Origin of the sequence: Kocuria tytonis (assembly GCF_003226895.2) — a bacterium.
Taxonomy (GTDB): domain Bacteria; phylum Actinomycetota; class Actinomycetes; order Actinomycetales; family Micrococcaceae; genus Kocuria; species Kocuria tytonis.
In genome coordinates, this window is sequence record NZ_PNJG02000001.1 from 1,263,649 (window position 1) to 1,311,741 (window position 48,093).

At 71.7% G+C, this 48,093-nt stretch carries 44 protein-coding genes, 1 tRNA gene and 1 pseudogene (1 of these 46 only partly in view); 23 read left to right on the forward strand and 23 right to left on the reverse strand.

Annotated elements, in window-relative coordinates:
* The 3 genes in view from C1C97_RS05650 to C1C97_RS05660 are tightly spaced (at most 18 nt apart) and all read right to left on the reverse strand, a layout consistent with a single transcriptional unit that may run on beyond the window.
* Positions 1-417, reverse strand: partial view of an NUDIX hydrolase gene (locus C1C97_RS05650; RefSeq protein ID WP_121030389.1) — the 5' end (the start) only. Its footprint begins 498 nt before the window's first position; only the first 417 of its 915 coding nucleotides appear in the window; its start codon is at positions 415-417; its stop codon lies off the left edge, out of view.
* Positions 418-419: 2 nt separating this feature from the next.
* Positions 420-899, reverse strand: a complete 480-nt coding sequence (locus tag C1C97_RS05655) for a RidA family protein (RefSeq protein ID WP_110920299.1) — start codon at positions 897-899, stop codon at positions 420-422.
* An 18-nt stretch (positions 900-917) separates the two neighbouring features.
* Positions 918-1,112, reverse strand: coding sequence for a hypothetical protein (locus C1C97_RS05660; RefSeq protein ID WP_110920298.1), 195 nt, complete (start codon positions 1,110-1,112; stop codon positions 918-920).
* Positions 1,113-1,228: 116 nt separating this feature from the next.
* Between C1C97_RS05660 and C1C97_RS05665 the strand changes: the two genes are divergently transcribed.
* From C1C97_RS05665 to C1C97_RS05675, 3 genes are read left to right on the forward strand one after another with little or no spacing between them, the layout of a single operon-like run.
* Entirely contained in the window at positions 1,229-3,370 is a 2,142-nt protein-coding gene (locus C1C97_RS05665) for a transglycosylase domain-containing protein (protein WP_110920297.1), read from the forward strand.
* Positions 3,370-4,293: a metallophosphoesterase gene (locus C1C97_RS05670; protein WP_121030391.1), complete on the forward strand. Its 924-nt coding sequence runs from the start codon at positions 3,370-3,372 to the stop codon at positions 4,291-4,293. The genes C1C97_RS05665 and C1C97_RS05670 overlap by 1 nt, the downstream gene beginning before the upstream one ends.
* A 9-nt stretch (positions 4,294-4,302) precedes the next feature.
* Entirely contained in the window at positions 4,303-7,191 is a 2,889-nt protein-coding gene (locus tag C1C97_RS05675; RefSeq protein WP_121030393.1) for an FAD-binding and (Fe-S)-binding domain-containing protein, read from the forward strand.
* Between the two features lie 212 nt (positions 7,192-7,403).
* On the opposite strand, the gene C1C97_RS05680 is transcribed toward C1C97_RS05675, so the two are convergent.
* Positions 7,404-8,651, reverse strand: coding sequence for an MFS transporter (locus C1C97_RS05680; protein WP_121030394.1), 1,248 nt, complete (start codon positions 8,649-8,651; stop codon positions 7,404-7,406).
* Between the two features lie 98 nt (positions 8,652-8,749).
* Between C1C97_RS05680 and C1C97_RS05685 the strand changes: the two genes are divergently transcribed.
* From C1C97_RS05685 to C1C97_RS05695, 3 genes are all read left to right on the forward strand, one after another.
* Positions 8,750-8,823 (forward strand) — tRNA-Pro (locus C1C97_RS05685).
* A gap of 89 nt (positions 8,824-8,912) precedes the next feature.
* Positions 8,913-9,770: a PhzF family phenazine biosynthesis protein gene (locus C1C97_RS05690; RefSeq protein WP_121030396.1), complete on the forward strand. Its 858-nt coding sequence runs from the start codon at positions 8,913-8,915 to the stop codon at positions 9,768-9,770.
* Entirely contained in the window at positions 9,767-10,216 is a 450-nt protein-coding gene (locus C1C97_RS05695) for a thiol-disulfide oxidoreductase DCC family protein (protein WP_233542750.1), read from the forward strand. The genes C1C97_RS05690 and C1C97_RS05695 overlap by 4 nt, the downstream gene beginning before the upstream one ends.
* A gap of 44 nt (positions 10,217-10,260) precedes the next feature.
* Here the strand turns inward: C1C97_RS05695 and thiE are convergent, their stop codons facing one another.
* Positions 10,261-10,923, reverse strand: a complete 663-nt coding sequence (gene thiE, locus C1C97_RS05700) for a thiamine phosphate synthase (RefSeq protein ID WP_121030398.1) — start codon at positions 10,921-10,923, stop codon at positions 10,261-10,263.
* A gap of 232 nt (positions 10,924-11,155) precedes the next feature.
* Here thiE and thiO point away from each other — a divergent pair, with 232 nt between their 5' ends.
* Genes thiO through moeB form a run of 4 tightly spaced genes read left to right on the forward strand, consistent with a single transcriptional unit; the run spans position 11,156 to position 15,106 of the window.
* Positions 11,156-12,427, forward strand: coding sequence for a glycine oxidase ThiO (gene thiO, locus C1C97_RS05705; protein ID WP_121030400.1), 1,272 nt, complete (start codon positions 11,156-11,158; stop codon positions 12,425-12,427).
* Positions 12,424-12,789: a sulfur carrier protein ThiS gene (gene thiS / locus C1C97_RS12705; RefSeq protein ID WP_121030402.1), complete on the forward strand. Its 366-nt coding sequence runs from the start codon at positions 12,424-12,426 to the stop codon at positions 12,787-12,789. Before thiO ends, thiS begins: the two co-directional genes overlap by 4 nt.
* A gap of 2 nt (positions 12,790-12,791) precedes the next feature.
* Positions 12,792-13,763 carry a thiazole synthase gene (locus C1C97_RS05715; protein ID WP_121030404.1) on the forward strand — a complete coding sequence of 324 codons (972 nt, stop codon included), beginning with the start codon at positions 12,792-12,794 and terminating at the stop codon, positions 13,761-13,763.
* On the forward strand, positions 13,760-15,106 hold the full coding sequence (gene moeB / locus C1C97_RS05720; protein WP_121030406.1) for a molybdopterin-synthase adenylyltransferase MoeB: 1,347 nt from the start codon (positions 13,760-13,762) through the stop codon (positions 15,104-15,106). Before C1C97_RS05715 ends, moeB begins: the two co-directional genes overlap by 4 nt.
* A 171-nt stretch (positions 15,107-15,277) precedes the next feature.
* Here the strand turns inward: moeB and C1C97_RS05725 are convergent, their stop codons facing one another.
* Genes C1C97_RS05725 through C1C97_RS05735 form a run of 3 tightly spaced genes read right to left on the reverse strand, consistent with a single transcriptional unit; the run spans position 15,278 to position 18,839 of the window.
* Complete coding sequence (locus C1C97_RS05725; protein ID WP_110918967.1) at positions 15,278-15,922, reverse strand: LutC/YkgG family protein; 645 nt, start codon at positions 15,920-15,922, stop codon at positions 15,278-15,280.
* A complete protein-coding gene (locus C1C97_RS05730; RefSeq protein WP_110918966.1) occupies positions 15,919-18,000 on the reverse strand; it encodes a LutB/LldF family L-lactate oxidation iron-sulfur protein in 2,082 nt (693 codons plus the stop codon). The genes C1C97_RS05725 and C1C97_RS05730 overlap by 4 nt, the downstream gene beginning before the upstream one ends.
* Positions 17,997-18,839, reverse strand: a complete 843-nt coding sequence (locus C1C97_RS05735) for a (Fe-S)-binding protein (protein WP_110918965.1) — start codon at positions 18,837-18,839, stop codon at positions 17,997-17,999. Before C1C97_RS05735 ends, C1C97_RS05730 begins: the two co-directional genes overlap by 4 nt.
* A 306-nt stretch (positions 18,840-19,145) precedes the next feature.
* Here C1C97_RS05735 and C1C97_RS05740 point away from each other — a divergent pair, with 306 nt between their 5' ends.
* Positions 19,146-20,816 (forward strand): L-lactate permease, encoded by a 1,671-nt coding sequence (locus C1C97_RS05740; RefSeq protein ID WP_121030408.1) that lies wholly within the window; start codon positions 19,146-19,148, stop codon positions 20,814-20,816.
* 84 nt (positions 20,817-20,900) lie between these two features.
* Positions 20,901-21,617 carry a FadR/GntR family transcriptional regulator gene (locus tag C1C97_RS05745; RefSeq protein ID WP_110918963.1) on the forward strand — a complete coding sequence of 239 codons (717 nt, stop codon included), beginning with the start codon at positions 20,901-20,903 and terminating at the stop codon, positions 21,615-21,617.
* A gap of 390 nt (positions 21,618-22,007) precedes the next feature.
* Here C1C97_RS05745 and C1C97_RS05750 read toward each other — a convergent pair whose 3' ends face one another.
* Positions 22,008-22,766, reverse strand: coding sequence for a response regulator transcription factor (locus tag C1C97_RS05750; protein WP_110918962.1), 759 nt, complete (start codon positions 22,764-22,766; stop codon positions 22,008-22,010).
* Between the two features lie 11 nt (positions 22,767-22,777).
* Here C1C97_RS05750 and C1C97_RS05755 point away from each other — a divergent pair, with 11 nt between their 5' ends.
* The 3 genes from C1C97_RS05755 to C1C97_RS05765 are packed head-to-tail and all read left to right on the forward strand — an operon-like array spanning position 22,778 to position 24,557.
* Positions 22,778-22,987, forward strand: coding sequence for a hypothetical protein (locus tag C1C97_RS05755; RefSeq protein WP_110918961.1), 210 nt, complete (start codon positions 22,778-22,780; stop codon positions 22,985-22,987).
* Positions 22,984-24,174: a histidine kinase gene (locus C1C97_RS05760; RefSeq protein ID WP_233542752.1), complete on the forward strand. Its 1,191-nt coding sequence runs from the start codon at positions 22,984-22,986 to the stop codon at positions 24,172-24,174. Before C1C97_RS05755 ends, C1C97_RS05760 begins: the two co-directional genes overlap by 4 nt.
* A complete protein-coding gene (locus C1C97_RS05765; RefSeq protein WP_233542753.1) occupies positions 24,171-24,557 on the forward strand; it encodes an MGMT family protein in 387 nt (128 codons plus the stop codon). The genes C1C97_RS05760 and C1C97_RS05765 overlap by 4 nt, the downstream gene beginning before the upstream one ends.
* 6 nt (positions 24,558-24,563) lie before the next feature.
* Here the strand turns inward: C1C97_RS05765 and C1C97_RS05770 are convergent, their stop codons facing one another.
* Positions 24,564-25,535, reverse strand: a complete 972-nt coding sequence (locus C1C97_RS05770; RefSeq protein ID WP_110918959.1) for a phosphoribosylaminoimidazolesuccinocarboxamide synthase — start codon at positions 25,533-25,535, stop codon at positions 24,564-24,566.
* Positions 25,532-26,896: a phosphoribosylamine--glycine ligase gene (gene purD / locus C1C97_RS05775; protein WP_121030414.1), complete on the reverse strand. Its 1,365-nt coding sequence runs from the start codon at positions 26,894-26,896 to the stop codon at positions 25,532-25,534. Before purD ends, C1C97_RS05770 begins: the two co-directional genes overlap by 4 nt.
* Before the next feature lie 70 nt (positions 26,897-26,966).
* Here purD and C1C97_RS05780 point away from each other — a divergent pair, with 70 nt between their 5' ends.
* The 5 genes from C1C97_RS05780 to purM all read left to right on the forward strand — a co-directional run bounded on the left by C1C97_RS05780 (position 26,967) and on the right by purM (position 31,640).
* Complete coding sequence (locus tag C1C97_RS05780; protein WP_121030416.1) at positions 26,967-27,968, forward strand: asparaginase; 1,002 nt, start codon at positions 26,967-26,969, stop codon at positions 27,966-27,968.
* A 181-nt stretch (positions 27,969-28,149) separates the two neighbouring features.
* Positions 28,150-28,509, forward strand: a complete 360-nt coding sequence (locus tag C1C97_RS05785; protein ID WP_121030417.1) for a sterol carrier family protein — start codon at positions 28,150-28,152, stop codon at positions 28,507-28,509.
* An 81-nt stretch (positions 28,510-28,590) separates the two neighbouring features.
* Positions 28,591-28,923, forward strand: a complete 333-nt coding sequence (locus C1C97_RS05790; RefSeq protein WP_121030419.1) for a hypothetical protein — start codon at positions 28,591-28,593, stop codon at positions 28,921-28,923.
* Positions 28,924-28,935: 12 nt separating this feature from the next.
* On the forward strand, positions 28,936-30,483 hold the full coding sequence (gene purF / locus C1C97_RS05795) for an amidophosphoribosyltransferase (protein WP_110918954.1): 1,548 nt from the start codon (positions 28,936-28,938) through the stop codon (positions 30,481-30,483).
* A complete protein-coding gene (gene purM / locus C1C97_RS05800) occupies positions 30,480-31,640 on the forward strand; it encodes a phosphoribosylformylglycinamidine cyclo-ligase (RefSeq protein ID WP_110918953.1) in 1,161 nt (386 codons plus the stop codon). The genes purF and purM overlap by 4 nt, the downstream gene beginning before the upstream one ends.
* Before the next feature lie 92 nt (positions 31,641-31,732).
* Here the strand turns inward: purM and C1C97_RS05805 are convergent, their stop codons facing one another.
* Together C1C97_RS05805 and clpB are read right to left on the reverse strand one after the other, a co-directional pair.
* Positions 31,733-31,933, reverse strand: coding sequence for a DUF3073 domain-containing protein (locus C1C97_RS05805; RefSeq protein ID WP_110918952.1), 201 nt, complete (start codon positions 31,931-31,933; stop codon positions 31,733-31,735).
* A 260-nt stretch (positions 31,934-32,193) separates the two neighbouring features.
* Positions 32,194-34,857, reverse strand: coding sequence for an ATP-dependent chaperone ClpB (clpB, locus tag C1C97_RS05810; protein ID WP_121030421.1), 2,664 nt, complete (start codon positions 34,855-34,857; stop codon positions 32,194-32,196).
* Positions 34,858-35,034: 177 nt separating this feature from the next.
* Between clpB and C1C97_RS05815 the strand changes: the two genes are divergently transcribed.
* Positions 35,035-35,259 (forward strand): hypothetical protein, encoded by a 225-nt coding sequence (locus tag C1C97_RS05815; protein ID WP_110918950.1) that lies wholly within the window; start codon positions 35,035-35,037, stop codon positions 35,257-35,259.
* Between the two features lie 74 nt (positions 35,260-35,333).
* On the opposite strand, the pseudogene C1C97_RS05820 reads toward C1C97_RS05815, so the two are convergent.
* From C1C97_RS05820 to C1C97_RS05830, 3 genes and pseudogenes are all read right to left on the reverse strand, one after another.
* Positions 35,334-35,926: pseudogene (locus tag C1C97_RS05820) on the reverse strand (DNA-3-methyladenine glycosylase I); the annotation flags it as partial.
* Positions 35,919-36,581 carry a GNAT family N-acetyltransferase gene (locus tag C1C97_RS05825; RefSeq protein WP_121030423.1) on the reverse strand — a complete coding sequence of 221 codons (663 nt, stop codon included), beginning with the start codon at positions 36,579-36,581 and terminating at the stop codon, positions 35,919-35,921. The pseudogene C1C97_RS05820 and the gene C1C97_RS05825, both read right to left, overlap by 8 nt.
* Positions 36,542-37,141, reverse strand: coding sequence for a hypothetical protein (locus C1C97_RS05830; RefSeq protein ID WP_147406050.1), 600 nt, complete (start codon positions 37,139-37,141; stop codon positions 36,542-36,544). Before C1C97_RS05830 ends, C1C97_RS05825 begins: the two co-directional genes overlap by 40 nt.
* A gap of 53 nt (positions 37,142-37,194) precedes the next feature.
* Here C1C97_RS05830 and C1C97_RS05835 point away from each other — a divergent pair, with 53 nt between their 5' ends.
* Both C1C97_RS05835 and C1C97_RS05840 read left to right on the forward strand, forming a co-directional pair.
* Positions 37,195-37,869: an HAD family hydrolase gene (locus C1C97_RS05835; RefSeq protein ID WP_121030425.1), complete on the forward strand. Its 675-nt coding sequence runs from the start codon at positions 37,195-37,197 to the stop codon at positions 37,867-37,869.
* 118 nt (positions 37,870-37,987) lie between these two features.
* Positions 37,988-38,638: an HAD family hydrolase gene (locus C1C97_RS05840; protein ID WP_110918945.1), complete on the forward strand. Its 651-nt coding sequence runs from the start codon at positions 37,988-37,990 to the stop codon at positions 38,636-38,638.
* Positions 38,639-38,846: 208 nt separating this feature from the next.
* Here the strand turns inward: C1C97_RS05840 and C1C97_RS05845 are convergent, their stop codons facing one another.
* The 7 genes from C1C97_RS05845 to C1C97_RS05875 form a co-directional block, all read right to left on the reverse strand.
* Positions 38,847-40,472, reverse strand: a complete 1,626-nt coding sequence (locus C1C97_RS05845; RefSeq protein WP_121030427.1) for a DEAD/DEAH box helicase — start codon at positions 40,470-40,472, stop codon at positions 38,847-38,849.
* Between the two features lie 256 nt (positions 40,473-40,728).
* Complete coding sequence (locus C1C97_RS05850; protein ID WP_121030430.1) at positions 40,729-42,717, reverse strand: 5-methylcytosine restriction system specificity protein McrC; 1,989 nt, start codon at positions 42,715-42,717, stop codon at positions 40,729-40,731.
* 3 nt (positions 42,718-42,720) lie between these two features.
* Complete coding sequence (locus C1C97_RS05855; RefSeq protein WP_147406051.1) at positions 42,721-44,199, reverse strand: McrB family protein; 1,479 nt, start codon at positions 44,197-44,199, stop codon at positions 42,721-42,723.
* A gap of 30 nt (positions 44,200-44,229) precedes the next feature.
* The gene (locus C1C97_RS05860) at positions 44,230-44,508 is read right to left on the reverse strand and encodes a hypothetical protein (protein ID WP_147406052.1); all 279 of its coding nucleotides are present in this window, start codon (positions 44,506-44,508) and stop codon (positions 44,230-44,232) included.
* A 5-nt stretch (positions 44,509-44,513) separates the two neighbouring features.
* The gene (locus tag C1C97_RS05865; protein ID WP_121030434.1) at positions 44,514-45,707 is read right to left on the reverse strand and encodes a hypothetical protein; all 1,194 of its coding nucleotides are present in this window, start codon (positions 45,705-45,707) and stop codon (positions 44,514-44,516) included.
* 113 nt (positions 45,708-45,820) lie between these two features.
* Positions 45,821-46,501 (reverse strand): ECF transporter S component, encoded by a 681-nt coding sequence (locus tag C1C97_RS05870; protein ID WP_121030436.1) that lies wholly within the window; start codon positions 46,499-46,501, stop codon positions 45,821-45,823.
* A gap of 601 nt (positions 46,502-47,102) precedes the next feature.
* On the reverse strand, positions 47,103-47,855 hold the full coding sequence (locus C1C97_RS05875) for an SDR family NAD(P)-dependent oxidoreductase (protein ID WP_110918938.1): 753 nt from the start codon (positions 47,853-47,855) through the stop codon (positions 47,103-47,105).
* Between the last annotated feature and the right edge of the window lie 238 nt (positions 47,856-48,093).

Genomic DNA, 48,093 nt, shown 5'->3' on the forward strand with positions numbered 1-48,093 from the left:
CACGCCCTCCACGTTCTCCGCCACCCCGTGGGTGGGGGTGCCCGCGAACAGGATCCCGGTCTCCACGAACGTCTTGCGCGCGGCGGTCACCACGCGGCGTCGTGCCAGCCCGATGTCCTCCGAGAGCAGTTTGCGGGCCCACTGCGCGGAGGACGGCCCGCGCCAGTCCAGGGGCTCGTCGTCGCTGGCCTCGGTGATGCCCCCGGGGAACGAGAGCGTGCCCATGGACTGCCGCCCGGGGCGGTGCAGCATGAGCGTCTCGACCCCGTGCTCGCCGTCCCGCACGAAGACGGTGGCCGCCCCGTGCCGGGGTGCGGATCCGTGCATCCCCAGACCGCGGTCGAGCCACGCCCGGGCCGCCTTGGAGTAGGCACGGGGCACCGCGAAGCTGCGTTCGGTCCCGCGGTGCTCCGCCATGCTCAGTGGAACTCGACGATCAGTTCGACCTCCACCGGCGAGTTCAACGGCAGCACGCTCACGCCCACCGCGGAGCGCGCGTGCACGCCGGCCGCCCCGAAGACCCGGCCCAGCAGCGTGGACGCGCCGTCCACAACGGCCGGCTGGCCGTAGAAGTCCGGGGCGGACGCCACGAAACCCGTGACCTTCACGATGTGCTGGATGCGGTCGAGGTCCTCGATCCGGGACTTCACGGCGGCGATCGCGTTGAGCGCGCAGCGTTCGGCGAGCTCCGCGGCGCGCTCCGGGGACACCGTGCCCGGCGCGCCGGTGCCGCTCACCACACCGGTGGCCGGCAGTGCCCCGGAGACCAGGGGCAGCTGTCCCGCGGTGTAGACGTGCTTCCCGCTCACCACGGCCGGGGCGTACGCCGCGAGCGGCCTGGCCACCTCCGGCAGCTCGAGTCCCAGCTGCGCGAGGCGCTCCTCGTACGTGTCACTCATGGTGTGCCTTCCCGCGCGTCAGTTCTTGGGGCGCTTGAAGTAGGCGATGGGGTTGGTCTGGACGGGCGCGGTCATGTTGCCCGCCGGGGTGTCGGCGGCCTGGGTCCCGGGCAGGACGGTCACGAGCTCCCAGCCGTCGTCCCCCCAGTTGTCCAGGATCTGCTTGGTGGCGTGGATCATCAGCGGAACGGTGGCATATTCCCAAGTGGTCATGACCCCCACACTACTGAACGGGGCCCGCGGCGCGCGTCCCGGCACCCGGTGACTCCACAGTGCGACCCCCGCGGGGGTGGCCCGGTCCTTCCCGGCCCGGCTTGTACACTGGCGCAATGGCATCACGCAAGAACTCGGGCTCCGAGCCCACGTCGGTACTGGGCAACGTCGTGGCGTTCATCGCCGTTGCAGTGGTCGCCGGGGTGGTGGCGGCCGGACTCCTGGTACCCCCCGCCGCGGCCGCAGGAGTGGCCGCGAACGCCTCCATCGGCTGGTTCAAGTCCCTCCCCGCGGACATGGAATCGGGTCCGCTCTCCCGCGGTTCCACCGTGGTGGCCAAGGACGGCTCGGAAATCGCGTCGTTCTTCGCGCAGAACCGCGATCCCGTCCCCCTGGCCAAGATCTCCCCCAACATGAAGAACGCCCTGCTTTCCATCGAGGACCGTGACTTCTACGACCACGGCGGCGTGGACCCGTGGGGCATCGTGCGCGCCATCGGCAACAACCTGCTGCGCCCCAGCAACCGTCAGGGCGCCTCCACCATCACGCAGCAGTACGTGAACAACCTGATCATCGACCAGCAGGTCCGCAACGGCGAGCAGGCCAGCACCATCGGTGCCGACAAGGGCGTGGTGGACAAGGTCAAGGAGATGAAGCTCGCCCTGTCCATGGAGCAGGAGAAGTCCAAGGACGAGATCCTGGAGGGCTACCTCAACGTGGTGCTCTTCGGGGGCTCCAACTACGGGGTGCAGGCGGCGTCCGAGTACTTCTGGGGCATTCCCGCGTCCGAGCTGAGCATCGCGCAGTCCGCCACGCTCGCGGGCATGGTGCAGTCCCCCAACTACTACAACCCCCAGGTGAACCCCGAGGCCTCCGTCCAGCGCCGCAACCTGGTGCTGGACACCATGGTGCAGACCGGCGCCATCACGCAGAAGCAGGCGGAGCAGGCGGCCAAGGAACCCATGAACCTGGACATCCACACCACGAGCTCCGGGTGCACCTCGGCGAAGACGGCCCCCTACTTCTGCGACTACGTGGAGAACGAGGTCATGCAGTCGGACGCCTTCGGCGCCACCCCGGAGGAGCGCCTGGCCACGCTGCAGCGCGGCGGTCTCACGATCACCACGTCCCTGGACCCCAAGGCGCAGAAGGTCGCGGACGAGCAGGTCAACGCCACCCAGCCCAAGGACAACAACCCGGACAGCGTGTCCACCGCACTGATCTCCCTGGAGCCCAGCAACGGGCACGTGGTGTCCATGGCGCAGAACACCAACTACTCGGGTGCGGAGGGTGACTCCAACACCACCTACAACTTCAACGTGGACACGTCCAAGGGCGGCGCGGGCGGTTTCCAGGTGGGCTCCACGTTCAAGCCCTTCACGCTGGCCCAGTGGATCAACTCGGGCAAGGGCGTGAAGGCCAGCATCGACGCCCGCCGGCTGAACTACCCCGCGGACTACCGGTGGAAGGCCTCGTGCCTGCCCAACGGGTACAAGATCGAGCCGGGGACCGACGGCAGCGGCCTGACCTTCCAGAACGCCACCGAGGGCTACAACAAGGTGATGGACGTGGACTTCGGCATCTACAACTCCATCAACTCGGCGCTGTACGCCATGGCGGCGGACCTGGACCTGTGCCAGATCGGCGAGCTCACCAAGGCCCTGGGCATCCACGACGGCAAGAACGGCGACCCCGTGGACACCACCGTGCTCTCGTCCCTGCTGGGCGGTTCCGCGGACATCGCCCCCATGACCATGGCCCGCGCGTTCTCCGCGTTCGCGAACGACGGCAAGATGTGCGAGCCGCGCGCCATCACCCGGGTCCGGGACCACACCGGCAAGAACTACGGCGTGCCCGGCGACAAGTGCGAGCAGGTCATCAAGAAGGAGGTGGCCCAGGGCGTGAACTACGTCCTGGAGCAGGTCCTGGTGAGGGGTTCGGGCTACCAGCGCTCGATCGGCCTGCCGAACGCCTCCGCGGCCAAGACCGGCACCACCGACAACTCCACCCAGACCTGGATGCTCGGCTACACCAAGGGTCTCGCCACCGCGTCCTGGGTGGGCAACTACCAGTACGGCTCCCGCTCCCTCAACGGTCTGAGCATCGGCGGCAAGCGCGGCGGCTCCGGCACCGAGTGGGTGGACGGCGCGACCTACGCCGGTGGCCAGTGGCAGAACTACATGAAGCAGGTCGCCCCCGGGTACGACACCTCCAAGTTCTCGTCCCCGCCGGCCAGAGTGATGTCGTCCACCAAGTGATGACGGCTCACTCCTCGACCGGGCCCGCCCCGGCCACGCGCGTTCTCGCCGCGGCCGGGGCGGGGCTTCTCGCCGCCGGGGCGGGCACCCTGGGGTGGGCCGTTCTCGGCGAGCGCCGGCGCTTCCAGCTCCGCCAGGAGACCGTGCGGGTGCTGCCACCGGGGGCCCGGCCACTGCGGATCCTGCACGTCTCGGACCTGCACACGGTTCCCGGACAGGAGGCCAAGAAGCGCTTCGTGCACTCGCTGGCCGCACTGCGCCCGGACCTGGTGCTCGACACCGGCGACAACCTCTCCCACATGAGCGCCCTGCCGTACCTGCTGGAGATCCTGGACCCGCTCTTCGCGTTCCCCGGGGTGTACGTCCCCGGGTCCAACTGCTACTTCGCGCCGCAGCCCAAGAACCCCACGCGATACCTGTGGCGCTCCACCGCGGGCGAGACGCGGGACGAGGCCCCTCGCCTGCCCACCGAGCAGATGCACCGTTCCTTCGACGAGCGCGGCTGGACGGGACTGGTCAACCGTGCCCGTCGGATCGAGGTGGCCGGCACGGTCATCGACTTCTCGGGCGTGGACGATCCGCACCTGCACTACGACCGGCACCCGGGCTTCCCGCGGGGCCACAACGAGCCCGCGCACGTCCGGATCGGCGTGGCCCACGCCCCCTACCTCCGCACGCTGGACCGCTTCGCCGCGGACGGTGCGGACGTCGTCTTCGCGGGCCACACCCACGGCGGTCAGGTGTGCCTGCCCGGCGGCCGGGCCCTGGTCAGCAACTGCGACCTGGACCCCGCGATCTGCAAGGGGCTCATCGACCACCGGGGGGTGCCCGTGAACATCTCCCAGGGACTGGGGGAATCCCGCTTCGCCCCCGTCCGCCTGTTCTGCCCGCCGCAGGCCGTCCTGGTCACGCTCACCGACTGAGGTACACCCATGGCACCGATCCGCCTCCCGTTCCCCACGCGTCGGCACGACGACGCCGCCCCGGCCGCCTCCCCGCTGGCACGCGCGGTGGCGCGGATCGAGGCCGAGTGCGGCAGCGGCGTCGTCGTGGGCGGGGAACTGGAACGCCGCGCCGTGGCGCACGACGCCTCCCACTACCTGATGCACCCCCACGCGGTGCTGCGACCGCGGGACGAGTCCGAGGTGGGGCGGATCTTCGCCGCGGCCGCGGGCACCGGCGCGGGGCTGACCCTGCGCTCGGGCGGCACGTCCCTGTCCGGGCAGTCCGTGACCGACCAGCTGCTGGTGGACGTCCGCCGGCACTTCAAGGGCGTGGAGGTCCTGGACGACGGCGCCCGCGTGCGCGTCCAGCCCGGCGTCACCGTGCGCCAGGTCAACGCGCGGCTCGCGCCGCACGGGCGGGCGCTGGGCCCGGACCCCGCGAGCGAGACCGCGTGCACGCTCGGTGGCGTGGTGGCCAACAACTCCTCCGGAATGGCGTGCGGTACGGAGTTCAACACGTACCGCACGCTGGAGTCCATGGTGCTCGTGCTGCCCTCCGGCACGGTGGTGGACACCGCCGCCCCGGACGCCGCGGAGCTGTTGCGCACGCGCGAGCCCGAGCTCTTCGAGGGCCTGTTGCGACTGCGGGACCGCGTGCGGGGCAACCCGGAGTCCGTGCGGAGCATCGAGCGGCTCTTCGCCATGAAGAACACCATGGGCTACGGGTTGAACTCGTTCCTGGACCACGCGGACCCGGTGCGGATCCTGGAGCACCTCATGATCGGCTCCGAGGGGACGCTGGGCTTCGTGGCCGGCGCGACCCTGCGCACCGTGCCGGTCCACCCGCACGTGGCCACCGGCCTGCTGGTGTTCCCCACGGTGGTGGCCGCCACGAACGCGGTGCCGGAGCTGGTGGGCTCGCACTGCGCCACCCTGGAGCTGCTCGACGCCACCTCCCTGGCGGTCTCGCAGCGCACCGGGCTCGCTCCACCCGTCATCATGGACATCCCCGTGGAGCAGCAGGCCGCGCTGCTCGTGGAGTACCAGCACGACACCGCGGACGGGGTGCGGGAGCTGGCGGACGCGGCGTCGTCCACCTTCGACGCGCTGGACCTGGCCGGGCCGGTGTCCCTCACCACGGACGCCCGGGAGCGGGCGAGCCTGTGGACCGTGCGCAAGGGGCTCTACACCACCGTGGCGGGCAACAGGCCGCAGGGCACCAATGCGCTGCTGGAGGACGTCGTGGTGCCGGTGGACCAGCTGGGCGGCACGTGCGAGGAGCTCACGGGGCTCTTCGACGACCACGGCTACCGGGACTCCGTGATCTTCGGGCACGCCAAGGACGGCAACGTCCACTTCATGCTCAACGAGCAGTTCGACGACCCCCGGCAGCTGGAGCGCTACGAGCGGTTCACCCAGGAGATGGTGGACCTGGTGCTCGGCCGCGGCGGCTCGCTCAAGGCCGAGCACGGCACGGGGCGGATCATGGCGCCGTTCGTGCGGCGGCAGTACGGGTACGAGCTGTACGACGTCATGGTGGAGCTGAAGGCCCTGATCGACCCTGCGAACCGCTTCAACCCGGGCGTGATCCTCACGGACGACCCACGCGCCTACCTGCGGGACCTCAAGACCGCCCCGCCCGTGGAGTCCGAGGTGGACCGGTGCGTGGAGTGCGGCTACTGCGAGCCGGTGTGCCCGTCCCAGGACCTCACGCTCACGCCGCGCCAGCGCATCGTGGGCCGCCGGGAGATCGCGCAGGCCGAGCAGCGCGGGGACGCGGAGCTCGCCGCCCGGCTGCGCCGCGAGTACGACTACGCCGGGCTGCAGACGTGCGCGGTGGACGGCATGTGCGTCACGGCGTGCCCCGTGAGCATCAACACGGGTGACCTCGTGCGTCGGCTGCGCGCGGAGAACCATTCGACGGTCGCGGACCTCGCGTGGGCGGCCGCGGCACGCTCCTGGGCCGCGACCTCCGCGGGCGCGGCCTTCGCGCTGACGCTCGCGTCCCGCGTGCCCGCGGTCCTTCCCGTCTCCGCCACCACGGCCGCCCGCGCGGTGCTCGGCACGGACACGGTCCCCCGCTACAACGCGTCCCTGCCGACGGGCGGGGACACCCGCTCCCGGTTGACGACGCCGCCCGCGCGCCCGGGTGCGCAGCTCCGGGCCGTGTTCTTCCCCGCGTGCATCGGGGCGATGTTCGGCACGGCGACCGGTGCGGGCCCCTCCGCCTCCGAGGCGTTCCTGCGGCTGTGCGAGCGCGCCGGCGTGACCGTGCGGATCCCGGAGGGCATCGACTCCGCGTGCTGCGGCACCCCGTGGAAGTCCAAGGGGCTGCCCACCGGCTACGGGACGATGACCGAGCGGACCCTCGGCCTGCTGTGGGACGCCTCCGACGAGGGGCGGCTGCCCGTGGTGTGCGATGCGGCGTCCTGCACCGAGGGCCTGGAGACCATGCGGAACCTCGCGCGGGAGCACCCGCGGTACCGGGCGCTGGACTTCGTGGACGCCGTGACCTTCACCGCCGAGCACGTGCTGCCCGGTCTGGACCGGGGCGCCCCGCTGGACACCCTGGCCGTGCACCCCACGTGCTCGTCCGTGCACCTGGGGGCCACCGAGGACCTCCTGCGCGTGGCCCGCGCGTGCGCCCGCGCGGTCACCGTGCCCGTGGACTGGGGCTGCTGCGGCTACGCCGGGGACCGCGGGATGCTGCACCCGGAGCTCACGGCGTCCGCCACCCGGCGCGAGGCCGCGGAGGTCCGGTCCGGGGATTTCGATGCGTATGCATCTTTGAACCGGACGTGCGAGCAGGCCCTCACGGAGGCCACGGGCCGGCCCTACGAGCACGTGCTGCAGGTGCTGGAACGGGTCACGCGCTGAGTACGTGCCTCACCTGACGCCCGCGCGGGTGCCCCGCACGGGCCTCTGACGCCCGCGCCCGCCGGGCTGGCCACCGCGCTACTCACGGGCGGGCAGCGCCGGGCGCCTGTCTTGTAAACAGAGGGTCGCCGGCACCGCATCACGCGCGAGCGGACGACGCACCGGAACGGACGACAGGGTCGGGACAGCGCCTGAACCGGGGCGGACGCGCCTCAGCCCCGCGGCGGCGTCGTGCCCGGATCCGGGACCGCGCGGGACGCCGCGCGCGCCACAGGAACGGCGGAGACCGCGCACACCAGCACGCCGAAGAGCAGGCACCACACGAAGCCCGTGGTGGCACCCACCCCGGCGAGGCGGGCCACGGCGGGGCCGGCCAGGGACAGGGCGAACGGGACCCCGAAGCCCACGTAGGTGAGGGTGTAGAACACGCCGATCAGCGCGCCGAGCTCGTGCGGGCGGGCCATCAGCTCCACCTCCTTCAGCCCGGCCACCATCATGAACCCGTAGCTGACACCCAGCAGCACGGCGGTGGGGAACGCGAGCCAGCTCTGGTGCCACGTGACGGTCAGCGCCCCGAGAACGAGCCCCGCGCTCGCGGCGCCCAGCCCCGTGACGGACAGCGGCAGCCAGCCCCGCTCACCGAGCCGCGCGGCCAGCGGCTGCACGAGCACGCCCGTGAACATCACGGCGGCCGCCACGGTCCCGAGGTAGGCGACCGGCCACCGCACCGGGCCCAGCACGAAGGACGGGATGCTCGCGAAGGCCACGGTCGCGGTCCCGAACACCCAGGGCGCCCAGGCCGCGACCACCCAGAAGAAGCGACCCGTCAGCGCCACCGGGGGCACGAGGGGCTGCCGCGTGCGGGGTCCCCGGGCCGGGGGCTGGGTCTCCGGCACGGTCCACACGAGCGCCGCGGCCCCGAGCGCCAGGACGGTGTGCACCAGGAACGGAGTGATCTGCGGCGCGGGCAGGAACTGCGCGAGCAGACCGGCCGCCAGGGGGCCCGCGCCGAAACCGGCGGAGAGCACCACGGTGGCGCGGCGCGGCCCGGCACCGGGGCGGTCCGTGCTGAGCTGCTTCACCCAGGCGGAGCCGGAGGACATGGCCATCCCCACCCCGAAGCCCATGATCCAGCGACCCGCGTACAGCAGCCAGTCGGAGGTGTGGGACGCCGTGGCCAGGATGAGCGAGGCCACCGTCACCACCGCGAGCGCCGGCCGCATCACGGCCCGCCTGCCGCGGTGGTCGGACACCGGGCCGAAGACGAGCAGGGCCGGCACCAGACCGGCGGCGTAGATCCCGAGCATCCCGGTCACGAACGACTCCGAGAGGCCGTCCTGGGAGCGGTAGACCTCCAGCATGGGGGCGAACAGGTTGGCCCCGAACCCCACCGTGAACATGGCCGCGCCCACGCGCCACCACGTCCGCGGGGTGAGCGTGGGTATAGGGGACTGGTGCATGGCAGTGAGCGTACCGGCGGGGAGGGGAGGGATTTCGCATTCGCCGAATCCTGACGCTATGCTGGAGCAGTTGTTCGCGGGTTGTACCCGTGCAGCAGCGGGATGTGGCGCAGCTTGGTAGCGCGCGTCGTTCGGGACGACGAGGTCGCAGGTTCAAATCCTGTCATCCCGACTCGAATCCCCTTGCTCCTCCGCAACCGGAGCAAGGGGATTTTCTTGTGCCCGTTCCCGCGCGCCCTCCCGCCGTGGTGGAATCGGGGCATGACCCCGCACCCCCGTTCCCGCCCGTTCGCGCAGGTGGACGTGTTCTCCGCCGAGCCCTGCCTGGGCAATCCCGTGGCCGTGGTCCTGGACGGCTCGGACCTCACGGACGAGCAGATGGCCCGCTTCGCACGCTGGACCAACCTCTCCGAGACCACGTTCGTCCTGCCGCCCGTCTCCCCCGAGGCCGACTACCGGTTGCGGATCTTCACCCCCGAACGCGAGCTGCCCTTCGCGGGCCACCCCACCCTGGGATCGGCCCGCGCGTGGCTCGCGGCGGGGGGCACCCCGCACGGCGCGGCCGTGGTGCAGGAGTGTGCCGCGGGTTCGGTGCGCATCCACCCCGCCGCGGACGACGCCGCCGCACTGGCCTTCGAGGCCCCGCCCACCGTGCGGTCGGGTGAGCTGGAGCCCCCGGTGCTGCGCCGCGTCCTCGCCGGGCTGGGGCTGCGGGACGAACAGGTGGCGGCCCACCAGTGGGTGGACAACGGACCCGGCTGGGCCGCCGTGCTGCTGGGGTCCGAGACGGAGGTGCTCGCCATCGAGCCGGACTACGCCGCCCTGGACGGGATCAAGGCGGGCGTCGTGGGCCCCGCGCCGGAGGGGTCGGACCACGATCTCGAGGTCCGCGCGTTCGTGGCGGGGGGACACGGGTACGAGGACCCCGTGACCGGCAGCCTCAACGCGAGCGTGGCCCAGTGGCTGCTGCGCACCGGGCGCCTGCCGGGCGACTACACCGCCCGGCAGGGAACCCGGATGGGCCGCCGCGGCATGGTGCGCGTCAGCGCGGACCGGACCGGGAACGTGCGCGTGGGCGGTTCGTGCACCGTGTGCGTCACGGGGACCGTGGCGCTGTGAGCACCCGGCTGCACGTGGTCTTCGACGGCAACTGCGGTTTCTGCACCCGCGCCGTGGGCTGGGTCCGGGTGCTGGACCGCCACGGGCGGATCGAGCTGCACCCGTGGCAGGGCCCGGGGGTGCTGGAGCGCTTCGGGCTGACCCCGGAACAGGGCAACACCACGGTGTGGGCGGTGCCGGCCGAGCACGTGACCCCCGTGGGCTCGGGCACGGGCACGGGCACGGGCACGGGCACGCAGGATGGTGCCACGCACGGCGCGCGGGCCGTCTCCGCCATCCTCGACACGGCCCTGGGCACACGCTGCTTCGGTGCGTTCTACGGCCTGCCGCTGGCGGGCCGCAGCCAGGAGGCCGTCTACCGCTGGGTGGCCGCCCACCGGGGCAGCTTCCCGGGCGTCACCCCGTGGTGCGAGCAGCATCCCGGGCAGTGCGGTTCCGGGCGCTGACCGGGGGCACGAGGTGCCGCCGCGCGTCTCCGGCACCGCCGGGCTCATGCCGGCAGCGCGTCCCGCAGCGTTCGCGCCGCGGCGGTGACGTCCGTGGCCTCGGTGACCGCACGCACCACCACGATGCGCGACGCCCCCGTGTCGAGCACCGCGGGCAGCCGGGCGGCGTCGACCCCGCCGATCGCGAAGAAGGGTGTGCCGCCCGCGTGCTCGGCGGCGTAGCGCGGCAGCTCCAGGCCCACGGCCGCGCGGCCCGGCTTGGTGGGCGTCTCCCACACGGGCCCGGTGCAGAAGTAGTCGAGTCCGCGGTCCGCGAGGGCCGCGTCCACCTGCTCGGGCGAGTGGCACGACCGGCCGAACATCACGTCGGGGCCCAGGACGGTGCGCGCCTGCTCCGTGGTGAGGTCCCCCTGGCCCACGTGGAAGACGTCCGCGCCGGTCAGCAGGGCCACGTCCGCGCGGTCGTTCACGGCGAAGAGCTTCCCGTGCTCGCGGGCAACCTCCGCGAGCACCTCGATGGCCTCGATCTCCGCGGCGGCCTCCAGCGTCTTGTCCCGCAGCTGGATGATGTCCACCCCGCCCGCGTACGCCGCATGCAGGAACTCCCTCAGGTCCCCGCGCTCCCGCCGTGCCGTCACGCACACGTAGAGCCGAGCATCCTGCAGTGCCGTGCGGCGCCGAGCGCCCGCATCCTCCGTCTGTCCCATGCCGCCATCGTGGCACGACGCCCGCCCGCGCGGACACTCCCCCGCTCAGCCCGCCGCGAAGCCCCCGGGGACGCGGGCGCGGCCCGGGACTAGACTGGCGGCGTCGTCCGGTGCCGGGCGAGCAGTTCCACGGGAGCCCGCACACGTCACCCCGGACCACCGCAGCGGGCTGCGAGGGCGTGAGCCGCCGACCGGTCACCTGATGCGGGTCATGCCGCCGGAGGGAGGAAGCATGTCGGAGCACGAGCCCGAACACGTCGTCGTGGCCGGGGCCGGTCTGATCGGGCTGGCCACCGCGCTCGAGCTGCGCCGCCGCGGGGCCGCCGTCACCGTGGTGGACCCGCAGCCCGCGTGGGGGGCCACCCGCGCCGCCGCCGGCATGCTCGCACCCGTGGCCGAGACCCAGTACGGCCAGGAGCGCCTCTACCCCCTCATGCGCGCCTCCGCCGCCGAGTACCCCGCGTTCGTGGAGCGGGTCACCGCGGCCACGGGCCTGCCCACCGGGTACCGCACGGAGGAGACGCTCGTGGTGGCCGCCGACGCCGCCGACGCCCGTTCGCTCTCGGACCTCGCCTCCCACCAGCTCGCCTCGGGCATGGACGTGGAGGAGATCTCCACCCGCGCGGCGCGCTCGCTGGAACCCGCGCTGGCGCCCCGGCTGGGCGGTGCCGTGCGGATCGTCTCCGACCGGCAGGTGGACCCGCGGATGCTGGCCGCCGCCATGGTGGAGGCACTCAACGCCCCGGCCCTGCGGACCATCGGGGAGGTCCCCGACGCCGGCCCGGCCACGTGGCTCACCCACCGGGTGGAGTCCGTGCGCGTCACCCGCACGGCGCCGCGGCAGGCCACCGGGGTGCAGCTGGACGACGGCGAGCTGATCCCGGCGGACGCCGTGGTGGTGGCGTCCGGGCTGAGCGCCAACGCGGTGGGCGGACTGCCCGAGGACCTGGACCTGCGGCTGCGACCGGTGTTCGGGGACATCCTGCGGCTGGGGGTCCCCGACTCCGTCCTGGCCCCCGGTGAGGAGCACCTGCTGACCCGCACGGTGCGGGCCCAGGTGCTCGGTCGGCCCGTGTACATGGTCCCCCGCGCGGACCGCACCCTGGTCCTGGGCGCCACGAGCCGCGAGGACGGCCGGGAGTCGGTGCTCGCCGGCGGCGTCCACCAGCTGCTGCGGGACGCCCGCGCCGTGGTCCCCGCGATCGACGACTGCGACGTGCTGGAGATGATGGCCCGCGCCCGCCCCGGAACGCCCGACGACCTCCCCTACCTGGGGAGCACGTCCGTGGCGGGACTCGTGATCAGCACGGGGCACTTCCGCCACGGGATCCTGCTGACCCCCGTGGCCTCACGGCTCGCCGCGGAACTCGTGACCGGCGTGGCCGATCCGGACGTGGACCACGCCCGGGACCCCGAGTTCCTCGCCACCACCGACCCCGCCCGCCACTCGGGCCCCCACGACGATCCCCACGACACCGTCCACGTCCCGGGAGGACCGGCATGAGCCCCACCCCTGCACCGCACGACCCACGGCACCGCACCGGCGCCGACGGACCGGACCCCGCGCACACGGTCCCCGCCGCCGGAGAGTTCCCGCCCCCGCCCGCCGCGGACACCGCCACGGGCGCGGGCACGGCCACCGTCAACGGCACCCCCGTGGAGGTGCACGACGGCTTCACCCTCACGGCTGCCGTGTCCCACCTCACGGGCCGGGAGATCACACCCGAGGGCACCGCGGCGGACGGCCATCCCCTGGGGATCGCCGTGGCCGTGGACGACGCCGTGATCCCGAGGTCCCTGTGGTCCGCAACCGCCGTGGCCGCGGGGCAGTCCGTGGAAATCGTCACCGCCGTCCAGGGAGGCTGAGCATGACCGCAGAGCACGCACACCCCACCGCGGAGTCCCCCGCTCCGGACCCGCTGGGCATCGACGGTGTGGAGCTCTCCTCACGACTGGTCATGGGCACCGGGGGGCTCACCGACCTCGCCATGCTGGAGCGTGCCCTGCTGGCCTCCGGCACGGAGCTGACCACCGTGGCGCTGCGCCGGTTCTCCCCCGGCCCCGCCGGTGGAGCCGGGCGGCGCGGAGCGGAAGGGTTCCCGGGGGCGGGCCCCGCGGCGTCGTCGACCCCCGGGGCACCGCAGGACAGCCTGTACGGGATCCTGCGCCGCCACGGCATCCGGGTGCTGCCCAACACCGCCGGGTGCTACACGGCCCGGGACGCACTGCTGACCGCGGAGCTCGGGCGCGAGGCACTGGAGACGGACTGGGTCAAGCTGGAGATCATCTCGGACGAGGACACCCTGCTCCCGGACGGCGTGGAGCTGCTGGACGCCACCGAGGAACTGGTGCGCCGGGGCTTCAAGGTCTTCGCGTACACCTCGGACGACCCCGTGCTCGCGCTGCGCCTGGAGGACGCCGGGGCCACGGCCGTGATGCCCCTGGGCGCCCCGATCGGCACGGGCCTGGGCATCCTCAACCCGCACAACATCGAGCTGATCGCCTCGCGCGCCTCCGTGCCGGTGGTCCTGGACGCCGGGATCGGCACGGCGTCGGAGGCCGCCCTGGCCATGGAGCTGGGCTGCGACGCCGTGCTGCTGGCCTCCGCGGTGACCCGCGCGCAGGACCCCGTGGCCATGGCGCGGGCCATGAAGCACGCCGTGCGGGCGGGTCGGCTGGCGCGCGGCGCCGGGCGCATCCCGCGCCGCACCCACGCCATGGCCTCCTCCCCCATGGCAGGGCGGATCGGCTCCGGTGAGGACACGCCCCGCGGGGACTGGCCCGCCCGCTCCGTGGCCGAGGCCGCGGGAGAGCCCGCGGCCGGGGGCTCCACCCGATGAGCGGGCTCCCGGGCTTCGCCCCGCTCGTGGAACCCGCCGAGGACCTCACCCGCGAGGAGCTCGAGCGGTACTCGCGGCACCTCACGCTCACGCAGTTCGGGCCGCTCGGACAGCGCCGTCTCAAGAACGCCCGGGTGCTCGTGATCGGCGCGGGCGGCCTCGGCGCCCCGGCCCTGCAGTACCTCGCCGCCGCCGGTGTGGGGACCCTGGGGATCGTGGACGACGACGTCGTGTCCGTCTCCAACCTGCAGCGCCAGGTGGTCCACACCGTCGCGGACGTGGGACGGCCCAAGGTGTCCTCCGCCGCGGACGCCGTGGCCCGGCTCAACCCGCTGGTCACCGTGCGCACCCACGACGTCCGGTTGAGCACGGAGAACGCGCTGGAGATCTTCGCGCAGTACGACCTCGTGCTGGACGGCGCGGACAACTTCGGCACGCGCTACCTCGTGGCGGACGCCGCCGAGCTCACCGGGATTCCCGTGGTGTGGGGCTCCATCCTGCGCTTCGACGGCCAAGTCTCCGTGTTCTGGGCCGGGCGGGGACCCGTGTACCGGGACCTCTACCCCGAGGCTCCCCCGGCCGGGTCCGTTCCCTCGTGCGCCGAGGGCGGCGTGCTGGGCGTGCTGCCCGCGACCATCGGCTCCGTCATGGCCACCGAGGCGCTCAAACTTCTCACGGGCATCGGCTCGCCCCTGGTGGGGCGGGTTCTAATCCACGACGCCCTCGCCCAGACCTGGCGCACCCTCACCGTGCTCCCGGACCCCGGGCGCGAGCCCGTCACGGACCTCTCCCAGGTCTTCGTGGCGTGCGGTCTCCCCGCCCCGGAGGACGACGCCGCGGCCCGCGGGGACGACCAGCCCGCTGCCGGCGCGGCTGCCCGCCACGACGCGGACGGCGCGTCCAGCGGCGGCGGGCGAGCGGCGTCGGGCCGAACCAGCGGTGCGCAGCGGCCCCCCGGGGTCCGGGCGGGTGCCCCGCAGTCCGCACCGAGCGCCGTCGAGACCGTGGCCGCCACGGAACTGGCGGAGCTGCTGGCGGCACGCGAGCGCGGCGAGACCACGTTCACCCTGGTGGACGTGCGGGAGGACTGGGAGCGGCAGCTCGTCTCGATCCCCGGCTCGGTGGCGGTGCCCCTGGACCGGCTGCTCGCGGACGGTGTGCGGGCGCTCCCCGCGGGGACCGAGGGGGACGTGATCCTGCACTGCAAGGCCGGGGTCCGCTCCGCCCGGGCCCTGGCGGCCCTGCGCGGCGACTACGCCCTGCGGGAGGACGACCTCAAGCACCTGGACGGCGGGATCCTGGCGTGGATCGAGGACGTGGACCCGAAGCAGCCCCGCTACTGAGCCGGGCCGGGGGACACGCGCCGCGAGCGCCTCACGTCCCTTCCGTACCTCACCATCCTCGCCCACCATGGGCGCCGCCCGCCCACGCAGGAAGAAGTGCAGAAAATGCCACCTACCGCTCGGTGGATGGCATTTTCTGCACTTCATCCTTGGGGGCGCTCGCCAGCCCGGTCAGCCCAGCAGGATCACGTCCAGCGTGCGCGGCCCGTGCACACCCTCCACCCGCTCGAGCTCGATGTCCGAGGTGGCGGACGGGCCCGAGATCATGGTGGTGGGGGCGGTGGGCTCCACCCGTGCCATGGCCTCCGGGATCAGCTCCACCACGGTGTCCAGCGGCACGATGCAGATGTGGTGGTCCGGCACCAGGGTGATCGCACGGCGGCCCTCGTCCGGTCGCCCGGACAGGAAGATGGTCCCCGTCTGGGCGCAGGAGACCGTGGAAGAGGTCACCACGGCGTCCACCCGGTTCAGGTCCCGCACCGTGAGCGCCGAGGCCCTGCGGGCGTCGTTGGGGTCCACGATGGCCCGGCGCGCCGCGGTCTCCTCCGGGAGCAGAGCGGTGTCCAGTCCCTCGGGGATCACGTAGCGGGCGGATGTCCCGAGCTGGGTGGCGATCCGGTCCGCCACGGTCTGTGCGGTCTCCCGGTACACGTTCGCCTTGTAGTCCAGCAGCCGGTCCTCCAGCACGTCCACGATCTCCTCGCGGGACAGCTCCGAGGTGTGGCGGTAGTCCCGGGGCACCTCGGGGGCCTGTGGCTGGTCCGCGAGCGCACCGTGGAGCCGCTGCAGGATCTCCGTCTTCGCGTCCGTGCTCATGCCTGCTCCCCGTTCCCGTTGTTCCGCTCGTCGGACCGACCGCCCGCTGGGCCCCCGGTCGCGCCCGTGCGACCCGATGCGGTGCCACCGTCCGCGATGTTGTCCTCGTCCGGGTCACCGGTGGCCGCGGAAGCCGCTCCGGCCACGGCGTCCGGTCCCGCCCCGGGAGCGGTCTCCCCCCGGGAGGTGCGGGCGGCCGTCTCGCGCGTCCGGGACGGTGTGGCGGCCGCCCCCGAACCGGGGGTCACCCCCTCGCCGGAAGCGCCCGCCGAGCCGGACGAACCGCGCGCACCCGGGGCATCGGCCGGATCCCGTTCCGCGGCGGCGTGGGACTGCGCGGACCCGTCGGGCGCGGGGCCCGACGCCGCCGCGGCGCCGTCGTGCTCGAGACGCTGCCCGGTCTCCCCCTCGTGCTTCTTCCACCAGTTGCGGAAGGACTCCCTGGGGGGCTCGGGGACGTCGCGCTCGTCCGTCCAGCCGCCCACCACACCGGGCAGCCAGCTGATCGCGTGGTCCCGCCCGGCCACCACACGGCCCAGGGGCAGACCCCGCTCCGCGAGCGACATCCGCTGGCCCGAGGCCATCACGAAGGACGCGCCCTTCATCATGGCGTCCATCTGCGTGGGCACACCGCGGGAAGGCACGGCTCCTCGGATGCGGCGTCCTGCGCGACGCGCCCGAGAACCGAGCTCCTGGAGGGTGCCCTTCTGGGGGGCAGTGTCCTGCCCACCCCGGCCCTCGTCCCCGGTCAGGGACTTCTCCTCGCGCCAGTTGTCGTCTCCGCCCACCGCAGGGTCCTCGGACGACGGCGCCGGCGCGGCCCTCTCCACGCGCTGTCCGTGCTGGGTGCGGATGTCCTCGTCCCGCAGGTGCACCAGGATGTCCGGGATGTTGATCTTCACGGGACACACCTGGTAGCAGGCCCCGCACAGGGAGGACGCGTACGGCAGGGAGGCGTTCTGCTCGGACGTGATGCCCGTGAGCTGTGGCGAGAGGATCGCGCCGATGGGCCCCGGGTAGGTGGAGCCGTAGGAGTGTCCGCCCGCGTGCTCGTAGACCGGGCACACGTTCAGGCACGCGGAGCAGCGGATGCAGTGCAGCGCGGAGCGGCCCTTGGGGTCCGAGAGTACCGCGGAGCGGCCGTTGTCCAGCAGCACCACGTGGAAGTTGCTGGGCCCGTCACCGGGGGTCACCCCGGTCCACAGGGACGTGTAGGGGTTCATCCGCTCCCCGGTGGAGGAGCGCGGGAGGAGCTGGAAGAACACCTCGAGGTCCTGGTAGGTGGGCAGCAGTTTCTCGATGCCCATCACGGTGATCAGCGTCTCGGGCAGGGTGAGGCACATGCGGCCGTTGCCCTCGGACTCCACCACGGACAGGGTCCCGGTGTCCGCGATGCCGAAGTTTGCGCCGCTGATGGCCACCTTGGACGTGAGGAACTTCTCCCGCAGGTGCTGGCGCGCCGCCTCAGCCAGGACGCGCGGTTCGCTGGTGAGCTCGTCCGTGACGCCGGGCATCTCGCGGCTGAAGATCTCGCGGATCTCCTCGCGGTTCTTGTGGATCGCGGGGACCAGGATGTGGGAGGGCTTGTCCCGGCCCAGCTGCACGATGAGCTCGGCCAGGTCCGTCTCGGTGGCGGTGATGCCGTTCTCGGCCAGGTGCTCGTCCAGCCCGATCTCCTGGGTGGCCATGGACTTCACCTTGATGACGTCCGTGGTGTCCTGTTCCTGCACCAGGCGCGTGACGATGGCGTTCGCCTCGTCCGCGTCCCGGGCCCAGTGCACCACGCCCCCGCGGGCCGCCACGTTCTGCTCGAACTGCTCGAGCAGTTCCGGCAGGTGCGCCATCACGGTCTCCTTGATGGCGGAGCCGGCATCGCGCAGCTCGCTCCAGTCCGGGACCTCCCCCACCACGCCCGCGCGCTTGGTGCGGATGGTGTGGGTGGCGTGCCGGATGTTGGCGCGCATCTGCTCGTTCTGCAGCTCTTTTTTGGCGGCCTTGGGGAACGCCACCTGTGCATGCAGGTTGCCCTGCCCGTGCACGGGGCGCACCGCGGGCATGCCGAGGGACGTGACGCTCATCGAGTTGCTCCTGCCGTGGTGGCCGGGCTCGCCGCACGGCGCCCGGGCTGGGGGATGGACAGTTCCACCGGGCCGTCCACCCGCAGCGGATTCGCGCGGGTGGAGGCGAGGATCTCCGCGAAGTGCACGGTCTGCACGTCCACGTTGCGCTTGGAGGCCGCGCCACCCAGGTGCATCAGGCAGGACGCGTCACCCCCGGTGCACAGGGAGGCACCGGAGTTCTCGATGTTGCGCAGCTTGGCGTCCGCCATGGCACCGGAGACGTCCGGGTTCTTGAACGAGAAGGTGCCGCCGAAGCCGCAGCACTCCTCGGCGTCCGGCAGCTCGCGCAGGTCGATCTCCGCCACGGAGCGCACGAGGTCCTTCTGCCGGTCACCGAGGCCCAGCAGGCGCATGCCGTGGCACGAGGGGTGGTAGGTCACGGGGTGCGGGAAGTACGAGCCCAGCTGCTCCGCCGCGTTCGTCACGCCCAGCACGTCCACGAGCAGCTCGGAGAGCTCGTGGGTGTTCGCGGCCACCGCCTCCGCGCCCTGCGCGAGCGCCTCGTCCCCGCACTCGCGGGCGACCACGGGCTGCTGGTGGCCCAGGGAGGCCACGCACGAGCCGGAGGGCGCCACGGCGACGTCGTAGTCCACGCTCGTGAACGCGCGCACGTGGTTGCGGATCACCGGCATGGCGTCCTCGAAGTAGCCGCTGTTCACGTGCATCTGGGAGCAGCAGCCCTGGCCCTGGGGGAACACCACCTCGTGTCCCAGTCGTTCCAGGATCCGCACGGTGGCCAGCGCCACCTTGGGATACATGGCGTCCACGATGCACGTGGCGAAGAGCGCGATTTTCATGTGTGTGGTCTCCCAACCGTCTGCGCCGGTCGAACTCTGTGGTCAGACCATGCTACGCCCGTGAATCGGGTCACATCAAAAGTGTGCCCCGGCCCGATCGCCCTGGCAATCCCGGCGGTGTGTGCCGCGGCCGCCGCCCCGAGCCCTTCGTCCTGTGACGCACATCATGTACGCTGTGGTCGGACCATTGTGGTCTGACCACGTGCGTCACGGGCGGTCCCGAGCAGAGGATCCACTGCTCGCCGCCATCCCCTGCAGAACATCGCGAACCACGGTTCCGATCCGGCCCCACCCCTTGGAGAACGCGTGAACACCTTTACCGCCGCGACCGACGCCGTGGGAGGCAGCGTCGGGCTGTCCGCCCTAGTCGGCTGCCTGCCCCTGCTGACCTTCTTCGTGATGCTACTGGCCTTCAAGGCCAGCGCCTACGTGGCGGGTCTCACGTCCCTCGCCGTGGCCCTGCTGGTGGCCACCCTGGGCTTCGGCATGCCAGCGCACCTCGCCGCACTGACCGCCACCCAGGGCGCCGTCTACGGACTGTTCCCGATCGTGTGGATCGTGGTCATGGCCCTGTGGTTCTACCAGGTGACCGTGCTCTCCGGGCGTTTCGAGGACCTGCGCACCATCTTCGACACCATCGGGGGCGGTGACCTGCGCATCCAGGCCATTCTCATCGCGTTCTGCTTCGGCGGTCTGCTCGAGGCTCTCGCAGGCTTCGGCGCCCCCGTGGCGATCACCGCCACGATGATCCTGGCCCTTGGGCTCAAGCCTCTCAAGACGGCCACGCTGGTGCTGATCGCCAACACCGCCCCCGTGGCCTTCGGCGCGATCGCGATCCCCATCACCACCGCGGGCACGCTCACGGACCTCGACCCGGCCCACATCGGTGCCGTGGTGGGTCACCAGGCCCCGTTCTTCGCGTTCGTGGTCCCGTTCTTCCTGCTGCTGATCGTCGACGGCGTCCGCGGCCTCAAGCAGGCCTGGCCCGCCGCCCTCGTGGTGGGCGGCAGCTTCGCGATCGCCCAGTGGTGGTGCGCCACGCACTTCTCGTACGAGCTCACCGACGTGGTGGCGTCCCTCGCCGGGCTCGCCGGTGTGGTGATCCTCATGCGCTTCTGGCGTCCCAAGGGCGCCGAGGCCGTGCGCGCGGACCTGGGCGTCTCCCGCCCGGAGGATGCTGCGGTGCTCACGGCCGGGCGCGTGTGGATGGCAGTGCTGCCCTACCTGCTGGTGGTGGCCGTCTTCGGCGTCGCCAAGCTCTGGACCGCCGGGGTCAATGTACCCAAGGCGATGGCGTCCACGGACGTCAAGATCCCGTGGCCCGGCCTGAACGGGCACCTACTCAATGCCAAGGGCGAAGCCATCTCGGGCACGGTCTACTCTTTCCAGTGGCTCTCCAGCCCCGGCACGCTGCTGCTCATCACCGGCCTGCTGGTGGCCGTGATCTACGCCCTGTTCAACCACCACGGGATGTTCCGACTCTCGATCGCGGATGCCCTTGCAGAAATCGGACGCAGCTTCTGGAAGATGCGTTTCTCCGCCCTGACCATCATGTCCGTGCTGGCACTGGCCTACGTGATGAACTTCTCCGGCCAGACCCTGGCGATCGGCACGTTCGTGGCCGGTCTGGGCGCGGCGTTCGCGTTCTTCTCCCCCGTGCTCGGCTGGGTGGGCACCGCTGTGACCGGTTCCGACACCTCCGCCAACGCCCTGTTCGCGAACCTCCAGAAGACCGCGGCCCTGGGCTCCGGGCTGGATCCGCACCTGATGACCGCCGCGAACACCTCGGGCGGCGTGGTGGGCAAGATGATCTCGCCGCAGTCCCTGGCCATCGCGTCCTCCGCGGTGGGCATGCAGGGCAAGGAGTCCAGCATCTTCCGCTCCGTGGTGCCGTGGTCCCTGGGCATGCTGCTGGTGCTGTGCTGCCTGGTGTTCCTGCAGTCCAACGTCCTGGCGTGGATGCTGCCCGCGGCCTGAGCCGCGCTACTACAGTGAGGAGCAATGGCCCGTCACCGCTGCACGCGGTGGCGGGCCCACGCATGTGACGCCCCGGGAGGAACCATGAGCACTGCACCCGCCTACACTGTGGTGCTGGACTGGCTCGAGCACCAGCTGCGATCGGGTGCCCTGCGCATGGGTGACAAGCTGCCCGCCGAGCGCACCCTCGCCGAGGACTTCGGGATCTCACGGGCCTCCGTGCGCGAGGCCGTACGGATCCTGGCCGCCATGGGACTCGTGCGCTCGGCCACGGGGTCGGGGCCGCAGTCGGGGGCCACCGTCATCTCGGACCCCTCCGCGGCCCTGGGGTGGGCGCTGCGCATGCACATCGCCACGCGCTCGCTGCCCGTGGCGGACGTGGTGAGCACCCGCATCCTGCTGGAGACGCAGTCGGGTCTCGACGCGGCGTCGTCCGAGGACCCCCGCCGGCAGGCTGTTCTGGAGGAGGCGGCCGCGATGCTCGACCGGATGGACGACCCCGACGTCGACGACGCCGAGTTCCACACCCTGGACGCCCAGTTCCACCTGCACCTGGCCTCCCTGGGCGGGAACGTGGTGGTCGAGACGATCATGGCCTCGCTGCGCGAGGCGACCATCGGTTACGTGCAGGAGACGGTGGCGGCCACCGCCGACTGGCCGGGCATCCGCTCCCGCCTGCGGGAGCAGCACCGCGCCATCCACCGTGCCACCGCGGCACGGGACGGGGAGCTCGCCGCGCGCCTGCTGCGCGAGCACATCATGTGGTTCTACGGGCACGCACCGGAGCCCGCGCAGGGCTGAGGGGGGTCTGCGCCACGCCAACGACGACCGTGCGAGCGGCGTGCTGTGGAGAAGGGGCCGGACACGACGAACCCCGGCGCCCCCTGGTCGGAGGACGCCGGGGCCAGGCCTGTGTGCGCCCTGAACCGCTGACGCAACGGAGACCCTCGGAGTTGCGCACGAGGTGATCCAGGCCCCGCGGCACTCGTCCGATCAAGGGGGTACGAAGGCCCCCGCTGCGAACTCAGCGGTCCGCTCCGCGTGGGAGGTGGACGCCGTACAACCGCCCGACCCCCGGGGAGCGTTGGACATCTGTGCCGATGTCCACCACATACTCTGCCGCACACCGGCGGCCGGGCACCATGGCCATTCGGCCAGACTTCCCGGACGAAACTGGGCGTGGCCTGGGCGTCAGCGCGGGCGCAGTGCGTTCTCGTCGTCCAGCTCGGGGTGCACGAGCCCCCACTGGATCCCGGAGATCAGCACCTGCACGCGGTCCCGCACGGCGAGTTTCTCGCAGAGGTGGGAGACGTAGGACTTCACGCTGCCGTGGGACACGGTCATGCGCTCGGCGATCTCGGCGTTGTTGAGCCCCTTCGCGATCCACTCGAGGGTCTCCTGCTCACGGGGGGTGAGCTTCGGTGCACCCGGGTGGGGCCCGGGCGGCTGGGACATGCTCACCTGCGTCAGGACGCCCCGCTGCCTGCCCCGCCGCACGGAGGGCACCGGGACGTCCCCCAGCACGTTGTTGGCCAGCGAGATCGAGACCGACTGCGACAGCGCCAGCTCGTCCTCGCGGATCAGGCTCACGGCGGACACGATCTCGTCATGCCGCGCGTCCTTGACCAGGTACCCCGAGGCCCCCGCGCGCAGGGCGGGGACGACGTACTCGAGGGTGGAGAACGTGGTCAGGGCCAGCACCTTGGTGTCCGGGCACTGCCGCACGATCTGCGCCGTGGCCTCGATCCCGTCCATCCCCGGCATCCTGATGTCCATGAGCACCACGTCGGGGGACAGCTCCAGGCATCTCGCCACGGCCTCCTCGCCGTCGGCCGCCTCTCCGAGCACCTCGAACCCCGGCTCGGCCCGGAACAGGTTCGCCAGGGCGTCACGCATGAGCGGATGGTCGTCCACGAGAAGGAGCCTGCACAAATCCATGGAAATGATCATAAACTGACCCCATGACTCAACTCACGCAGGGCCGCGAGGTCACGGCCCCCACCACCCGCCGCACCCCCGTCCTCCGCGCGGCCGCCGCCGCCGCGCTCGTCGCCTCCATGCTCTTCGCCTCCACGGCGCCTGTGTTCGCCGTCTCCGACGGCGGGTCGGTGCGCGGGCCGGGCAGCGCGCTGTGCCGGTTCTTCCCCATTTACTGCAACCCCCCTCGGTGAGTTCGGACGCCACCGTTCGAGGTTCGGACGCGGCGGCACGCCCGGCGGTCATGCCCAGCTGGCTGCGTGTCGTCCTGGTCCTCTTCGCGGGGGTGGCGCTGTTCGACGAGCTGCGCGCCGTCGCGTGGTCGGCACTGTCCCCGGTGCCGGCCATGCTCTTCGCCGCGTGGATAGTGCTCAGCTATGGTGCCGTGGCGCTGCTGGCCTGGTCCGCGGCCGCGGGGGCCATGGCCATCACAATGTCCTATGCGCTGTGCCTGGTGCTGGGGCAGTACTCGGTCACGCTGCTGTGCGCCTGCATGGTCATGGCGGTGGCACTCGCCATGCTCCGACGCCGTCCCGCCCTCGTCCACCTGGCGGTCACGGCGGTGTGGCTGCTCGTCACCGCGGTGTTCCTGCACAGCACCGACTTCGCGTGGGTGCTGGGCATCCCCCTGGCCACCGCGGCGCTGATCGGGGTGGCCGTGCGCTTCTTCGTGGGGCAGTACCGGCTCAACGCCCGGCGCCTGGAAGTGGTCGAGGCCACCCACCAGCGGCTCCGGGAGCAGGAGCGACTGGCGCTGGCCCGGGACCTGCACGACGTGGTGGCTCATGAACTGACACTCGTGACCATGCAGGCGGCGGGATCGCAGCGCCAGACGGACCCCGCCGAGCTGCACCGCACCATCGACACCATGGACACGGCGGCGCGCTCCGGTCTGACCGAGTTGCGCACCCTGCTGCACATCCTGCGGGACTCCCCAGGTACGGACGACGCCGCGGACGAGCGGGGCAACGCGTCCGGGCTCACCACGGGGTCCCTGCACGGGGTGGCCCAGGCACTGGAGTCGAGCCTGCGGGGAGCGGGCCTGGATCCGATGTTCGACCTGGGCACAGGCGTGGACGACATCCCCACCTCCATCCGCGGCACCGCGGCACGCGTGCTGCAGGAAGCCGCCACCAACATGATCAAGTACGCGCCCACCGGCTCCCCGTGCCTGGTCCGCATGACCGCGGTGGACTCCACCGTGCACATCCACACGGAGAACAGGCTTCCCCACGGATCCGGTGACCTGGACCGCCGCGGGCTGTCGTCGGGTTTCGGGCTGCGCGGGATCCAGGAGCGGGTGGCCCTGCTCACCGGCCAGGTGGAGTACGGGCCCCGGGACCGAACGTGGCACCTCGACGTCCGGATCCCGGTCGCGTGACCGCCGCACGGAACGCACGGCGCGGGATGTGCGGGGACGGATCCCGCAGCGGGGCGGCCGCGATCGAGGCCGTGCGCGGCGTCGTGCTGCGGATTCCCGCGGGAACCGTGCTGAGCTACGGGGACGTCGCGGACCTCGCGCGTCTCGGGACCCCGCGCCTCGCCGCGCGGATCATGGCCCTGGGGCAGGTGAGCACCGAGGCACCGTGGTGGCGGGTCGTGCGGGCGGACGGCACGCTGCCGGACCGGTTGCAGATCGGCGCGCGGGAGCAGTACGAGCGCGAGGGCACGCCCCTCAGGACCACCGATGCCCACTGGGTGCAGGTGGACATGCGCCGCGCCCGCTGGGACGGCCCGCCGCGAGGGGCGGACCGCACCGGGTGAATCCGGTCAGCCCTCGGACGGGCCGGTCACCTCGAAGAACCCGCTCCGGGGGTCGAACGCACGGCCGGTGAGCCGCTCGTAGGCTTCCACATAGCGCTCACGCGTCTTCGCCACCACATCCTCGGGAAGCTCGGGGACAGGCCCCTGCCCGTCCCAGCCGGACTCGTCGGAGCGCAGCCAGTCCCGCACGTACTGCTTGTCGAAGGACGGCTGGGGCTGGCCGGGTTTGTAGGTCTCCAGGTCCCAGAACCGCGAGGAGTCCGGGGTCAGGACCTCGTCCCCCAGCGTGATGGCCCCGCGGTAGGAGTCCAGCCCGAACTCCACCTTGGTGTCCGCCACGATGATCCCGCGCTCCCGGGCGATCCGCTCGGCTCGCGTGTAGATCTTCAGGGACAGCTCGCGCAGCCGGTCCGCCACGGAGTTGCCCACCACGTCCGCCATCTCCCGGTAGGTGATGGGCTCGTCGTGCTCCCCCAGCTCGGCCTTGCCCGTGGGGGTGAAGATGGGCTGCTCCAGGCGGTCCCCGTCCCGCAGTCCGTCCGGCAGCTCGATGCCGCACACCGCACCCGTGGCGCGGTAGTCCTTGAGCCCGGACCCGGTGAGGTAGCCGCGCACGATGTTCTCCACGGGGAACATCGAGAGGTTCTTGCACACCACGGCCCGCCCGCGCACGGACTCGTGCACGTCCGTGGTGAGGATGTGGTTGGGGATCCCGGCCAGCTGCTGGAACCACCACAGGGACAGCTGCGTGAGGATGACGCCCTTGTCCGGGATCTCGGTGGGCAGCACCTGGTCGAACGCGGAGATCCGGTCGCTCGCGACCACGAGCACGGCGCCCGCCCGGTACTCGGCGTCGTCGTGGATGGCCACCCCCGTGGCGGCCAGGCGGGATTCGTCCGGGACGTACAGGTCCCGGACCTTGCCCGAGTAGACGTGCTTCCAGCCGGGGATCTCGGAGGGTGTGCCGTGCTCGCTCATGCCTGCTCCTCTGCTGCGCCCGCGGGGCGTCCGTCCGTCCCGGAGGCGCGCTCCGCCGCGCGTGCGGGGCCCGACGCCGCCGGGGCCCCGGGGACCTCGATCCGCCCCTCGGACGCCGCGAGTGCGACGTCCGTGCGGTAGTGGGACCCCTCCAGGGTGATGTGCTCGATCCCACGATAACCGCGCTCGCGCGCCTGCCGCAGGTCCGCGCCGCGGGACACCACGGCGAGCACCCGGCCGCCGGAGGACACCAGCTCACCGGCCTCGGTGCGCTCCGTCCCGGCGTGGACCACCCAGGTCTCCTCCTCGCGGGAGGCGTCCTGCAGTCCCGTGATCACGTCCCCCTTGCGCGGGGCACCGGGGTAGTTGTGCGCGGCCAGCACGATGCTCACGGCGGCCCCGGGCCGCCACTGCAGCGGACGGTCCTCGGCGAGGCGACCCCGTGCGGCGTCGAGCAGCAGCCCGCCCAGCTGGGTCTCCAGCATGGCCAGGACGGATTGGGTCTCGGGATCCCCGAAGCGCGCGTTGAACTCGATCACCCGCGTGCCCCGGGAGGTGACGGCCAGACCGCAGTAGAGCACGCCCGTGAACGGGGTGCCGCGGCGGCGCAGCTCGTCGATCACCGGGCGGGCCACGCGCTCCACGACGTCCTCGGTGAAGCCCTCGGGCAGCCAGTCCAGGGGGGTGTAGGCACCCATGCCGCCGGTGTTCGGACCCTGGTCTCCGTCCCGGACGCGCTTGAAGTCCTGCGCGGGCTGCAGCGGCACCACGTGCGTGCCGTCGCTGAGCACGAACAGGGAGACCTCCGGGCCGTCCAGGAACTCCTCTACGAGGACGGCTCCCCCGGCGTCCAGGCACTCCCGGGCGTGCGCCTCCGCACGGTCCCGGTCCGCGGTGACCACAACGCCCTTGCCCGCGGCCAGACCGTCGTCCTTGACCACGTACGGGGCACCGAACTCGTCGAACGCCGCGCGCACCCGCGCGATGTCCGAGGTGGCGACGGCGCGTGCCGTGGGGACATCCGCGGCCGCCATGACCTCCTTGGCGAACGCCTTGGAGCCCTCGATCCGGGCCGCCTCCCTGGACGGGCCGAAGACGGGGATCCCGGCCTCGCTCAGCGCGTCCGCCACGCCGGCCACGAGCGGGGCCTCCGGTCCCACGACCACGAGGTCCGCGGCCAGTTCCCGCGCGAGGGCCACCACGGCCTCCGGGTCCTGGGCGTTGAGGGGGTGCACGGGGACGTCCTGGGCGATCCCGGCGTTGCCGGGGGCCGCGTGGACCTCGCTCACGTGCGGGTCCCGCAGCAGGGACGTGATCATCGCGTGCTCGCGGCCGCCTGGGCCCACCACCAATACCTTCACTGGCTCAGCGTATCGGCCGGGGTCCTTCCCGGGGCAACGGGTGCTCCGGTGGCGCTGTCATACTGGGGCCATGGAGACTTTCAGCCCGGATCAGGCCGTGGAACTCGCGGTGGTGCAGCGCAGCGGTTTCGTGGAGTCCCGCCACAGCGGATCGGCCGTGGTGCTGGCCCCGGACGGCTCCGTGGCGTTCTCCGTGGGCGCCCCGGACGAGCCGGTCTTCCCGCGCTCCACCCTCAAGCCCTTCCAGGCCGTCGCCGCGATGAAGGCGGGGGCGGCGCTGCACGGCGAGCAGGTGGCGATCGCGGCGGCGTCGCACACCGGGACCTTCGACCACCTGGACGCGGTCAGCTCCATCCTCAAGGCCGCCGAGCTGGGCCCCGAGGCCCTGCAGTGCCCGCCCGACTGGCCCCAGGACGACGACACCCGCGCGTGGCTGATCCGCACCGAGCGCGGCAAGAACCGCATGTGCATGAACTGCTCCGGAAAGCACGCCGCGTTCCTGCTCGCGTGCGTGACCAACGGCTGGCCCACGGACACCTACCTGGACCCCGAGCACCCGCTGCAGCGCCTCGTGGTGGAGACCATCGAGGAGTTCTCCGGCGAGCGCGCGGCCCACGTGGGCATCGACGGCTGCGGGGCGCCCCTCACGGCGATCTCCCTGACCGGCCTGGCGCGCATGTACTCCACGCTGGGGCGCGCCGCCCGCAACATCCAGGCGGACGCCCGCGCCGCCACGGTGGCAACCTCCATGCTGGACTACCCGGAGTACGTCCAGGGCCCGGGGCGCTCCAACACGGTGGTCATGGAGGAGCTGGACGTGATCACCAAGCTGGGCGCGGAGGGCGTGCTGGGGCTCGGCACCCGCTCCGGGTGGTCCGTGGCCATCAAGATGCTCGACGGCTCCTCCCGCGCCAACTCCCTGGTGGGCCTCTCGCTGCTCGCCCACGCGGGCGCCATCCCCCGGGCCGACGCCGACCGCGTCATCGAGCGCGTCACGGCTCCGATCACCGGTGCCGGGCGCCCCGTGGGAGCCGTCGAGCTGGCCCCCGGGCTGCGGGAGCTGCTCGACTGACCACCGCTCCGGGCTCCCCGTGCAGCACCCTTCCCAGCGGGTGGCCGCCGCGGCACGATCCGCACCGGGAGCTCCGGGTGCGCCACAGCGATCGCCGCCGCGGACGGCCCCCTCGACGGCGGAGACCCCCGAACTCCCTCATCTTCCCCGACCGCACCAGGACACCGGAGGCCCCACCACCGTGAAACGCCGGATCAGCCCCGCGGACGGCTCCCTCGCCCTCGCGCAGTGGCGCCGCGCCCCGGAGGACGCCGACAGGAGGACCGTGGCCACGGCCGTGCGGTACTGCCTCGAGGAGCTGGGAACCCGCGCGGAGGGCAACTCCGTGGAGGTGCGCGTGCCGCCCTTCGGTGTCACGCAGTGCGTGCCCGGCCCACGGCACACCCGCGGCACCCCGCCCAACGTGGTGGAGACGGACGCCACCACCTGGCTGGCGCTCGCCACCGGGGCGGAGACCTGGGCGCACGCCGTGGCGGAGGGCACCGTGGCGGCGTCGGGAACCCGCACGGACCTCAGCGCCTGGCTGCCCCTGTTCCGCTGAGGAGAACTCCCAGGGGATCGCAAGACCAGCCCACCGGCCCACCGGCGCCGGGGTGGTGGGCCGCGCGATAACCTGGAGACCATGACGTCCGCCAGCCCAGAGTCACCCGACCGTCACGTGCCGTCCGAGACCGCCACACAGGACGTGACGGTGCGACGCGCCCCCAACCTGATCGCCTTCGTGGCCACGGGTGCGGCGGTGGGCGCCATCGTCGGCCTGCTCGTGGGCGCCCTGGGTCCCGGCGCCCTGGCCTACACCCGCGCCGCCATCATCGGCTTCTTCCTGATGTCGTTCCTGATCGGGGGCGCCGCTCTCGGCGCCGTGGTGGGCCTCGTGCTGGACCGGATCTCCCTCAAGCGCGCCCGCAACGTGGCCGCCGAGGTCCACGAGGGCGGCCGACGCCCCGGCTCGTGAGACACTGTTCCCGTGGTTCGAGCTGACGGAAAACTCTCACACGATCTTCTGCCCGGCGAAAAAGGCCCCCAGGACGCGTGCGGCGTGTTCGGTGTGTGGGCCCCAGGGGAGGACGTGGCCAAACTCGCCTACTACGGGCTGTACGCGCTGCAGCACCGTGGGCAGGAGTCCGCGGGCATCGCCACCTCGGACGGTGAGCGGATCTCGGTCTACAAGGACATGGGGCTCGTGTCCCAGGTCTTCGACGAGACCACGCTCAACACCCTCAAGGGCTACCTGGCCGTGGGTCATGCCCGGTACTCCACCACCGGCGCTTCCCACTGGGCCAATGCGCAGCCCACCCTGGGCGCCACACCCCACGGCACCCTGGCGCTCGCGCACAACGGCAACCTGACCAACTCCGCGGAGCTCTACGACCTGCTGATCGACAAGTCCGGGTTCCCCTCCCGCGGCGAGATGGCCCGCGGCAACACCACGGACACCGCACTGATCACCGCGCTGCTCGCGGAGCACCCCCTGAACTCGCTCGAGGAAGCCGCCATGAAGCTGCTGCCGCAGCTCGTGGGCTCCTTCTGCCTCACGTTCATGGACGAGAGCACCCTCTACGCCGCGCGTGACCCGCTGGGGGTGCGCCCGCTCGTGCTGGGCCGTCTGGAACGCGGCTGGGTGGTCGCCTCCGAGACCGCCGCACTGGACATCGTGGGCGCCTCCCTCGTGCGCGAGGTGGAGCCCGGGGAGTTCATCGCGGTCGACGAGAACGGGCTGCGCTCGAGCCGCTTCGCGGAGCCCACCCCGGCCGGCTGCGTGTTCGAGTACGTGTACCTGGCCCGCCCGGACACCACCATCAACGGCCGCTCGGTCTACGAGTCCCGCGTGGAGATGGGCCGCAGGCTCGCACGGGAGCACGCCGTGGACGCGGACCTCGTGATGCCCACCCCGGAGTCCGGCACGCCGGCGGCAATCGGCTACGCGGAGGCCTCGGGCATCCCGTTCGGCCACGGGCTCGTGAAGAACTCCTACGTGGGGCGCACGTTCATCGAGCCGTCCAACACCATCCGCCAGCTCGGGATCCGGCTCAAGCTCAACCCCCTGCGCTCCATCGTGGCGGGCAAGCGCCTGGTGGTCGTGGACGACTCCATCGTGCGCGGCAACACCCAGCGGGCCCTGGTCCGGATGCTGCGCGAGGCCGGCGCGGCGGAGATCCACGTGCGGATCTCCTCCCCGCCCATCAAGTGGCCGTGCTTCTACGGCATCGACTTCGCCACCCCCGCCGAGCTGATCGCCAACGGCCTCACCGTGGCGGACGTCCAGGCGTCCCTGGGTGCGGACTCGCTCGGCTACATCTCCGAGGAGGGGATGATCGAGGCCACCGCCCAGTCCCGCGGCAACCTCTGCACGGCCTGCTTCTCGGGCCAGTACCCCACCACGCTGCCCAAGGCGGACCGGCTCGGCAAGGCCGTCCTGGAGGCCCCCGGCGCCCACGCGGAGCCCTCCGAGGACCTCGTGGTCCCCGCCCCGACAGCAGACCCCGCCGGCACTCCCGAGGAGACCACCGCATGAGCCCGCAGCAGCCCCAGAACTCCCAGCCCGTGACGTACGCGAGCGCCGGAGTGGACGTGGAGGCCGGGGACCGCGCCGTCGAGCTCATGAAGGCCGCGGTCAAGGCCACGCACACCCCCGGTGTGGTGGGTGGCGTGGGCGGGTTCGCGGGGCTCTTCGACGTCTCCGAGCTCACCGCGTACCGCAGGCCCTACCTGGCCACGTCCACGGACGGAGTGGGCACCAAGGTGGCCATCGCCCAGTCCCTGGACGTCCACGACACCATCGGGTGGGACCTCGTGGGCATGGTCGTGGACGACATCGTGGTGGTGGGCGCCAAGCCGCTGTTCATGACGGACTACATCGCCACGGGCAGGGTGGTCCCGGAGCGCATCGCGGGCATCGTGCGCGGCATCGCCGCCGCGTGCGAGGCCGCCGGGACCGCGCTCGTGGGCGGGGAGACCGCCGAGCACCCCGGCCTGCTCGGGGTGGACGAGTACGACGTCGCCGGTGCCGCCACCGGCGTGGTCGAGGCGGACGAGCTGCTCGGTCCGCAGCGTGTGCGGGACGGTGACGTGATCATCGGCATGGCCTCCTCCGGTCTGCACTCCAACGGCTACTCGCTCGTGCGCCGCGTCATCAACATGGCGGGCTGGCAGCTGGACCGCCAGGTCAGCGAGCTGGGCCGCACCCTGGGCGAGGAGCTGCTCGAGCCCACGCGGGTGTACGCCGCGGACGTCCTGGACCTGGCCCGCGCCTTCCCCGTGAACGGGGCCCACGGCGCCACGGGCCACGGCGTGCGGGGCTTCTCCCACGTGACCGGCGGGGGGCTGGCGGCCAACCTCGCCCGGGTGCTGCCCGCGGAGCTGCAGGCCACCGTGGACCGTTCCACGTGGTCCCTGCCGCCGGTGTTCCGGCTCGTGGCCGAGCTCGGCCACGTCCCGCAGGCGGATCTGGAGCGCACCCTGAACCTGGGTGTGGGCATGGTCGCGATCGTGGACCCCTCGGTGGCCGACGCCGCCGTCGCCCACCTCTGCGACCGCGGAGTGCCCTCCTGGATCATGGGCCGCGTGGGTCCCGTGGATCCGGACGCCGCCCGGCACGGCAGCGACTGGGTGCAGGGCGCCAAGGGTGTGGCCGGCGGCGGCGTGCTCATGACGGGTCGGTACGCGAACTGAGTGACAGCACGCAGCGAACCGCCCACACGGCGGTGTGGGCGGTTCGCTGAGTCACTGAAGTCGAGCGGCGCGCTGGTGCGCCGGACGCCGGGTCAGTCGTAGTCGGAGTACTTCTCCGCGTAGGTCGAGTAGTCGTCCTCGTCCTCGGGTCGTTCCTCGTGATCCACGGCTCGGGACGACGGTTTCGTGCCGCGCAGCTCGCGCTGCAGGGCCGAGTAGTCGGTCTGCGGGCTGAAGTACTTGATCTCCCGCGCCTGTCGTGTCGCCTTCGCCTTTTGACGGCCGCGCCCCATGGCGTGACCCCCTCTGCGTCTCGTGTCCGGTGGGCGGTAGCGTGCTGAGCGCACAATACGGCCCCGGAGTGTCTTGTCAGTTTTTCGTGAGTCCAGGGTACATGTTTTGAACGGTTCGCGCGCACCGGCGGGCTGAGCGTACACCCCCCCCGGCCGACACGCATCCGCCCCGGGGGTCTCCGGTGCCGACACGGGTGGACCCGCCCCGACGGCGTCACCGTCTCGAGGGGCGGGTCCGCGATCCGTGTGCGACCAGCCGGTCACTGGTCCACGATCTCCGCGTCCACGATGCCGTCGTCGCCCTCGGACGGTGACGCCGCGGCGTCCTCGTGGGAGGTGGTGACCGTGAGGCCGTCCTCGGCGACGTCCGGGTTGACGTCCACGACCACGGTGTCCCCGTCCACGATGGCGCCGGAGAGCAGCCCGCGTGCCAGGCGGTCGCCGATCTCGCGCTGCACCAGCCGGCGCAGCGGACGGGCGCCGTAGGCGGGGTCGTAGCCGGTGATGCCCAGCCACTCGCTCGCCGCGGGCGTGACCACCAGGGCCAGCCGGCGCTGCGCGAGTCGCCTGCCGAGCTGGGCCACCTGGATGTCCACGATCTTCGCGAGGTCCTCGGTGCTCAGCGGCTCGAACATGATGATGTCGTCCAGCCGGTTCAGGAACTCCGGCTTGAAGGACGCGTTCACCACGCCCATCACGGCGTTGTTCTTGGCCGTCTCGTCCATCATGGGGTCCACCAGGAACTGGCTGCCCATGTTGGAGGTGAGGATCAGGATCACGTTGCGGAAGTCCACGGTGCGGCCCTGGCCGTCGGTCAGCCGACCGTCGTCGAGCACCTGCAGCAGGATGTCGAAGACCTCGGGGTGGGCCTTCTCCACCTCGTCCAACAGCACCACGGAGTACGGGCGACGCCGCACGGCCTCGGTGAGCTGGCCGCCCTCGTCGTAGCCCACGTACCCCGGAGGGGCGCCGACCAGACGGGAGACGGAGTGCTTCTCCGAGTACTCGGACATGTCGATGCGGATCAGTGCACGCTCGTCGTCGAACTGGAAGTCCGCCAGGGACTTGGCCAGCTCGGTCTTGCCCACACCCGTGGGGCCCAGGAACATGAACGAGCCGATGGGCCGGTCCGGGTCCGAGATGCCCGCGCGCGAGCGGCGCACGGCGTCCGCCACGGCGGTCACGGCCTTGCGCTGACCGATCAGCCGCCTGCCCAGGACGTCCTCCATGTGCAGCAGCTTCTCGGACTCGCCCTGCAGCATCTTGCCCGCGGGGATCCCGGTCCAGGCGGAGATCACCTCGGCGATGTCGTCTGCGGTGACCTCCTCGGAGACCATGGTGTCCTCCGCCGCGCCGCCGGCGTCCTCCTGGGCCTGGGCGGCATCGAGCTGCTTCTGGGCGTTCGGGATCTCGCCGTAGAGCAGCCGGGAGGCCTCGCCGAGGTCGCCGTTGCGCTGGGCACGCTCGGCCTGCGAGCGCAGGTCGTCGATGCGGGCCTTGAGCTCACCCACCTGGTTCAGCCCGGCCTTCTCCGCCTCCCAGCGCGCGTTGAGCGCGTCCAGCTCGGCCTCTTTGTCCGCCTTGTCCTGGCGCAGTGCGGCCAGGCGCTCCACGGAGGCGGGGTCCGTCTCGCCGTCCAGGGCCAGCTCCTCCATGGTCAGCCGGTCCACGGCACGGCGCAGCTCGTCGATCTCCTCCGGCGCGGAGTCGATCTCCATGCGCAGCCGGGACGCGGCCTCGTCGATGAGGTCGATGGCCTTGTCCGGGAGCTGACGGCTGGGGATGTAGCGGGTGGACAGCTGTGCCGCGGCCACCAGGGCGGAGTCCGCGATCTGCACCTTGTGGTGCGCCTCGTAGCGCTCCTTGAGCCCGCGCAGGATGGCCACGGTGTCCTCCACCGAGGGCTCCCCCACGTAGACCTGCTGGAAGCGGCGCTCCAGGGCGGCGTCCTTCTCGATGTTCTCGCGGTACTCGTCCAGCGTGGTGGCACCGATCAGGCGCAGCTCACCGCGGGCCAGCATGGGCTTGAGCATGTTGCCCGCGTCCATGGAGCCCTCGGAGGCGCCCGCTCCCACCACGGTGTGGATCTCGTCGATGAACGTGACGATCTGGCCCTCGGAGTTCTTGATCTCGTCCAGGACGGCCTTCAGGCGCTCCTCGAACTCGCCGCGGTACTTGGCGCCGGCCACCATGGACCCGAGGTCCAGGGAGATCAGGGTCTTGCCGCGCAGGGACTCGGGGACGTCCCCGGCCACCATGCGCTGGGCGAGACCCTCCACCACGGCGGTCTTACCCACGCCGGGCTCACCGATCAGCACGGGGTTGTTCTTGGTGCGCCGGGAGAGCACCTGGACCACGCGGCGGATCTCCGAATCACGGCCGATGACCGGATCCAGCTTGCCGTCCCGGGCGATCGCGGTGAGGTCCGTGCCGTACTTCTCCAAGGACTGGAACGTGCCCTCCGGATCCGGGCTGGTCACCCGGCGGTCGCCCCGCACCTGCGGAATGGCCTCGCCGAGGGCCTCGTCCGTGACCCCGGCACCCTTGAGCGCCTCCGCGGTCTTGTCGTGGCCCGCGGCCAGACCGTAGAGGATGTGCTCCGTGGAGACGTACTCGTCCTTCAGCTCGCGGGCGTAGTTCTCCGCAGCCTGCAGCGCCTGCAGGGCGGCACGGCCCAGCTGCGGCTGCGCCGTGGAGTTCCCGGACGCGCTGGGCATCTCGTGGATGAGGTTGCTGGCCTTGATGGACACGGCGTCCGCGTTCGCGCCGGTGGCCTTCAGGACCGCCACGGCCACGCCGTCCCGCTGGTCCATGAGGGCCTTCAAGATGTGGGCCGGTTCGATGGTGGGGTTGCCCGCCGTGGCGGCATTCGTGGCCGCGGCACTCAGGGCTTCTTGGGACTTGGTGGTGAACTTGGTGTCCATGGCATCTCCTCGTGCTTGATCGACGTTTCATCACTTGCCTTGAGTCTATCCCGCTCAATTCGCATTAGGAAGGCCAGAGCCTTGGAGACCTCGGAACCGCTCCGTTGCACCGGCTATGCTTAGTGCATCAGTTGTTGAGGCGAGACCGCCCCGCCCGTCCCGTGGGAAGGACCAGCCATGTCCCGCAGCCGTGACGCCGCTCCACCGCGCCGCAGTCTCTTCCGGCGCTTCGACGACTTCGTGATGAAGTTCGTCGGGCCCGCCGACCGCAGCCCCGTGGACCTCAGGGGCAACGAGCGGATGAGCGAGCAGACGCAGCAGTGGTACGACAACCTGCAGTCGGAGTACGAGCTGGTCAAGGACGCCCACGGCCAGAGCTACCTGCGCCGCCGCGAGGGCTGAGCCCGGCCGCGCGTCACCGCCCCCGGACGAGCGGCGTCGTCACCCGGTACCGCACCGTCGGCCCGCCCGCACGCCCAGACACCCGAGCTGCCGCGGCGGTGGCTGCCCACCAGGTGCGTGTCCACCATGCCGATCGCCTCCATGAGGGCGTACATGGTGGTGGGCCCCACGAAGGCGAAGCCGCGGCGCTTGAGTTCCGCGGACAGCGCGGCGCTCTCGGGCGAGGCCGTGGGCACCTCCGCGAACCGCACCGGCTCGGGGGTCTCGGAGGGTCGGAAGGACCACACCAGCTCCACCACTCCCTCGTACTCCCGCAGCGCCACGGTCGCGCGGGCATTGGTCACGGCGGCGCGGATCTTGCGCTCTTGCGGATGATGCGGGCGTCGGCCATGAGCCGCTGGACGTCCGCGTCCGTCATGGTGGCCACCGCGTCCGGGTCGAAACCGTGGAACACCTCGCGCAGCGCCGGTCGTTTGGCCAGCACCGTGCGCCACGAGAGTCCTGCCTGGAACCCCTCGAGCACGATCCGCTCGAACAGCCCGGCCTCGTTCCGCACGGGCATGCCCCACTCGGTGTCGTAGTACTCGCGCAGCAGCGGATCGCTCGCGGCCCACACCGGGCGGGCCAGGCCGTCCGCACCGACCACCAGGTCCGGGTTCTCACCCATGGTCGCTCGTCCCCTTCTGCTCCGTGGCCGCGGCCGACGACGCCGCTCCCGTCAGCGGTGCCTCGCCGCACGTCCCGCGCGGGGCGGCGGCGGGCGCCGTGCGCTCGAAGAGGGCGCACTCGGCGTCGTAGTAGGCGCGGCTGAGGCCCCGCGGGGTCATGCCCAGCCGCAGGCACACCGCCTGGGACGCCTCGTTGGCGGGGTGCGTCACGGCCACCACGCGGGTCAGGCCCGCCGCGAAGGCGTGGGCCAGCACCGCGTGCGCGGCTTCGGTCGCGTAGCCGTGTCCCCAGGCGTGCGGGTGGAAGTGCCATCCGATCTCGATGTCGTGGGCGGTGTCCGCGGCCGAGTCCGGGATGGGTTTGAGCAGCACGGTGCCCACGCGCGTGCGCTCGTGGGTGCGCACGAGCCACGCGCCGTGCACGGGGTGCTGCGAGTACAGCCCCTGCCAGCGCCGAATCTTCTCCCGGGCCTCGCCGAGCGTCCTGACGCGCTGGGTGCCGTCCCCGATCCAGCGCTGGACCTCTTCCCGGGAGTAGAGGTCGCGCACGAACGCGGCGTCCGCCGCGGCGTCGTAGGCCCGCAGCTGCAGGCGCGGGGTGAGCAGGGGAACCGTCACGAGCGACCCCCGGACGACGCCGCGGTACCCGGGCATGCGGCGTCGCCCTCCCGCTGAGCCTCCAGCCGGTCCAGGCGCTCGTCCTCGGTGAGGGGCTCACCGCGCAGCCTGCGCGCGGTGACCCGCAGCTCCGTGACCGCCAGCAGCACCAGGGCCACCGCCATGGCCACGGACAGCACGCCCAGGATGTTCACGAACCCGTAGCCGAGCTCCAGGTACCCCGCTCCCGCCACACGCGTGAACACGGACTGCATGCCCTGGGCGGTGGCGTCCGGGAGGAAGAAGCCGAACCCCAGCGTGACGAGCCAGGCGGCCACCGCGGTGAGCGCGGCCCGCCGACTCACGGCGTGGGACGGGTAGTTCAGGGCGTCCCGGCGGAACAGCGCCGCCGCGATCACGTGGAGCACCAGGACGGGCAGGGCGATCGCCACGGCGTACACCGGTGTGAGACCGCCCAGCACGCCCGCCAGGGCGCGGCCGAAGCCGACCCACAGGGCCAGCAGCAGCGCCACCACCACCATGACCGCGGGGAAGCTGCGGGACAGCGCCGATCCCGGTCTCGAGAGGGCTGCGGGCTCACGGTCCTGGGAACTCATGTGCCCATGGTAGGGCGCTGGGACGTGTCGGGGCGGGCACGTACCGTGGAGTCATGAGCGCCGCAGACTTCCCCCGAGCCGTCCTGTTCGACCACGACGGCACCCTCGTGGACACCGAACCCCTGTGGGAGGCCGGCAAACAGCGGATCGTGGCCGCCCACGGCGGTGCGTGGACCGACCGGGACACCCGGGACACCCTGGGCGAGCCCCTGGCTGCCACTGTGCAGCGGCTGTCCGAGCTGGGTGTCCCCGGCTCGCCGGAGGAGGTCTTCCGCGAGTTCTACGGGGTGCTGGAGGACGTCCTCGCGAAGAACCCTCCCACGTTCATCCCCGGCATCCGGCCGCTGCTGGCGGACCTGGACCGGGCCGGCATCCCGGCGGCCATCGTCACGAACGCCACCTCGGAGGTGGCGCGGTACACCGCCGGGCTGGCCCCGGACAACCTGTTCCGGGTGATCATCGGGGACGAGGAGGTGGCGCAGGGCGTCACCCCCAAACCGGACCCGGACGCGTACCTGGAAGCGGCGAGGCGCCTGGGCGTGGACCCCCGCGACTGCGTGGTGGTCGAGGACTCCCCGTCCGGCGCCGCCGCGGGAGTGGCCGCGGGCATCGTCACCGTGGTGGTTCCCGGGGTCCAGCAGGTCCCGGGGGGACCGGGGGTCGTGCACGTCCCGGAGCACTCCGCCGTGACCCTCGACCTGCTGCGCTCCCTCGACCCCCACGACTGAGCAGCCGCGCGGCCGCCGGCGGTCCGCCACTACACTGTCCCCATCCCGGTGCACCGCTCCAACGGTCACCGGCGCCTCCCCACCGCGCACCCCTCGCGGCTGTTCCCGAAAGGCGGACATGAGCTATCCCCTCGCCGTGCTCTTCGACCACGACGGCACCCTGGTGAACACCGAGCCCCAGTGGGCGGTGGCCAAACGGAAGGTCGCCGAACGCTACGGCCAGAGCTGGAGCGTCGCGGACGACCACGCCACCCTGGGCGGCACCGTCCAGGACGCCGCGCGCACGTTCGTGGACCGGGGCGCCCCGGACTCGGTGGAGGAGATCACCCGGCAGCTGGCCGAACACGTGATCGGGAGCATGGACGAGGAGATCCCGTTCCTCCCGGGCATCCGCTCCCTGCTGCGGGAGCTGGCGGACGCCGGCATCCCCGCAGCCATCGTGACCAATGCCCTGACCTCGGTGGCGCGGCACACCGCGGCCGGCGCCCCGGAGGTCCTCACGCGCATCGTCTCCCACGACGACGTCACCCACGCCAAGCCCGACCCCGAGCCGTACCTGCGCGGTGCCGAGCTGCTCGGCGTGGCGCCCCGCGACTGCGTGGCCGTGGAGGACTCCGAGCCCGGCGTGCGCAGCGCCGTGGCCGCGGGCATGACCGTGGTGGTGGTCCCCGGGGACAAGCCCGTCCCGGAGGGGCCCCACCGCGTGTTCGTGGCCGCGCACGAGGACGTCACCCTGGACTTCCTGCGCTCACTCACCCCGCCGGCCTGACGGGCCGCACCGGGCCCGCCGCTTCCCGCTCGCGGCAGGGCGGAAGCCGCCGCGCCGTCACACGGCCCGGGTCGCCCGTCACGGCGCGGCACCGCGCCCGCCTGCGCCTACACATGCCCACCCGCGCACGAAGAACCCCCGGCTCGATGCTCTCGAGCCGGGGGTCCTTCGTGTCGTGCGTCCGGGGTCGACCCGGTCGCCTCATGGATCAGCGCGCCGACTGCCCCGAGCGGTTGCTCTCACGACGACGCTGCGCCGCCGCCATGGCGCGATCCGGCACCCGGTCCGCTGCGCCGCCACGCTGCGCGGAGCCGCCGCGCGCGCCTCGCGGGGAGGAGCTGCGCGCGGCACCGGGCCCGGCGGCGTCGCCAGCCGAGCGGCGGGTGGTGGCGGACCGGCCGCCGTTGCCACCGCGCCCGGCGTCGGAGCGGTTCGTGCCGGAGCGGCCGCCGGAGGGACGGCCGGAGCCCTGGCCCTGCTGGCCGCCACCCTGGCCGGAGCGCCCGGCCGAGCCGGAACGTCCACCGCCCTGACGGGACCCACCCTGGCGCTGGCCACCGGAGCGGCCGCCCGAGGAACGACCACCCGAGCGCCCGCCGGATCCGCTGCCGCCACCGGGCTGGGTGACCGCGGGGGCCGCGGTGGGGGCCACGCGCTCGGCGCGCTCACCCACGAGCTCCTTCACGACCTCCGAGTCCGGACGCACCTCGTCCACGCGGGGTTTGACGCCGGCCTTTTTCATGAGCTTGTCCACGTCCGAGCGCTCCTCGGTGGTCGCGATGGTGATCACGGCACCGGAGGCACCCGCGCGGGCGGTGCGCCCGGAGCGGTGGAGGTAGGACTTGTGCTCGGCGGGCGGGTCGATGTGCACGACCAGCTCGACGTCGTCCACGTGCACGCCGCGCGCGGCGACGTCCGTGGCCACGAGGACCCGGACGTCACCGTCGGAGAACGCGCCCAGGTTGCGGTCACGCGCGCCCTGGGAGAGGTTGCCCTGCAGGTCCACGGCGGGGATGCCGGCCTGGCTGAGCTTCTTGGCCATCTTCTTCGCGCGGTACTTGGTGCGCGTGAACATCATGCGCCGCCCGGTGCCGGAGGCGAGCGCCTCGATCAGGGCCTGCTTGTCGTCCGCGTGGGTGACCAGGACCTGGTGGTCCATGGTGGTCACCGCGGCCTGGGCGTTGTCCGCCGAGTGCAGGACGGGGTCCTTGAGGAACTTCTTGACCAGCACGTCCACGCCGTTGTCCAGCGTGGCGGAGAACAGCAGCCGCTGCGAGCCCTTGGGGGTCTTGGCGAGGATCCGGGTGACCACGGGCAGGAAGCCCATGTCCGCCATGTGGTCGGCCTCGTCCAGCACGGTGACCCGGACGTCGTCGAGCGTGAGCAGGCCCTGTTTGATGAGGTCCTCGAGGCGACCGGGGCAGGCCACCACGATGTCCACGCCGTCCGCGAGCGCCTTCTCCTGGCGCTTCTGGGACACACCGCCGAAGATCACGGTGGTGTTCAGCCCGGCGGCCTTGGCCAGCGGGGCCACGGTGCGGTCGATCTGCGTGGCGAGCTCACGGGTGGGCGCCAGCACGAGCCCGGTGGGGCGGTGTGCGCGGCGGCTCACCCGGCTGGAGCCGGGGGCCAAGCCGGCCAGGCGGCTCACGAGCGGCAGCGCGAACGCCACCGTTTTGCCGGAGCCGGTGCGGCCACGGCCGAGCACGTCCCGCCCGGCCAGTGAGTCGGGGAGAGTCTTCTCCTGGATGGGGAACGCTTCGGTGATGCCTCCGCGAGCGAGGTCAGCGGAGAGTGCCTCGGAAACGCCGAGGTCGGTAAAAGAATGAGACAAGGAAAGTCTTTCAGGTGTTGGTCCGCGCGAAACGATTCCGCGCGCACGCGCCTCGCAGTGGGCGCGGCCTGCGCGCCTCGGACCGGCGCGCTTCGACCCCGCACTCGGTGCGGGGGAACTGGTCCACTCTACACGCATGGCCCCGAGGTGCGGACCGCTGGTGGATCGGAGCTCACATTCGCGGCAATGACCCGGTGGCGTATTTGGGGCGGAACCGGTGGACCATCGGGGAGCCACCGGTTCCGCTAGCGCGGGGTCAGGGCACTGGACGGTCCAGCCCCGCCAAGACACTGCCGCGCAGGATCTCCACAGCTGCTTCCCGAGACGCCGCCAGGGACCGACCCCCTGGGGCGGGGAAGGGCAGCGCAACCGCCCCGATGTGGAGCCGGGGCGCCCAGTGCTCGCTCACAGGATTCAGTGCGGGGGCACCGGGTTCGGCGAGCACCAGTCTGTCCATGGCCTTTTCCGAAAGATCGGTGACCACGGGGTGAGCCAAGAACGCGTCCGCGTCCAGGCGGTACGCGTAAGTGGCCAGCTGGTACTGGTCCGTCATGCTCGCACCCGCGAACCCATCCGCGGGCCAAGGTTTGTACTTGGCATCCACCACCAGGAGCGGACATTGGCTGTCGCCGGGCCTGGACGTCGGTGGTTCGAGAACCACCAGGTCCGGCCGCTTAGCGGAGACCGGCTCAGGGGCCGAGGGCCCGGACTCGCGGAAGAAGACATGCAGGCGATACTGCTCCGTCACCGTCCTGCCGATGCCGTCCAGGGCCGTCTTCAGATACTCGGCGACCAGCTTTTCCCAGAGCATGCTGCTGGGGTACTTCAGGTTCACGAGCACCCCCGCTGCCTGGGTGCACTCCTCGGGGTCCACCCCGTGGCGCCGGGCAAGGACAGCCCGCGCGTAGCGGTAGGCCAGCCGCGTGACCATCGGCATGCGCTGCAGCTGCGCGGCCGGGACCCCTGCCGCGAGCAGGACGTGGGCGGGCTCCGCGGTGACGTCCCGCAGCTGGGCGTCGCACGTCAGGGCACGTTCACGGTCACCTGGGTCCACCGCTTCGGAGGCCACGATCTGCACAGCGCCGCGGACCGTCTGCCACAGGGCGGAGTCTGCGCTGAGGGAGTCGAACTCGCACAGCACCGGCAGCCGGCGTCGCGCGGTGCGTCGGATGACGCCCTGCGGGTCCATGCGTCCCCGCACGAAGGCCAGCTCCTCCGAGATGGGCAGAAACGTGGGCCGCCGGTGCTGCAGCGCGTCCTCCGTGCGGGCCAGCAGCTGCCGGTACACGATTTGCTCCAGCCCCGGCAGCTCCGGGAGCAGGTCCACACCGCCGACCGGCGGGTCTCGTCGGTCCGCCCCTGTGGCGGGCTCACCGTGAACATGGTCGATAACGCTCCACAGCAGCGAGACTGGGTTCGCCCCAGCACTCAGGCCGGCGGTCTCGTCAACACAGGGCAGCGCAGGAAGGTACCCGGGCAGCGCCCCGCGAAGCCGCGCCGTGAGCGCGACCTCGCGCCAGAGCGGGTCGCGCTGGCCGTCCTCCGGCTCCCCGCCAAGGATGCCGCTCCCTCCCGTCCCGCGGGTCGGCCCCGTCGCACTCCCCGCAGTTGCCGTTCCAACCGCGGCCGTCGTTCCCTCCTGCGCGGCGGTCTCGTCCTGCGTGTCCGCCGCGTCCGCGCCGGGTGCACCGTCCGCGGATGCCTCGCCGTCGGCCCGCTGTTCAACCCCCTGCTGAGCGTCCCAATCCAGGAGGATGTCGCTCGCAACCTGTTCGAGGCTGCGGGCCCACTCGGGCTCCAGGGCGAGGATCTGCTGCTCGTGGATCGTCAGCTGCAGGGTTCCAGAGTGCTGCCCGTGCTCCCCGGGCGTAAACCCCACCTCAGTGGGGCGCGGCAGGCGCACGACCCGAGTCCCCGCCGGATCACGGTTCCACAGCTTGGGAAGCACATGAAGCAGAAGGATGTCCGTTCCTCCACCGGGTTCCTCCTCCTTCCCTGCGCCGGTGTCCTCCGCGGGCTGGCGGCTCAGGATGGTGAGGCCCACCCCGTTTCCGCGGGCACTGACCTGGAAGAAGCGCAACCGGGTGGCGGCCTCCGGGGCATTGGGACCCTGCCGTGCGGCGGACGAGGTCTTCAAGCCCACCAGGTCACCGCTCCCGGGGTTCTCTTCGGTGAGGTCCCCGACGTTGCCGCGCAGGGTGTTCGTCACCGGATCAGCCTCCGCGAAGGGGATGCTCCCGCTCACGGGTCAGCTCCCCTGATTGGAGGCGGTGTCGACGTCCTCGGACGAGCCGGAGCCACCTTCGTCCACCGAGGACTGTTCATCCAGCTGCACTGCCCGCTTGTTCGCCTCGATCTCGGGGCGGCGGCCCAGTCCTTGACCCTTCAGGACGATGGTCCACGCCTGGTCTCCCACGGGGGCGCCGGATCCCACGATCCCCTTGATCTTTGAGTCCTGGATGTTGAAGGTGGCCACCACCTCCTTGAGCTGGTTGAGCAGGTCCGTGGCGACGTCCGCCACAGAGCGGTCCGCCCCGAAGAAGTAGGAGTGGCCCAGGCGGGCATCCGGGCCCACGTGGGTCTGCAGCCGTTCATTGGTGGCGGCGTACCACTGGATGAGCCCGTCCAAGTGCTCCCTGTCGCCGCCCTGCGAGTCCAGGGCCGCCCGAAGCCTCGGTCCGTCCAGCGGGTGCATGGTGACCCAGTGGAAACGACGCCGCAGGGCCAGGTCGATCGTGCCCACGGAGCGGTCCGTGGTGTTCATGGTCCCCAGGATGTGGAGGTTTCGGGGCACCTGAAGGTAGCGGAGCCGTTCACCCCCACCCTCCTCAGGATCCACTGGTGTCTGCAGGGCAATCGTGTGCGGTGTCCGCTTTGAGAGGAGCGCCGCCCGCTCGTTCTTCGCGATCCCCGACAGGTCCACCCGCTTTGAGGACTCCAGCACCAGCATGAGGTCCCCGAAAACCCTCGAGGTGTTGGCTCGGTTGATCTCGTCGATGAACAAGAGGTAGTCCTGCTCGGGATTATTCGCGGCGGCCTTGCACATCTCCACGAACACGCCGGCCTCCCCCTTGAATGTTCCGTCCGCTTGGGGACGGAGTCCGCTCACGAAGTCCTCGTAGGACGTGGCCGGGTGGAACACCACTACCTCAATGCGCTCCCCATAGTGATGCGTGAGCCCCTCCAGCAAATGGGACTTCCCGCAGCCGGCCACCCCCTCGACGATCACGTTCGTGTACTTCCGCAGATCAGCCGCGACCGTCTCCGCTGTGACACTGCCCTGAGATGGCATGGCAGCCCCTCCGTTCTCCTGATGGGTCGATGCGGTTCGACCGGAATCCTCTGTGCTGTCGGGAGTAATTTTCATGCTGATTCTCTTCAGAGCAGCCTCGACGTCGGAATTCTGCGCCATCGCGTGTTCCAGGTGTGGCAGCGTTCGCAATTCCAGTGACTGGGACTGGGTCAGTCCCCCGCCTTTTTCCTGACGACCAATATCTTTTCCCGTCATCTCCTGCACGAAGCCCTGGATGGACTTGGATGCCGTGGCCGGCCCACCCCCACCTTCTTCTCGGACTCCCTCGGGGCCCTCCATGGACACGGTGAATTCGTCCTTTATGATCTTCTCGATCTTGAATTCCCCCTCCTCGCGGGGGCACTTAGTGACCAGGTCGAAGAGGCTCACCCCCTCTTCCAGCCGCTGCTTCGCGTTGAATTTCTGCTTGTCCATGTCCTCCACCGTGGTGCCTCTCCTCTTTCGTCACTGGTTCAGCGGGCCGTACTCGGCCAGATGTTCGGCAGCCGGCGTCCCGCACTCCGCCTCGTGGACCTCCAGCAGCCGGGCCAGGCTCAGCACGTAGTGGCGGGGGCAGAGCAGCTCGACCTCTCCGCCCACGGCCGACTCGGCGGTGTCCTCACCGGCCCGTCGCCGGATGCGGTACTCCACGGAGGCGGTGCACACGCTCTCGTTCCACGAGCACCGGGGGTTCTCCACTCCCTCCACGATCTCGAGGTCCGGGAACCCCGTCTGCACATCCATGCTCTTCATCGTTGCTGCCCTTCCACCCGGGGTCCGGCGGGGAGGTCCGCCGCGAGGGTCTCGTGCCGACGCTCCAGCCGCTCGTGCAGCTCGCGCACTGCCCGGTCGATCTCCTCCTGGGCAAGTTCCACGTTCTCGTCCAGGAACCTTCCCCAGCGGCGTCGGAAGCGCTTCTCCCGCAGCCGGGACGTGCGGGTGACCTCGAGGTCCGAGAGTTCCAGGACGGTCAGTGCGCCGTCGTCGTCGGTGTGCAGACGGAGCACCGAGGGGCCCGGGGGAATCAGCAGCAGCATCGGCGTCCCGGCAATTCCGACAGCCACCCAGGATTCCGCCTCTGTCCGCTCGTCGAGGGGCACCGAACCCAGGTCCCGCAGCGGAACCAGGTGGGGTTCCAGAAGGTCCCGGGGAAGCACGCCGTCCGCGTCGTACGCCACCACGGCGGGGCCGTCCGTCCGGACGCCGATGAACGCGGTGAAGGGTGTGCCGTCCACCAGCTGAAAGGTCTCCGGCGCACGGTTCCTGGGATCGAAGGCGTGGAGCAGGTAGCGGATCCGGGGGCCGTTCGAGTCCTGGGCGTCACGGCAGGCGTACTCGCGCAGGAAGACGTACTTCTCGACCCGGTGTCCCAGGCACTCTTCGGAATCCAGGTCCAGCCGGAACAGCTCCCACGGCGCCGTCATGTACGGCGTGTGCCTTCGCAGCCAGGTGGACAGTGATTCGTCCTTGCGCACGTCCTCGGTGCTTGCCCACTCGTCCTGGTAGCTCACCACGTTGCGTTCCGCCCGTTCCAGGGCTGCGCCCACGCCGTCGCCCTCCCAGGGCGGGGCCGGCGCAGCGCGGGCAGCCTCGCACATGCTCAGGCGCGCCTCGGCATCTCCGCGCAGCACCTGGTCCACCCACAGGACCTCGAGATCAGGGTCGTCCGGGGCGATCTGCTCGCCAAGAGCGGGGCCCACCACACCTCCGGGGAGCGGAGTTCCGTCCACCAGGGGGTGCCCGAGGCCCCGCTCGTCCACGCGCAGTTCGTGCTCGTGGTCCCGCTCATCCGTCCCCCGGGCGCGCAGCCGCAGCCGTCGCACGACTGCGCGCCCGTCTGAGCGACCCGGCTCCCCGTGGGCCAGCTCCTCGACCCGGACGTCGTCGGGACCCAGGGGCGTCCCGTACGGTGCGTGGTACGCCGCACCCAGGACACGATCCATGCTCCCGTCCGCGCCATACGTCTTTTTCGCGTGACTCCCCACGGCAGCTCTCCCCACGACGTCGTTCCGGTACCGGTCGCAGCCCGCGATCGGTAAGCCCATTGTGGGGAGGACTAGTTCACCAGCGCATCAGAATTCGGGGATCTCACTGTTTCCGGACGTTTCCGGACAACTCGACCAGGTCGTATGCCTTTATTCGCATAGGGCGTGAGCCACCCGTGTCTGGTTCTTCCGCGCGCGCCGACCGCGTCCGGCGCGGGCACGAGAACGGGCACCCGCGCATGGACCCGTTGCAGGACCACCAGGGCAATGAATCCGGTGAGTAGCTTGTCCACCATCGAGTAGGCCCCGTTCGCCGAGAAGACCGTGAAGACCAGTGATGCACCAGCCGCACCGAGCGCCTCCCCGAACGTGCCCGTCTGCGTCAGCTCCCGGCCGGGGAACAGGAGAAGGATCACCGGTGCCGCGGTGAGAGTGCAGCCCACCGCAGCGAGCACGCACAGGCGGAAGTAGGAGACCAGGGTCCGCCCCCTCCCGAAGTGCCGGACCCCGTAGCCCCAGATCAGTGCACCCACCGTGTTCACCGGTGCGAACAGCAGGGCTCCCGGCCCGTCCGTGAAGGTCCCGAGCGCATTGCTCGCCAACCCCACGGTCACGCCGAACCATGGGCCCAGGGCAATGGCGGACACTGCCGTACCCGTCATGTCCATGTGGAGCGGCAGCCGCATGCCCTGGTGCAGATACTTTCCCATAAGGTTCAGCACCAGGCAGAGGCACATCACGGTCAGCACCATCCAGGGCCCTGGTCGAGCCGCACCCGCCGTCCTGCCGGATTCGCTGCCCACGCTGCTGCCCCAGAGAACTCGAGGCTCCTCGTCGGTTGCCGGCCGTGCCAGGGAGACATCCGACGGCGTGGATTCCCGTTCCTGAACAAGCAGGGGCTCGGGTGCGGGGCGGGCATGCAGACACCGTTTCCGCCATCCGCGTGCCCCCCCCCTCGGCGTCCGCCCCCAGGGCGAGTGCGATCTCCTCCACCAGCTCCGCGCTCAACCGGCTGCGACCGGAGCTGAAGGCGTCGTAGACGGTGGATCGGGCCGGACGCGCGCTGTATTCGTCCACGCCCCGTTCACGCCGCGCCCGTTCGATGCGCTGGGTGATCCGGGCGTACGAGATCCCTCCCGCCTCCGACCGCAACCGGTGCAGCCCGCGGGCGATGTCGTCGTAGGACTCCACCTGCGGAACAGGGGATTCCGCCGCTCCCTCCGCTGCATTTCCGGACCGTGTCGCGTCTGACATGGAAACATCGTATTCACGGGTGGGCGTTGCGAACGCACATCACGACCGGCGCGCCGTCGTCGCCCCCTGCGGCCCAGGAACGGACGCGGGTTCAGGGCGTCACACCGCCACGTACCCGCCGTCCACCAGGTAGTAGGACCCGGTGATGAAGGATGCGGCGTCCGAGAGCAGGAACGCGGTCAACTGCGCGACCTCCTCGGGTGTGCCCAGCCGTCCCATGGGGTGCTTGGCGATCAGCTCCGCGAGCACCTGCGGCGGCAGGTCCGCCAGCAGCGGGGTGTCGATGTACGCGGGGCCCACGGCGTTCACGCGGATCCCCCGCTGGGCGTAGTCCACACCGGTCTGCTTGGTGAGACCCACCAGGCCGTGCTTGGCGGTGGTGTAGGCGGAGTTGCCCACCATGGTGGCCACGGTGGAGTGGATGGAGCCCACGTTCACGATGGCCCCACCCCCGTGCTGCTCGATCACCGGCAGCTGGGCGTGCATCCCGTAGGCCACCCCGTTGAGGTCGATGGCCACCGTGCGCTCCCATGCGGCGATGTCGGTCTCCCCCAGCGCCTCGGTCTGCCCGCCCACGCCGGCGTTGTTCACGGCGTAGTGCAACCCGCCGTACGTCTGGACCGCGAAGTCCACGGCGGCCTGCGCATCGTCCCTGCTCGCGACGTCTTGACGGATCCCCGCGGCATCGCCTCCGGCGGCCATGATGGCCTGCACCACGTCGTCGATGCCCGTGGCGTCGATGTCCGTGACCACCACCTTGGCGCCGCGGCGCGCCAGATCCTTCGCGATCGCCGCGCCGATCCCGGAGGCCGCTCCGGTGACCAGTGCTACTCGGGACGTGAACTCTGACATGGGAACTCCTGGACGTCGACGTCGATGCGGGCACCCTCAGTCTCTCCCCACCGGGGGCGCCGGAGCCAGGACCCGCCAGAATGAGTCACGGGCCGCGCACCGCTGCCCCCCCCCCCCCCCCCCCCCCCCCCCCCCCCCCCCCCCCGCCGGCGCGGAACCTCACCGCCGCAGGACGACGGGCAGGTGGTCCACGTGGCGAGCCACGCACCGGGGGGAGGTCAGTCCTCCTCGTCCGCCG

What these genes read in the sequence shown, in the direction of transcription:
- C1C97_RS05675 (WP_121030393.1), top strand. Translation starts at nt 4,303, where the DNA reads ATGGCACCGATCCGCCTCCCGTTCCCCACGCGTCGGCACGACGACGCC.
- C1C97_RS05825 (WP_121030423.1), bottom strand. Translation starts at nt 36,581, where the DNA reads ATGCCCGGGTACCGCGGCGTCGTCCGGGGGTCGCTCGTGACGGTTCCC.
- clpB (WP_121030421.1), bottom strand. Translation starts at nt 34,857, where the DNA reads ATGGACACCAAGTTCACCACCAAGTCCCAAGAAGCCCTGAGTGCCGCG.
- C1C97_RS05755 (WP_110918961.1), top strand. Translation starts at nt 22,778, where the DNA reads ATGACTCAACTCACGCAGGGCCGCGAGGTCACGGCCCCCACCACCCGC.
- thiS (WP_121030402.1), top strand. Translation starts at nt 12,424, where the DNA reads ATGAGCCCCACCCCTGCACCGCACGACCCACGGCACCGCACCGGCGCC.
- C1C97_RS05805 (WP_110918952.1), bottom strand. Translation starts at nt 31,933, where the DNA reads ATGGGGCGCGGCCGTCAAAAGGCGAAGGCGACACGACAGGCGCGGGAG.
- C1C97_RS05665 (WP_110920297.1), top strand. Translation starts at nt 1,229, where the DNA reads ATGGCATCACGCAAGAACTCGGGCTCCGAGCCCACGTCGGTACTGGGC.
- C1C97_RS05780 (WP_121030416.1), top strand. Translation starts at nt 26,967, where the DNA reads ATGGAGACTTTCAGCCCGGATCAGGCCGTGGAACTCGCGGTGGTGCAG.
- C1C97_RS05730 (WP_110918966.1), bottom strand. Translation starts at nt 18,000, where the DNA reads ATGAGCGTCACGTCCCTCGGCATGCCCGCGGTGCGCCCCGTGCACGGG.
- thiE (WP_121030398.1), bottom strand. Translation starts at nt 10,923, where the DNA reads ATGGGACAGACGGAGGATGCGGGCGCTCGGCGCCGCACGGCACTGCAG.
- C1C97_RS05870 (WP_121030436.1), bottom strand. Translation starts at nt 46,501, where the DNA reads ATGGTGCTGACCGTGATGTGCCTCTGCCTGGTGCTGAACCTTATGGGA.
- C1C97_RS05745 (WP_110918963.1), top strand. Translation starts at nt 20,901, where the DNA reads ATGAGCACTGCACCCGCCTACACTGTGGTGCTGGACTGGCTCGAGCAC.
- C1C97_RS05670 (WP_121030391.1), top strand. Translation starts at nt 3,370, where the DNA reads ATGACGGCTCACTCCTCGACCGGGCCCGCCCCGGCCACGCGCGTTCTC.
- C1C97_RS05655 (WP_110920299.1), bottom strand. Translation starts at nt 899, where the DNA reads ATGAGTGACACGTACGAGGAGCGCCTCGCGCAGCTGGGACTCGAGCTG.
- C1C97_RS05830 (WP_147406050.1), bottom strand. Translation starts at nt 37,141, where the DNA reads ATGAGTTCCCAGGACCGTGAGCCCGCAGCCCTCTCGAGACCGGGATCG.
- C1C97_RS05725 (WP_110918967.1), bottom strand. Translation starts at nt 15,922, where the DNA reads ATGAGCACGGACGCGAAGACGGAGATCCTGCAGCGGCTCCACGGTGCG.
- C1C97_RS05735 (WP_110918965.1), bottom strand. Translation starts at nt 18,839, where the DNA reads ATGAAAATCGCGCTCTTCGCCACGTGCATCGTGGACGCCATGTATCCC.
- C1C97_RS05680 (WP_121030394.1), bottom strand. Translation starts at nt 8,651, where the DNA reads ATGCACCAGTCCCCTATACCCACGCTCACCCCGCGGACGTGGTGGCGC.
- C1C97_RS05690 (WP_121030396.1), top strand. Translation starts at nt 8,913, where the DNA reads ATGACCCCGCACCCCCGTTCCCGCCCGTTCGCGCAGGTGGACGTGTTC.
- C1C97_RS05865 (WP_121030434.1), bottom strand. Translation starts at nt 45,707, where the DNA reads ATGGATCGTGTCCTGGGTGCGGCGTACCACGCACCGTACGGGACGCCC.
- C1C97_RS05790 (WP_121030419.1), top strand. Translation starts at nt 28,591, where the DNA reads ATGACGTCCGCCAGCCCAGAGTCACCCGACCGTCACGTGCCGTCCGAG.
- moeB (WP_121030406.1), top strand. Translation starts at nt 13,760, where the DNA reads ATGAGCGGGCTCCCGGGCTTCGCCCCGCTCGTGGAACCCGCCGAGGAC.
- C1C97_RS05840 (WP_110918945.1), top strand. Translation starts at nt 37,988, where the DNA reads ATGAGCTATCCCCTCGCCGTGCTCTTCGACCACGACGGCACCCTGGTG.
- C1C97_RS05835 (WP_121030425.1), top strand. Translation starts at nt 37,195, where the DNA reads ATGAGCGCCGCAGACTTCCCCCGAGCCGTCCTGTTCGACCACGACGGC.
- C1C97_RS05815 (WP_110918950.1), top strand. Translation starts at nt 35,035, where the DNA reads ATGTCCCGCAGCCGTGACGCCGCTCCACCGCGCCGCAGTCTCTTCCGG.
- purM (WP_110918953.1), top strand. Translation starts at nt 30,480, where the DNA reads ATGAGCCCGCAGCAGCCCCAGAACTCCCAGCCCGTGACGTACGCGAGC.
- C1C97_RS05770 (WP_110918959.1), bottom strand. Translation starts at nt 25,535, where the DNA reads ATGAGCGAGCACGGCACACCCTCCGAGATCCCCGGCTGGAAGCACGTC.
- C1C97_RS05875 (WP_110918938.1), bottom strand. Translation starts at nt 47,855, where the DNA reads ATGTCAGAGTTCACGTCCCGAGTAGCACTGGTCACCGGAGCGGCCTCC.
- C1C97_RS05855 (WP_147406051.1), bottom strand. Translation starts at nt 44,199, where the DNA reads ATGGACAAGCAGAAATTCAACGCGAAGCAGCGGCTGGAAGAGGGGGTG.
- thiO (WP_121030400.1), top strand. Translation starts at nt 11,156, where the DNA reads ATGTCGGAGCACGAGCCCGAACACGTCGTCGTGGCCGGGGCCGGTCTG.
- C1C97_RS05715 (WP_121030404.1), top strand. Translation starts at nt 12,792, where the DNA reads ATGACCGCAGAGCACGCACACCCCACCGCGGAGTCCCCCGCTCCGGAC.
- C1C97_RS05660 (WP_110920298.1), bottom strand. Translation starts at nt 1,112, where the DNA reads ATGACCACTTGGGAATATGCCACCGTTCCGCTGATGATCCACGCCACC.
- C1C97_RS05860 (WP_147406052.1), bottom strand. Translation starts at nt 44,508, where the DNA reads ATGGATGTGCAGACGGGGTTCCCGGACCTCGAGATCGTGGAGGGAGTG.
- C1C97_RS05750 (WP_110918962.1), bottom strand. Translation starts at nt 22,766, where the DNA reads ATGATCATTTCCATGGATTTGTGCAGGCTCCTTCTCGTGGACGACCAT.